Source organism: Paenibacillus sp. RC73, from assembly GCF_044908085.1.
In the GTDB taxonomy this organism is placed as follows: Bacteria; Bacillota; Bacilli; order Paenibacillales; family Paenibacillaceae; genus Paenibacillus; species Paenibacillus terrae_A.
In genome coordinates, this window is the sequence record NZ_JBIYCV010000012.1 from 57672 (window position 1) to 115342 (window position 57671).

Genomic DNA, 57671 nt, shown 5'->3' on the forward strand with positions numbered 1-57671 from the left:
CGCCTTTATCCAGCAGGAGTACACGGTTGGAGGCTTCCTTGGTAAACTTCATCGTTACTTTACTCAGATTTGGCGCACCTTGCCAGTAGCTGGCATTGGCATTAAAGACGGCTTCTGTCGCAGGGTCCCATTTTTCAAGCTTGAACGGACCGGAGCCTGCCGCATGTGTTTTCAAATACTCGCCATCGCCCTTCTCTTTGACAAGCACGTCATCCACGATAGAAAAGTTATACAAAGACAGAATTTGCAGGAACATATGATTAGGCTGGGACAATGTAATGACAACGGTGTGCTCATCCGGCGCTGTAGCGGTTTTGATAGAGCTCATACCATAAAGGAAGCTACCGGAATCGGAATTTTTAAGCCGCTCCAAGGAATACAGCACAGAATTGGCGGTCAGCGGGTTGCCGCTTTGGAATTTAACGTCTTTACGCAGATGCATTGTATAGGTCATGTTATCAGCGGAAACATCCCATTTCTCAGCCAGCATGGGCTTGATTGCTTCCGTGTCTGCGACTTCACCACTGTCCGTAGATTTTTTGCCGTAGGTCACAAGCTGATCATAGAGCGCAAGCACAAGGGTGTCCGATGTAAGATCACTTGCTTCAGCAGGGTCCATGGTCGACCCTCCCTCCGAGTAGGCAAGCGTAATCGCCTTTGGCGGGGCTGAAGCTTCTGCACCCTTCTCGCCGGATGAAGCGGACGGGCTGTTGGCATTGCTTGCGCAGCCTGCCGTCCAAAGCAACGTAGACAAGACGACAATTAGAGAAAGACCTTTTTTCAACATAGCTTACGTTCTCCCCTTTGGTGATCTATTTATTTTTATTTGCTAGAGCGCAGTCTGGGATCAAGCACATCCCGCAAACCGTCTCCAAGCAAATTGAAACCCAAAATAGCTGTCGCAATTCCAAGACCCGGGAAGGTCACAATCCACCACTCACCGGAAATGATATATGCCCGCCCTTCTGAAATCATCGCGCCCCACTCGGCAATCGGGGGTTTGACGCCAAGACCGAGGAAGCTGAGACTGGCAGAGGTCAGGATGGCAAAGCCCATCCCCAGCGTTGCATTCACAAGCAGTGGAGCAAGCGCATTGGGTAGAATGTGGCGAAACAGGATCGTTCCGTTCGTTACACCAATGGCCCGGCTGGCCTCAACAAACTCCTTTTCCCGCAGAGAAATGGTTTGTCCGTGAATCAGTCTGGCGAATTCGGGTATGCCTACAATCCCCACGGCGATAAGTGCGCTCATCAGTCCTGGTCCCATGGCCGCAGCGATCGCCATAGCCAGTACCAGCGATGGGAAAGCAAGCAGAATATCCATGCAGCGCATAATAATGCTGCCCATTCGACCGCCGTAGAAGCCAGCGATGGCTCCAAGCGGTACGCCGATGATAAATGAGATCGACACGGCGATCATCCCGGTCCATATGCTGATTCTCGCTCCATAAATAACACGGCTGAGAATGTCACGTCCGTAATTATCGGTCCCAAACCAGTGTTCTGCACTTGGCGGCAACAGCTTGTTAGCCGGGTCGGTTACGTAAGGATCATGTGGTACGATCCATGATGAGAGGATCGCGATCAGCGTCCATCCCACAATAAAGATGAATCCGATTAAAGCGAGCTTGTTGCTAAACAACAATCGCCAAAAGGTCTTTCTTTTCGGTATAGCGGCTGCATTGAGCTGAGGTACAGCCGCTTTTGCTACCAAATCACTTGCAGTGCTCATCCGAGTACCTCCCCTTACTTTTTTGCTTCGTGTCATTATTCGTACCGGATACGCGGATCAATTAATCCGTAAACCAGGTCGACTCCAAGGTTGATAAAGCTGTAAATCAACGCACTCACTAAGGTAAAAGCTTGAATGGGCGCGTAATCAGCGGCCAAAATGGAATCCGTCACATAACTGCCGACTCCCGGCCAGGTAAAAATGGTTTCCGTTATAACCGCCCCACCAATCAGATAGCCGACCTGCAAGCCAAGTACGGTAAGTGTCGGAATAAAAGCGTTAATCAGAGCGTGCTTGTAAATGACTACTCCCTCACGCAGACCTTTGGCTCTGGCCGTTCGGACAAAATCCTGCCCGATGACTTCCAACATGCTGGAACGCATCATCCGTGCCACAATCGCCATCGTACCTGTGCTGAGGCAGATTGCTGGCAGGACTAAATGGGATAAACTGCTTTTTAAAGCTACAAAATCACCAGTCATCAAACTATCGATTACATAAAGTCCCGTAATGTTTGTTGGTGGATTGATGTCACCGCTGATTCGGCCCATTGGCGCAGGAGCAATGCCCCATTTGGCATAAAAAATATAAATGAACAACAGTCCAATCCAGAAGATCGGCATACATGCACCGATCAAAGAAAACACACGTGAAATGTGGTCAACAATGGATTCTTTTCGGGTTGCGGCCAAAATCCCAATCGGGATTGCCACCAGGATCGCAATAACCAAGCTTGCCAGCGCCAGCTCGATGGTTGCCGGAAACCGGGTAGCAAAATCACTCGCCACTGATTGCCCGGTGTGATAAGCCTGACCCAGATCACCTTGAAACAATCCAACTACATAATGAAAAAATTGAATGTACTTCGGTTGATCCAGTCCCATGCTACTGCGAATATTTTCAATTGTCTCAGGTGTAGCCTGTTCCCCCGCAAGCATCACGGCAGGATCACCCGGAAGCACTCTCGAGATAATGAATGTAATGACGATAATACCAAGCAGTGCCGGAATCATCTGTATTAATCTGCGTAGTGTGTAAACGGCCACAGCCTGCCCCCCCTTGTTCTTATTCCCTTGTTTTCTTTTTTGTCATCTTTTTTATCATCACTTGTTATTTTGATTAATTGTACTAAGGAACAGGAGAAGGAACCACGTCCTGAATAACTAAAAATAATGACGAATTTTGTCGTTTAAGCACTAAAGTTACATCATATGTAACTTTAATATTTGAATTCAGCAAAAAAATAATGTCACATAACTGACGTCACCACAGTGTAGCGATACTGTGTTATCAGATTAATGTATGTATGATGCAAAAAGATCCTTTATCCAACAGGACAAAGGATCTTTTTGAAATATTCATTTATTTGGTTACGACTTGGTCGGGAGAATATTTTTGTCAAATTCAACTTCAAATAAATACTCATCTAGGTCCACTTTCATCGCTTCGTTAAAAATATTGGAAGCGATCATTTTGCACCCGACTGTTGTAATCAGCACAATTTCCTCATTGGAAAAATGACGCTTCAAATCTTCATAAATCCGGTCTTCGATATGGTTGGGATTATTAACCAAACCCCTGCCATAATCGATCAATATTTTTTCAATCTCTGTAAATTCAAATTGTTCAAAAGTAAGATTCAAATCTCTAAGCAGCTTGGCATGATAGGTGGAACAAACCAGGCAGTCATTTTCCGTGGAAATGGCATAGCAGTAAAAGTAAATGGCCCGGCTTCCGATAATTTTTTGCAATTCGTTTCGAACCGGGTAAAATTCCATCGCACGAAAGGACGGCATCGAATACAGTAAAGTCTTCACCATATTGGTGACTCTTCCGTTCTTGGTTCTTTCCTCATAAAAGTCTTTGGCTTCCGGGGACATATCCTCCACCTGCAGTAAAGGTACAATGCTCATAGGTAACTCCTCCTTCAAAATATTAATTAAAATACGGGATTTGTATTTGCGGAATAGCGTTGATCAAAGACTGAGTATAAGCATGCTCGGGACGGTTGAAAATCTCGTCTGTCGCCCCAAACTCCACGACCTCCCCCTGCTTCATCACCATGACCCGATTGGAAATGCTATAAACAACCTCCAGCCCGTGCGCGATGAACAGATAGGAAATGCCCCATTTCTGCTGCAAGTCTTTTAACAGCTCCAAAATTTGAGATTGAATTGTCATATCCAGGGCAGAGGTCGGCTCATCACAGACTATAATCGTTGGCTCAGCCGCCAGCGCACGGGCAATACCGACACGTTGGCACTGTCCCCCGGACAATTCCTTGGGATAACGCTCCCTGTACGCATTTGGCAATCCGACATCATTCAACAGACCATCAATGCGGGTGTTTATTTCCTGCTTCGTGAGACTAAAATATAATTTTAACGGCTCAGCCAAAATATCCTTAATTTGCAATCTCGGATTCAGGGAAGAAACTGGGTCCTGAAAAATATACTGAATATTCCGTTTCGTAGCCTTGGAACGGGTCCTCGTTCCGCTTAGACGCTCGCCATCCAGAGAGATATCGCCTGATGTCACAGGAATCATGCCTGCAATCATTTTGGCTACAGTCGTTTTCCCACTGCCCGACTCCCCAACAATGCCCAGTGTTTCCCCTTTCATCAAGGAAAATGAAACATCCTTTACCGCAGCAAAATCGGTATTGCTTTTCGTTCTGTAGCTTTTATTCAAATGCGCAACCTCTAAAATCGGCCGACTCATGACTCCACTTCCTTCTGTAACAGTCTTTACAACACGTCTTTAAAATAAATTCGCGGCATACTGTTCAACAGTTGTTTGGTATAGGGATGCTTGGGATCAGAGAAAATGTCTGTCTTGGTTCCTTCCTCCACCAATTCTCCCTGCTTCATTACGATGACCCTGTCCGCCATCTCATAGACAACGCCCAAATCATGCGTAATGAACAATATGGTCATGGCATACTGCTCCTTCAGCCTGCGGATCAGCTTCAAAATATGAGCCTGAACGGTCACGTCCAAAGCCGTTGTCGGCTCGTCCGCCAGCAATAACTGCGGCTTGGAGGACAGGGCCATCGCAATCATAACCCGCTGTCTCATCCCGCCGGACAGTTGAAACGGATACTGATTTACCACTTCATCCACGTTACGGATTTCCACCTGCCGCAGCAGCTCTTTGGCCTGCTCCAGCGCAGCTTTTTTGCCCATTTTAGTGGATGCGTGTAAACGGATGACATCAACTATCTGCGTTCCGATGGTATAAACAGGATTCAGTGCGCTCAGCGCGTCCTGAAACACCATCGCCATCTGCTTCCCGCGGATTTTAACCATTTCCTTCTCGCTCAGCTTCAACAAATCTTGTCCGTTAAACAGGATTTGACCGCCTGAATATGTCACGGTAGGAATCGGCAGCAACTGCATAATTGCTTTGGCCGTTACACTTTTACCGCTGCCGGACTCGCCTACCAGACAAACCATTTCTCCCTCATAGATGTCAAAGGACAAGCTGGAAAAAACGGAGGTCACTTGTTGATTTTTTTCAAAATCAATTTGTAAATGTTTTACTTCAACGATTTTATTTCCCGCCATGGTGTATCTCCTTGAACAAAGGGAATGTCGGCAAGGCAGAATGCTCCTGCGCTTGCAACTGCTTCAATGCGGCCTGAGCCAGAGCCAGATCGAATATGGACAAGCCAAATCCGTTGAACATTAGCTTTTGTCCGGCATTTTGCCTGAGCGCCGCCTTTTTCAACAAAATATCTTCCAGCAGCGTTACTTTACGCTCCAGCCCATCGTCCTCTCTGGCCAACCGGAAAAGCGACTGACTGCTCGTCATGACCCCTCCGCGAAAGTCATCACAGATAATTCCATCGAATTGTGCAACCGCCGGGGAATCAATATCCCGCATCCCAATGTGCAAATATAAATGTCCATTAACAAAATGGTGGGAATGCAAATAAGGGGTGGCCGCAGAAGTGGCGCCAATGATAATCTGGGCAAAATCCAAACAGCCGGGCAGTTCCTTATGCACACGGCCGATTATATTCAGGTCTTGGAGCAAATCCGCCACATCCCGGTTCATTTGATCCGCATGTGCAGCATTCCGGCTCCATATGTGTACTTCTTTCAAATGAGGCAAAAAGGGTAGTACACCCTTCAACTGATGCTTCGCCTGAAACCCCGAACCGCAGATAAGCAGAGACGTTGCCATGGGGTCGGCCAAGTATTTGATGGCTGTCGCCGACACCGCTGCCGTCCTTAATCCGCTGACCAGCTCGCCTTCCAGCAAAGCTTCAGGTACGCCTGTCTGCAAATCATTCAATATAATAAGCGGATGCGTGTAAGGCTGGTTGCCAGAAGCTTTAGGAACATGCGAGGTCCATTTGATGCCTGCCACACCTTCCTCTTTTAAATAAGCCGGCAAAGAATAAAAGGCTCCTGCTTCGAGACTGTCCGGAATCATGGCAATTTCCTGTGCACCCGCCGCATTGCCAGCAGCCTTTTGTATAAAGGTGCGCTCAATGATGTGCTGTGCCGCCCTTGCATCGGTAATACCGCTTTGTACAATCTGTTCGCGGGAAATGATAACCATATCCAATCCCTCCCTCCAGCTTTAAATTTCGGCCTTGTCTCTCAACCAGTCACTGAATAAATTGATAGTCAAGATTACAAAAGCAATGACGATACCCGGCAGTGTAGAAAGCCACCATGCGGAGCTGATATAATTTTTGCCATCATTAATCATGCCTCCCCATGTCGGGGTTGACACATCTACACCCAGGCCCAGAAAGCTGAGCGATGCCGCCAACAAGATCATATGGGACATCTGGAGCGCGGCCTGCGTAACAATTGTAAATAAGGTGTTGGGAAAAATATGTCTGCGCATCACCGTAAAGTCGGAGACTCCCATCGCCTTCGCCGCCTCGACATACTCCAGTTCCTTGAGCGACAGCACCTGACTTCGGACCACCCTCGCAAAAGTAACCCATCCCGTAATAGAAAGGACAATAACGATATTCGTCAAGCCTGACCCGAGAACCGCAACCATAACAATTGCCATTAGCATACTTGGAATGGACATTTGAATATCAGCAAGCCGCATCATGAGAGCATCCACTTTGCCGCCGTAATACCCTGAAATAATGCCAATGACACTGCCCAATATACCAGCGATAAAAACAGCAAGAAAACTCATCCATAAGGAGAGTCTTCCTCCATAAAAGAGACGACTGAGTACATCTCTGCCCAACTGGTCAGTCCCCAGCAGGCTGATCCCCGATTGCGAGCTAAAATGACTAAACGGCGGGATCAGGATGTCTTGCAATGACTGTTTATAGGGATCAAATGGGGCAAAAAAAGGAGCAAAGATCGATAATGCAAAAATAAAACAAAGTGACGTTATGCTGGCTACTCCCTTAACGTTCCCCCGAAGCAGAGATTTTCTCTTCATTGTGTTTCCTCTCTTCGTTATTGCACTTTAATTCTCGGATCAATCCAGAGATATATTAAATCGGTTATAAAATTGATCAGGATATAAATGATACTGACAACCAGGATACTGGCTTGCACCAGCGGAAAGTCCCGGTTGCTGACTCCCTGTATAATAAGCTGTCCCACACCCGGCCAGGAAAAGATCGTTTCGGTCACAACCGCTCCTGCGATCATCACACCGAACTCCAGGCTTATGACGGTTACAACCGGCAGGAAGGCATTTTTCAGCCCCCGCCGGAGTATCCGTTGCCGCTTGGAAAATCCCTGCGCCTGACTGGTGGTCATATAACTTTGATTCATAACCTCGATCAAAGAGGCTCGCATCGTCCGGGCAATCGGAGCAATGGGATAAGCCGCCAGCGTAACTGCTGGCAAAATTAGCGATGCCAGCCCCCGGTTGCCCGAGGTCGGCAGCAAATGCAGATTGACCGCAAAGATCATGATCAATACAATACCGATCCAGAATACGGGCAAGGACTGGGTGAGAAAAATCCATATGCTGATCACATAATCAATGAAGCTGTTCTTTTTGTAGGCAGATATGATTCCTGCTGCCAATCCGACAACGATCGCAATCACAATCGCCGAAACGGCCAGATCAACCGTCGCAGGCATTCGCTCCAGTACAAGCTTCAAGGCCGAATCCTTATAATATAAGGAGTTCCCCAAATCGCCGGTTACCAGATTTTTAATATAGTCCACATACTGCATCCATAACGGCTGATTGAATCCCAGGCTCTCCCGCAGCGCGGCTACCTGCTCCTCGCCGGCCTCCGGCGGCAGCATCAGACGAGCAGGATCACCAGATAGACGAATAATGAAAAATACGATGGTAGCCGCACCCAGCACAGCCAGCAGCGATTGTAAAAAGCGCCTAAACACATAACGTTTCAATCAAAACACACTCCTATTCAAGCTCCCATATGTTCTGACAAAACATATTTTACTTGTTGTTGGCCGTGATGGTCGATACCGGCATAGAGCCGTCCACACGTCCATTCCAGTTCAAACGGTCGGATACGCCATAATATTGGTTCTCCTGGTACAGGAAAATTCTCGGCGCATCTTCCAGTACTTCCTGTTCAATTTCCTTATACAGAGCCTTGCGGCGGTTTTCATCCGTTACCGATCTGGCTTCATCCAGCTTGGCATCCACACTCGGATTGGCATAGGTGGAGTAAGACTCCCCGGAACGCAGAATAGCATAGATCGCGGCATCGGCATCCAGCGTGTTCGTGCTGCTCCAGCCCAATACGTACATATCAGATTGCTTACCGGATGGAATCAGCGTGCGATAAACCGAGCTTTCCACGTTATTTACCTTGACATTCACACCAACAGCCTTCAATTGCTCGGCAATCACCTGGGCCACATCCGTATTTTTGATGTACCAGTTTACCGTATCCAGCGTTATAGAGAACCCTTTAGGATAGCCCGCCTCAGCCAACAGCTGTTTGGCCTTCTCCGGATTATATTCATAAGCATCAAACTCGCCGGCGTATCCGAAATCTTTTGGCCCAATCAGGCTGTTCGTTTCGACAGCCGCATCCTTCAATACATTTTTCACGATGGATTTTACATCAATAGCATAGTTCAGTGCCTGTCTGACCTTTTTATTGTTAAAAGGAGCCTTATCCGTTTTCAAGCCCACATACACGGTATTGCCTGCTCTTTCCACCGTGGACAGCTTGGCTGTGGAGGAAGAAGTCACCTTGTCCCGATCCTCAGGCGAAACTGCGGTAATAATGTCCACCTCGCCATTCAGCAGGGCGCTTACCCGTGTGGAAGCTTCCGGAATCGAACGGAACGTCACCTTTTTCACCGCAGGCTCGCCGCCCCAGTAATTTTTGTTGGCTTCCAGCTCGACGCTGCTGCCTTTATCCCATTTCACAAATTGGTAAGGCCCGGTGCCAACCGGTTTTTGAGCAAATTGCTCCTGTCCGGCTTCTTCTGCATACTTCGGAGGAACCATTTCAGTCGGATAGCGGTTAAAGCGGGTCGGAACTAACGGGTCCGCTTTTTTCGTAATGACATGAACAGTATATTCGTCCACCACTTTAACTTCTTTAATTGTCGAAATGTAACTTGCGGTCGGAGCGTTATTTTTGGGATTCAGCACCCGGTCGATCGTATATTTTACGACGTCCGCATTAAACGGCTCGCCATTGGTAAACGTAACGCCTTTGCGCAGCTTGAACTCCCAGGTCGTGTCGTTCACTTGACTCCAGCTTGTAGCCAGACCGGGAACCAATTGCTCCTTGTCATCCCGTTTTACCAAAGTGTCAAAAATATTATCTACAACTTGCGCATTTTCCGTCAGAAAGCCGGGATCAAGCCCGTTAATGTCAAACGCTCTCCCGATGGTAATTTCCAACTTCCCATCCTGTACAGGTTGTGTCGTACTGGTCGTAGAACAGCCTGCAACGATGATGGATAACAGGGTCAAAATAACTAGCAGCTTGGACTTTTTCATGATGTATAACCCCCAAAATAAATTTCTATTCAATAATCCCCAGCATGACGGCATAATCGTGTTGATGAACGACCGATGCCGTATGAATGGACAGGATAACAGCGTGATCTACGGGACAAATAATCCGGTGCGTTTCGTATTCAGGGAAAGAAAGGACTTCGATCAGCGGATCGCCAAGCTTGACCTCGTCACCTGCCGACGCCCTGAATCTCTGTAAACCGGAAGCTTCAAACCTTAATTCTTCAATTTTGGTAACACGGTGCGCGTCGCCCTTCCCCACAACCGAAGCGGGCGTACCCGCCAGTATGTGCAGTTCAGCGAGAATAGCATACAGAGACTGTTGGTGTGCGGCAACCCCTTCCTCTGTCCAATGCGAACCGCCTCCGCTTTCCAGCAGCACAGCAGGAATTCCATATTTACAAACCTCATTGATCAGCATCCCCTTGGCCCGGGATTCACACGTATAGATAGCCGTCAGATTCACAGCCTTTAACGCTGCCAAAGCGGCTTCATAGGCCAAAGTCTGATCGCTGGCCACCATAGCAAACGGGCATACGTCCAGATATTTGCCTCCCCCGTGCAGATCAATGAAGAAATGGGCCCAAGACGTGATCTTCTGAGCAAGCCATTCTCCGTAACGATAGGAATACGTGTCTGTCCGTTCCTGCTGAAACACCCGGTTCAAATTAACGCCGTCCAGCGGACTTTCATTGGTTCCGGCCTGAAAAGCGCTCGGGTTGGTAATCGGACAAACGATAATATTCCCCTTCAAACAGTTCACATCAAGATGCTCTATTAGATGAATGCAAGCTACGATTCCATCGTATTCATCTCCATGCAGAGCAGCCTGAATCCATACTGTTGGGCCTTCTTCATAACCTTTAATCAGAAAAAAAATGGCGGGAACATCCTGGTAGGTATCGTCAATTTTTGCAACTGATTTTCTGGGCTGACTGGAGAGGGCTTCCTCAATCGAGGCATATTTCAAAACATGTGCTGGCTGAAACATAAGCGACGACTCCTTGATTCTACCAAAAGGTGGATATTCACTCATATCATAGTATTCTGCTTTGTTTAATTGTTTTTACGATTCTAGCAGTCTTTTGTCGATTTTGTCAATGTAATAAACTTACTTTTTCACTGTAAATATACCTTCATGAATCTACCTGCAAAAAACGTAAGCCATATAAAAAGTAAGGTATGACACTAATACTATATCCAAGGGTAGAATATGAACCAAAAAGTGGACAAAAAAGAAATACTTGTTATCGTAATACATGACAAAAAGCCCGGAGCGGCAGCATACGTCTGAAGCGGTTTCTTTTAGGCTATATTTGCGATAATTATGCTACAATTTATTTCCTCCCTGAAGGATCTTACCAAGATGTACGAGTAAACATCAGACCTTTTGTTCCTGAAAATCTCCAGCCTTTCCCATCACTATCGTTGAAAAAATAATGACAAAGAGCCCGCGTGGATTATACAGTGATGAATAGGAACATTAAGACTTTTTAACTACAGAGCAAGCGAAATAGGCTTCCCGCTGTTTGCCTACGGGAAACCTATTTGCTGATCACATGATCTGATCACTTTTTCCTTTTCTTACCCCCAACAGAATGACGGCCATAACAGCTACCAGAACCGCTATAAACGCAAAGGGAATATATTTGTCCACCCGATACAGAGTCGTCGTCAAAATAGGAGCAATGATCGCAGAAATGCCCTGAACAGCAGCCACTAAACCAGCGGCTCCCCCTTGCTGTTCTTTACTGACAGACAGAGAAGCACCAGCCATAAAGCCGGGCATTAGCAAGCCCGTACCTATACCAAACATAAAGAACGCTGCATAGTAAACGATCAAGCTGGTTGACACCAGAAATAATCCCATTCCCGTAATCAGGAACAGAGAACCAAGCAAAATCATCGGCTTAGGCTGCCATTTAAGCCATTTCATCTGAACGATCTGTACAATCAACATGGCTGCCCCGGAAAACATGAGCCCAAAGGAAACGACTCTTGCTGTTTCTTCGGATGAAAGGCCTAATTGATCTTGCAAATAAAATCCGCCTATAACCTGGATGGTCACAATACTAATCATCGTAACCAAACCTGCAAACAAATACATCCGTAGACCAGACTGAAATGGGTTAATTCGAGCCGGCTTTTGCTGAATAACGGGTTTGGCAGCCGGAATCGCCAGCAGGGCCACTACAAATGCAACAGCGGCAATCACGATCCCAAAATATAAGGGCCACAGCAGCCCTATTAAAGTAAAGGCACCTGCAATAGCGGGCCCAAATACCAGTCCAAGCCCATTGGCTGCGCTAATGATAGCCATCCCAGTACCTCGATCTTCTCCCTCCGTCACATCTCCCATATAGGCTTGGGAAGATGACAATACCGCCGGGATAAACCCGCCTATCAAACCGCGTGTAATAATCAGCAGGACTAATAACAGCCACCCGCTAAGCCATCCATTTAACCCGCCAAAAAGAGTAAGCGTAAACAGCAAGCAACTTACACACATCCCTATGAACCCAATCAGGATTACAGGTTTGCGTCCTTTTGCATCACTCAGATTTCCCCATACTGGAGCCATTAAGGCCATGGTAATGGAACCCAGCGATATGATTAACCCGGAATGGCTTTCCCTTAATCCTAATTCACGAATAAGGGACGGCATAATTGGAGCAATAAGCATGAGCCCTAGCATAGCCACAAATACACTAAAAAAGATGCTCCCTTTTATTCTATTCATCCTCGTACACTCCTCTGTTATAGATTCTCTCTATGCAGAAGTATACGAGTGATAGCAAAACCCTGCTGCCTATATACGGATTATTCTACGGTTAAACGGATTTTAATTTGAAAATACTTTCTTTATGGATGATGGCTTCACTCCGTATTCGCGGAAAAATTGCTCTGAAAATGCACTCACATTACTGTATCCTACAGCCATCGCTGCTTCTGTCACATTGCTTTCTTGACTTCGTAGCAGCTTCATCGCATAGTCCAGACAAATGTGACGCAAATATTCAAATACAGTAGTTCCAAAACAAGCCTTGAACCCCTTTTTTAATTTAAAATCGTTTAGGCCAACTTTCTTGGATAATGTGATCAGTGAGGGAGGATCAATCATGCTGGATTCAAGGATTTGCCGGGCCATATGCAGCTCCCTTAAGAATTTGATTAAATTCAATGGCTACCTGCTGACGAGCTACCAACTGTGAGGTCGCATAGTTAAACAACGAAACAGGGATGCCGAGTGCAAATGATGTATATTGCTCATTAAATGGAGGATGAAACCAGGCTTTGAAATCCTGCAGAAAAATAAGTGCCCCTTGCCCCTTCGGGAGTGTATAATCCAGACCAGCCACATCCACATGACGTTGACCGGAAAGCGCAAACTGTAGTTCAATCATTTGTCCACTGGAAGAAAACTGGGTCGGATATGGCTCATAGTAATGAAGAAGAGTATTGTTTTCAAGACCTTCCTGTTGCATAACACTTGCGCATTAGGCCGTCCGAGCAATTCACTACGGTCATAAAGTAGCATATCCAAAAAAGTTTGATTCACCGATTAAATGAGGCCTGAGTCCGAGATCGAAAAATATCCACAGGGAGCTTTATCTAATTGAATATCCATTTCATGACTGCCTTTCTTTCTTCTTTTATCCTTTCTCTATACTAACTCACATCCAAGTAAAATGAAGACTGGAGAGTCAGATTTATAACTTTTAGTCAGGTTATCAATCTAGATGGAAATGTCTTTTTATCGGTAAGGGCATCGCTGAGAATATTAGTTCACCCAATTCTTCCGGAGATTCCTTCATGCCATTCTCAAGCCAGTCTTTCGTCACATTCACTCCCCCATATGCGTTGAATCTGATAGCGAAAAGGATGTCTGGAGGCAACGAAGTACTATTGGTTTTCTTAAGTATATATTTGGTGTGGCATTCAACAGTATAGTCAAAAATATTATTATAAAAAGACAAATGAGTATCATCGTCAAAAGCTTTTTTAAAATAGATATAATCCTCTTTAATAAACTCTACAATTCTCCCGGCAACACGTCCCCAAGACTCTTTCTCTATATATTGTTCAATAATTTTATCTGCCTTATCACTATAAATCCATGAAATTAAATCATATTTACTTGAAAAATGATAATAGAACATCTGCCTGCTGACCTGGCAATTATCAGTAATATCCGTTACGGTGATCGACTGGATCGGATGTTTTTTGGCTAAGTCTATCAAGGATTCAGCAAGAAGTTCCTTAGGAGTTGTTTTTCGAATCATGTTAGGCCCTCGCAAGATGTTTTATTTTATATTGTACACTATTGAGCATCTGTCTAAATTTTTAACACTCTCAAAAATCAGTCTATTATTATTTAATTACCTATATTTTATACTAATTATGTGAATATAATCACGAATAATTAAGGAGGCGTTCCGATGAGCAGTAACTTGACAGATTTGGGCTACAACGGAAAAGTAGTAGTCATTACAGGATGTGCAACTGGAATCGGTAAAGCAACGGCACAAAAATTAATTGGACTGGGCGCACAGGTTTACGCGCTGGATATCAAGGAACCTCAGTTTAAAGTAAAACAATACATCCCTATCGATATGGGAAGTAAAACATCAATTGAACAAGCAGTAGGCGCATTACCTGATACAGTCGATTTCGTTTTTAACTGTGCGGGCATTGCTGGAACCTCTTATGCTGGAAAAACATTTACCCCTAAACAAGTCATGAATATTAATTTTGTTGGAGTCAAGCATTTTGTTGAGCTAATTAAAGAAAAATTAAATCCACATTCCGCCATTGCTATTGTAGCTTCTGTAGCTGCTTTTGCTTGGGAAGCAAAAAAGGAAATTTTGCTGCCGCTTATTTCTTGTAAGACCTATGAAGAAGCACAAAACTGGCTGGATAGCCATTTGTCTGATGAAAAGGTAATGGCACAGAAACCGGAAGAAAACGGAGTTTACTTTTTATCAAAAGAGGCACTCGTGGCCTGGGTGAAATATGTGGCAATGGCTTATTCAGAGCAGCATATTAGAATAAATACAATATCTCCAGGTGCAACAAACACAGCCATGACTGAAGATTTTAATATCATATTTAAAAAAGTGATATCTGAAGATTTTACCTCCGTCGCAGGAATTGCTACTCCCGAGGATCAAGCAAATGCGTTATTATTAATAAATAGTAGCTTATCCAGCTATATTAGCGGGCAAGATATACAAGTAGATTTTGCTGGAGCCACTCAATATCTTTTTCATAAAGGAGAATGACAAAATGAATCCAAAAAAAATTAAAAATGTAACTATTAATGCTTCATTCAGCAGCGAAAATGAAGTTGCTAAAAAGAATATGGATGTCATTATCGACTTTTTTTCTTTATACCTAGGGGACACGGACAAATTTTATTCTCTGTGGGTTGAAGATAATCCGGTTGTCATTACCCCATTTACGACTGATGATGTGGCTGTTTTGCACGATTCTGTTCAAGAAGGCTGGGATGCCGTAAAAGGTTTCTTTAATCCCATTTTTAATGATATGAAAGGGACATTCGAATGGACCATTGATGAGTTTATGGTCGGAGAAAATCCTAACACGATTGTGACAAAAACACGCAGCCACATTGATATCACAGCGAATGGAGCATGGGGAGAAGACAAAAAAATAAAATACAACGGAATCTATGTACAGATCTTTAAATTTGAAAACAATAAAATTAAATCTTTCGAAGAGTATTATGATACTGCACTGTTAAACAAACATTACTCATAATGACTGACTATTAGAAAAAAGTCTCGGCCTGTGATCTACACTTCCATTACGGAATGCACATTTCACAGACCGAGACTTTTTTCATGCTTTATTCTGCGTCAACATCATCCGTTATTTTTTCTACTAACCCTCTCAAGCCGTGGTTGGTTACATTTAATTGATCAATAACATTCATAAATTCCGTTACAAGCTTGGCTTGCTCTTGGGAGGAAACTGCAATCTGCGTGATCTCTTGTTCCATGTTATAAACCGATTGTCTGACAGCTTGCAAGGACTGTTCAATTCGTCCAGTTGCTTCCTTTGTGCCCGTAGACATTTTGCGGATTTCTGTAGCGACAACGCCAAAACCCGCTCCTGCCTCACCCACCCGGGCTGCTTCAATTGCTGCATTTAATCCAAGCAAGTTTGTCTGCTCTGAAATTTCCTTAATGTAGCCGGCCACTTCAGTCACGTTACCGGAATCTTCAACCGCCTGTTTCGTATTGCTCAAGATTTCTTCGGCTGTCGCACTAAGCTCCTCCGAATGGGCCGCCACATGCTGAATCCCTTCAACTAGCTTGCTGGTAACCTCCTCAGCTTGAGTCATCAACTTCTTCAATTGATCTTGATTATCCATACTATAGGTAATACACATTACAGCCGCAATTTCATTCTGTTCATTCTTAATCGGATGAAAATATGAATCAGCAGCGATTCCAAAAACTTCAGCAGCATAACGCTCTCTGGTCTTTTCACCACCCACTAACATTTTGAAGTTTCTGTGGACGTCAGGAAGAGGGTCGCCTGCTTTGAAGTCATACACTAAACTTTTACCTGATTGAAAGAACAGAAACTTTTCTCCATCCATTACAGAAATTGAAACATCTTGTCGTGCAGCTTCTTTGATAAACGGCATAGCGGCCAAAACAGCTTCTACTTGATTCATAATATGTATCCACTTCCTTTTATTTTGATATATGCCCTATCTTATATTTCGACATTTTCATCCAATGTGTTTAGTCAATTTAAAAATACAATTCATTTTCTTCATACGTATACCATGTTCATTTTCTTTTAGGTAGTTTCATGTAAGTTATCACTGCCGAGAATTTTCGCATGTTTTCTGTTACTACTGGAAAAAGATTGTTTTCGTTTCATAATAAATTCAAACAGCGCGTACCGATTGAACATTGGCACGCGCTGGCTGTATATATTTTTTAAGACCCGTTTTTGGGTTCTCTCCACTCGCAAATCAGGCATTAGGATTTAAGATTTAATCCAACTGCTCTCCATTCGTTTCTATCACGTTCTTGTACCAATAGAAACTCTTCTTTCTGGATCTGGCAAGTGTACCGTTGCCTTCATTATCCTTATCAACGTAAATGAAGCCATAACGCTTTTTCATTTCACCGGTTCCTGCACTTACCAGATCAATACATCCCCACGGAGTATAGCCTATCAAGTCTACCCCATCAGCAATCGCTTCTTTCATTTGCTCAATGTGTTGTTTCAGATAGTCAATTCGATAATCATCGCTAATTGAACCGTCTTCTTCCACTGTATCTACGGCACCGAGACCATTTTCAACAACCATTAATGGGATTTCATATCGGTTATAAATGTTATTGAGGGACCATCTTAATCCCTGTGGATCGATCTGCCAGTCCCAAGCACTTGCTTTCAAATGAGGATTCTTTAATCCCATGGATAAATTCCCTCCCACCTTCTCCTGGTTGGGATCGGCACTGACACAAGTAGATGAATAATAACTGAAGGTATAGAAATCCACACAGCCTTCTTTAAGGATATTCTCATCATTTTCTTGCATGGCGATATCAATATTATTTTCTTTAAAATATCGCTTGGCAAATCCGGGATAGGCTCCTCTTACTTGAACATCTGAACACAGGAAGTTGCTCAAGTTATCCTTTTGTTGGGCCAGCAGTAAATCATCAGGATGACATGTAAGTGGATACGAACACATATAAGCAATCATACAGCCGATTTTAAAGTCCTTGTTGATTGCATGACCCAGCTTTACTGCCTTTGCGCTGGCAATAAATTGATGGTGCAAAGCTTGATACAGAACCTGCTCATCCTTCACTGTAGCATGGGCAAGCTCTCCATTCCCCTCCGGCATCATAGCTCCAGCCATGAACGCGCCAAAAGACAAGGTTAAGATATTGATTTCATTAAAGGTTAACCAGTATTTCACGACATCTTTGTATCTGTTAAAAAGCACTTCACAATATCTCACATAAAAATCGACGACTCTGCGATCTGACCAGCCATTATATTTTTGAGTTAGATTAAACGGCGCTTCGTAATGTGAGATCGTAACCAAAGGCTCGATATTATACTTTTTCAATTCTGCAAATACACGATCATAGAACTGTAAGCCTTGCTCATTCGGCTCTGTATCATCTCCGTTAGGAAATATTCTTGACCAGGCAATGGACATTCTAAAGACCTTGAAACCCATTTCTGCAAATAATCGGATATCCTCTTTATAGTGATGGAAGAAATCAATAGCCTCGTGACTTGGATAGTTCATTCCTTCTTCCAATACAGGTGTAATTCTTCGGGAAGTCGTATGTGTCCCAGCTGTAATTACATCGGCGGTGCTCAATCCCTTACCGTCTTCGTTATATCCACCTTCAAATTGGTTAGCAGCCGTAGCCCCTCCCCATAAAAATCCTTGCGGAAATTCCAATTTAGATGCATTTTTCATTGTTAATACCTTCCTCCATATTAAATTAGGATTACACCACGACGGTCAACAGGTCCTCTTGATACTCAATCGACTTCTTCTCTGTTTCAATTACATCCAGGTAATTCGCAGTATTGGCAACGATTACAGGTGTGGTCAGAACATAGCCAGCCTCTTTGATCGCTTCCATATCAAACTCCATGAGCAGCTGACCTTTTTTAACAGCATCCCCCTGTTTTACTTTAGGATAAAAGTGTTTGCCTTTTAATTTGACCGTATCCTTGCCTACATGGATAAGGACTTCAACACCGTGATCACTGGTAATTCCGATCGCATGCCCTGACGAAAATAATGATGTTAATACGCCATCTACAGGTGAAACGACCTTACCTTCCGAAGGTTCAATGGCAATCCCTTTTCCCAGTGCACCTGTCGAAAAGGCTTCGTCCGTGACTTCAGATAAAGGTTTCACTTCACCTTTTAACGGACTCATCACAGTCTCTTGTTTGACTAAAATTTCTCCTTTAGCTGCTCCTGTTGTGCTGTCTTCCTTGTTCGCTTCTTTCACTTCATCATCTTTAAATCCGCTAAAGAACATAAGCAGGAAGCCTAATACAAAGCTTACCAGGATACCAATAACAGCTCCATAAAATCCGCTGTCTATTCCTGCCGGACTGATATAGCTCGGAATGGCGAAAATACCCAATCCGCCAATGATGTACCCTTTAGTTCCCATCATTCCTATAATACCGCCACCTACTGCAGCCGCTATACAACTTAAAATAAATGGCTTCTTACGTGGTAATGTAATCCCGTAAATAGCTGGTTCTGTAACACCAAAAATCCCCGAGATGACAGCTGGAATGGAAAGTGATCTTAGCTTTACATTTTTTGTTTTAAGCAGAATCGCCAGCACAACACCCGTCTGAGCAAAGGAAGCTCCAAGCGTCGCAGCAAGGATCGGATCGAATTTAAGCACTGCTAAGTTGTTCATAGCGATAGGAACAAGTCCCCAGTGTAATCCAAAAATAACAAATACTTGCCAGAAAGCGCCCATGATTATACCTTCAATAATCGGACTTAAGTTATACACAAAGAGGGTTCCTGCTCCCAGCAGCTGACCAGCCCAAGTTGAGAGAGGTCCAATTGCGATCAGTGCTAATGGAACAATAACTAACAAGGTGAAAAACGGAACCAAAAATGTTCTCACTACGCTAGGGATAACCTTTTTAAAGAAGTTTTCTATTTTTGAGCCTACATAGGTGGATATGATAATCGGAAGAACGGTTGACGCATAGCTCATCAGAATGACCGGAATGCCCAGAAATGTTAAATATACCGGAGATTCAAATATGGTTCCGCCAAATAAAGTGTATAGCGGTTTGCCCGAGGCTGTTATCGTGCTAAATGTCGGATAAACAAGAGATGCCCCTATGGCCATACCTATAAAAATGTTGGCATTGAACTTTTTGGCCGACGTATACCCCAGGAAAATAGGAAAGAAGTAGAACAAACAATCACCTAAAGCATTGAGAATTTGATAGGTACCTGATGTTGTGGTAAGCAAGCCCAAAGCTACAAATAAGGCAGTGAAGCCCTTAATCATACCCGTGGCACTCAGGACACCAAGCGTTGGTGTAAATACACCTGAAATCGTATCAATAAATCTATTGAACAAACTCACTTTTTCGTCTGATACCTCTTCTGAAGACGCTTCCGAGAAACCGCCTAAAGCAATAACGTCAGCGTAAACCTCCGGTACATGGTTACCTATAACAACCTGGTATTGTCCGCCACTTTTTACTACTGTAACAACACCATCCATATTTTTCAAAACCTCTGTATTAGCCTTGCTTTCATCTTTTAGTTTGAAACGCAAACGTGTAACACAATGAGTTAGACTATTCACATTTCCCTTGCCGCCGACATTTTTGATAATGTCTTTTGCTAATGTCTCATACTTCATCGTAACTTCCCCTTTATTTGTATTTGGCATTTTGCATCCATCTCGAGAGCGTTTCAGCAATGGTATAGACTGCCTATATATTGTGTCTTCGAGGGAATTGAACTATTCAAAATAATGGTATTTATAAAAAAAGGCGAAACCAAATAGATCAAATTCGATCTAGGTTGGTTTCGCCTGCTTTACCAGTAACAATCCAAGAGTTATTCAATTTTGTCTTTGGGTCAAACGCTGAATATGAATCGTTATATACAGCTTTTCCTCATCTGACATTACCGTGTTCAAGTATTTTTCGATCTTCAGCATACAGCCGTAAGCCTTTTTATACTTGGCTTTCACTTGCCTCCACAAAAAATCGTCTTCCAGTTCTGTTTTTTCCTTTTTATTTAATCGCTGAAAGAAGAATCTTAAATGTGTAATAAAACGTTCATAACTGATTGAGTGTTCATCTATGGTGTTGTTATAAGAGTATTTAATAATATTTAAGATATCCTGTATTTTTTGAGTTTGCTGAGCAACATCCGCTACCTTATTGTAGGAGCTGTTTACTTGAGCATTTATTAAATGAAGGGCTATATTGCCTGCTTCATCTTCTGACAAGCATTTGCCTGTTTCGTCTTCAATGAACTCCAGTGCTTTTAATCCAACCCCAAATTCTTTGGGATAAAATTTTTTAATTTCCCAGATTAACGGATTTGCATTTTTAAGCCCTACATCAAACATTTTAAGTGCATTGTTCATGTGGTCTGTAAGCGAAACATATATATAATCGCTCAATTGTGCCTCTAATATGCTTTTTCCATATTCAATGATGTCATAGCATAACGAAACATATTCTGAAGGAACATCCTCTAGCAATAATTTAAATTTCTCTGAGGCATCCTTCTGTTTAAGCACAAAGACCTTTTCAATTAAATGCTCTTCTACTTGTTCTCCCGCACTCTTTTTGAACGCAATACCTCGACCCATAACAACAAATTCATCCCTTTTTGAATCTTTGGCTATTATGGCGTTATTATTAAATATTTTCGCTATGATCATCTAACTGCCCCCTTATCCCACAAAAATTTAAAAAAGGATTTAGTTGCTGGGCGAAATTTCAGATAGGTCACAAGACGGTAATAGCCGATCAAACCTTCGTCATAAATCAAATTAAAATGTATTTGATTTACAACTTCGTGTTATGAAAACGCATTCATATCAAGAGACAAAAGCCTTACGTTTTCCCTGAATGATCTTGAGTGCTCTCAAACCGATCTGATATTCCGTTTTGCAAATGGATATAGTCGGTTAACCACGTCCTATGACATCATTTTTCGGATGTCGATTCGTTGGTTGACGTCATCATCTTTGTTGTTCAGCACTTGTAAGGCTTTATATCACTCACCTTTCTGCGTTATGGCTGGGCCAGATATTCATATCGTGCAGGATATCACAAATCTTGTATTTCTAAAAGAAAAGGCAAAACCCAACACATGGAAATATTAATTCCATGCCTCGGGTTTTGCCTTTTCAGTAACAATCCCAACATCATAATAACACTTAATTTAAGCTTTGCCAACAAAAATGTTTGCGCTTTCTTTTTTGGGGCAGTCACGACAAATACAGCACTTTTTTCTGGTATAAAATGTTAACCGCCAATGTAGGACATGCTAATCTTTTTTCTGTTTTTTGCTGTCTGTTCAGTACGTTCATCGGAATACCGATCTGTGCGTTGTTCCCATACTGAAGTAATCACAGCAAGCAGCTCTTCGTCATTTGTCCCGTTACGAAGCATCTGACGTAGATCCAATCCGCCTGAAGCAAACAAGCACGTATAAAACTTGCCATCAGACGATAAGCGGGCACGTGTGCAGGACGAGCAAAATGATTCAGAAACCGAAGTAATAAAGCCAACCTGCGCGTCGCTGTCTCTATAACGATAACGCTTTGCCACTTCTCCAAAGTAATCCCGATCCATCGGCTCCAGCTCGTACACATTCTTAAGTCGTTCAACGATTTCTTTTTTGGTTAGTACCTTTTTGAAGCTCCACCCGTTGTCATTACCTACATCCATAAACTCGATAAAGCGAAGGGTTATTCCCTGCTCCTTAAAATAAGCGGTCATCGGCAAAATTTCGGAATCATTTAGATCTTTTTGTACCACCATATTGACCTTGATCTCAAAGCCGATTTCTCTTGCATATTCGATCTGCTTCAAAATAAAATCGGGCTTAATGCCCCGTCCATTCATCCGCCCAAATAGCTCGGGGTTCAGAGCGTCTACGCTGACATTAAGCCGTCGTAGCCCCGCTTCATAGAGACGCTTAGCCTGTTGCCCTAGCAGCAAACCGTTGGTGGTCAAGCCGACATCCTCCACTCCGTCAATGGACAGGATTTGGGAGACCAGGTCAGGTAGATTCCTGCGCATTAATGGTTCGCCGCCTGTGAGTCGGATTTTTTTTACTCCTAGGCACACAAAGAGCTTCGCCAGTCGGTGAATCTCTTCAAACGACAGACATTCACTTTTGGGAAGAAAGGCAAAATCGTCGCCGAAGATTTCTTTGGGCATACAGTAGGAACAGCGGAAATTGCAGCGGTCCGTAACAGATATACGTAAATCACGAATTGGCCGCCGCAATGGGTCCTTCAGCGGATACGAATTCATACGTTCCCTCCTTTTCTAGTGTTTTGGGGCGTTATCATCAGCCGCCGCTGACTGGGGGAATGAAGGCTGCAACGTCTCCATCCTGTAATACATCCGTAGACAACGCATACTCCTCGTTTATCGCAATTCGTACAGACTTGATCGGCATATCTGGATATTGATCTGTTATCCAATTGGATAAATCACCCACAGTTTGGCCCGCCAAATCTGCCAATTCCTCTGTTTTCCCCGTCACCTCACGGAGTCCCGCAAAATAGTACAGCTTAATCATGACTGATCTTCCCCGGCTTTTTCTTTTGATATCCGACCCACTGCATTCCATCTTCCCAAATCTCTCGTTTCCAAATTGGAACTATTTCTTTGATTCGTTCGATCGCGTATTCATTCGCCTCATAAGCATCTGAGCGGTGTGGTGAAGAAACGGCGATGACAACGGCGATATCACCGATTTGAAGCTCGCCAATCCGGTGCGCAATTGCCACTCTTGTCCCTTCCCATTTCTGTTCGATTTCGTGGCCAATCTCCGCGAGTTTTTTTTGGGCCATGGGTACATAGGCCTCATAAGCAAGGTATAAGGTCCGTACGCCTTGAGTCCATTCTCGGACGTGCCCTGTAAACACAGTCACCGCTCCCGCTTCCGGCCTTAGGACATAATCCGCATAAGCCTGCGGGAGAATGGGCTCCGTTACGATTTCAAATACACTCATCTTTTCCACCTTCCAGCCACCGGACAAGCCATTCTCCGATGATAAACTCTATTAAAAATTTCTGCCTCTTATACCTGCACCTCTCGTTTAACCGAACAGCTGATGATATAGTTTTTGACCGTTGGCAACACTTCGTACACCGTGTATGAGAAGCCTTCCGTTTTTGAATAAAATCATTCGATGCTTAAAAGCATAAAATTCAACGAAATAAGGAGTTCTTTTTACGCTATCTGCTATAAGCCTGCCCATTTTCTCTGCATCATCGAGCGTGATCGGACGATGGGGGTCTGGAAGAACCTGTACCACATCCCGTCCGCACAGCGCAGCATACGCCGAGCGACATGATGCCGTCAGTGCAGGAAACGTAGGATATTCTCCACAGGTTGGACAATCTTGGTTACGGATGCGGGAAATCCCTATGTCCATCTGCGTGTTCTCCCATAGATCAAATAGATGAACCTTGCGGCGCATCTTATCATGTCTGCCGCTCAGCCACTTCATGGCTTCTGCACATTGGAGGGCGGCTGTCACCTGGACTGCAGGCGAGATGATTCCAGCCGTATCGCAGGTCTGATTGATCGCAGGCAGCGATGGCAGAAGGCAGCGAAAACAGGCTGACTTGCCCGGCACGAAAGGAAAAACGACGCCTGTGCTTCCAACACAGGCTCCGTAAATCCATGGAATTCCAGCCTTCAATGCGGCATCGTTGATAAGTAGACGAGTTTCGAAATTGTCCGTAGCATCCATCAGCAATATACTTTTGCTGGCAAGTTCTTGAACAAGCTCGGCATCCAAATTATCGAGATATGTGTGCAACCGTACGTCTTCTCGTATGGCTTTCAGCCTTTTTTCGGCTGCCATAACCTTGGGCTGCATTTCCGCGGCGTCCTGCTCCGTGAACAGTTGCTGGCGTTGCAGATTCGACATCTCTACATAATCCCTGTCAACAAGATGAAGCTCCCCAACGCCCGCTCTTACCAGTGTTTCGGCAATGGCGGAACCCAGTGCCCCGCAACCGATAATGGTGACGACAGCAACGGATAGATTACGCTGCCCTTCGCCACCAATGGGTCTAAATAAGATTTGTCTGGAATAACGCTCATTCATTAGATTGTGTCCCTTGATAATACAGCCATATGACGAGGATCAGGCTAGCCAGCGCCACTTGGGAAAGTAGCATGAATCCAATGGAATAATGGCCAGTAACGGCATGAATCGTCGACAACAAGATCGGAGGGAAAAAGCCACCGAGACCGCCCATCATGGATACAATTCCGTTAACTATACCTGCTTGTTTATTAAAATAAAATGGAACTAGCTTGAAAATGACGCCGTTCCCCACTCCAGCACATACAGCGATCGCCAAGCAGCCTACTGTATAAAGGGTGATCCCTGGTGAAAAAGCCAAAAGAATCGCAGCGACCGTATAAACAGAGAACGTACCTACCAGCAGGAACAGGGGCTGAAGCCGATCCGCCAGCCAGCCACCGATGGGGCGGAAGAAAGTGGCAATCGCAATGAAGCCTGCTGTACGCATCCCTGCATCCACTTTAGTCAGCTCAAAATTCGATACCAGGAAATTCGGCAAGTACACCGTGAACGCTACAAATGAGCCAAATGTAATAAAATAAAAGAGCGAGAAAAACCAAAGCTTCTCATTTTTGTAAACGCCTTTAATCTGCTCCATAATTGGCGTCTTTACTTTAGCTTCATGACGATCCCCTAAGAAGAAATTCAAAACGATAAAAACAAGCAGCACAATGAGATATAGCTTCACTGTAGGGGCCCAGCCAATTTGGGTAGCCACAATAGGGGCCGAGAAGGTAGTGATGGCTGTTCCCAAATTTCCTATACCATACATCCCATTTACAAACCCATGCTTTTCCTTTGGGTAATACTTCGGCAGCGAAGTCACCCCAACCGAGAACACAGCTCCTCCAATCCCAAGGAACAAGCCACCGATAATTAAATCCATCATCGTAGAAGCTTCACTGATATAGTAGACGGGAAACAAAAGCAAAATAAAGCTAACGAGAAAAACGATTCTTGCTCCGAAGATGTTGGCATAATAACCAAGCGGAATGCGCAGAATCGAACCAAGTACGACCGGAATCGCCGTGACCATAGCCAATTTTCCGGGTGGAATCACAATATCCTCCGTAATGAACGGCATAAGAGAAGAAATGATAACCCATACCATGAATCCAAGAATCAAGTTCAATGTTTGCAACGGCAACTGCATTTTTCTAATCATTTAACTCACCTTTTCAACGTTTTTTCTGTCGAATTATTGATTTGAATTTTCTGTCCCCATTGTAGCCGCTAGCCGATCTTATCGAATATAGGGGACTCCCCTTTCCCTAACGGGGGAGTCCCTGAAAATAAAAAAAGACGCCTCTATTAAGAAGCGACTTGGTTTGTTCAAGAGATTTTTTCTTTAAAATGTTCTTCTTCATCACCTAAAAATCCAGCATTTTTTTCTTTAATGCATATTGGACCAGTTCAGGCCGGCTTCTTAAATTCAATTTCTCCATGATTTTCGCTTTGTTCGCTTCCACCGTCTTGACAGAGATGAACAGCTTTTCTGCAACTTCCTTGTTACCGTAACCCTTTGCGACCAGAGGCAGAATCTCCAGTTCCCGCTTGGACAGGATCTCATACGGATCTTCTGATTGTGACGTCGTATCTTTTTTGATGAACTCACGAACGAGAGAAGTAGCCATTTTAGGATGGATATAGGTCCCGCCCCCATGAATGGTTCGTATAGCAAGCAATAGCTCCTCATCTGGAGCATTTTTCAAAACATAGCCTGAAGCACCATTCTTCAAAATATGAAATAGATATTCTTCATCGTCATGCATGGTCAGAATCAGAATTTTAGTATCAGGGTGGTCCTCTTTAATCTTGCCTGTGGCGATCAATCCACTTTCGCCTGGGGGCATGCTGAGGTCCATGATTAGAATATCCGGACGATATTTAGCTACCATCGTATACGCTTCAATGCCATCTGCAGCCGTTCCGACAACCTCCATATCCGATTGGAAGTTCAAAATCATGGAAAATCCGCTTCGTACAATAGCATGGTCATCCGCTAACACAATTTTGATCAAGTCTCTATTCCTCCTCTTGGCCAATCGGAATTTGTAAAAAGACTTTGGTTCCCTGACCAACATTTGAAAGGACGCCAAAACTTCCGCCTACCAGCTCTGCTCGCTCCTGCATACCATATAAACCTAATCCCGTTCCAATAGGATTGCTCCCCTTTTCAAAGCCAATTCCATCGTCCTCTACAGTCAAACGAAGCATATGATCGTGCTCAGTCAAAGAAACTTTAACCATGTCTACTTGGGCATACTTCAAGGCATTGAGAACAGCCTCTTGGCAGACACGGTAAATGACCGTTTCCTTTTCACTTCCATATCGCTTTTGGGGAAGATCCGACACAAATTCAACTACCAGACCAAAGCTTTGTTCAACCCTCTTAAAGTGAGAACGAAATGCCGCTTCAAGTCCAAAATCATCAAGTGTGGCGGGGCGTAGTTCCACAGACAGGTTGCGGATATCATCCAGCAACCGCGTCATGGATGCTTCGGTCTGCTTCATATTTTTTAGGAGCTGTTCATCATTCGTCATGTATTTTAACACCCGTAGTTCAACAACCGCGCTCATCAATTCCTGGGCGACGCTGTCGTGCAGTTCCCTGGAAAGCCGTTTACGCTCATTTTCCTGCGCTTCAATGACATGCTTCATCATTTTGTTTTCATACAATTTTTCCTGCGTCTGAAATTGCGGGGTCAAATCTCTCAACATCAACACCCGTGTTCCATGTTCAGAATCAATCGTGTGAAAAGAAGCTGCATAGGGAACCATTCCGTTGCTCTTTGTTTCCAGATACACCTGAAAAGAAGCGAAATCCTTGGATTCTGGCATATTGAAATAACAGTTAAGGCAGGTACGGGGCTCCGTTTCGCTTGTATAGCCCCTGCATGTTCCACATAAAGCTCTGTTCTTCCCTTCATAGAGTTGAATGAGGACGTCATCGCCCACAATCTCTTCAGCTGCCGGGTTCATGGCTAGGGTATTCCCTTGCCTATCAAAAAAGAAAATGGCTTCCGTACTGTTCTCAAACAACTTCACCATTAGCGCACTCAAAGAGCCAGTCCCTACAGACAATGTCAATTCACATCACTTCCTTCCCGTTCAACTCTCCAATTCCCCTATGCGCCAAGGCTTCCAAATCACGCATCATGGCTTCGGTCATCAGCTGTTCTTCCCGAAATCCACCAAGCAGTACGCCCGCGACGCGAGCATCATTCCATAGGGGAACAGCCCCGAGACTCTTGAGTTTCTCGGATTGAACGATCGGATAGTTAAACAGGTTGTCTGCCCCCACATATTGATAAACAGATGGAATGAAAACGGATTTCCCGGTTTTAAACACGATTCCTGCTATGCCCTTACCGGATTGCAGCACAATCCGCTTAAAGCGATCATTTAAATTACCGGCTGCATTTTTCCATTTAATTACGTATTGATATTCGGCCGGTTCAACCAGAGCAAGCGCCATGAAATCATAACCGAAATGTTCGCGTATTCGCTCAAGCTCCCTTTGATAATCCATCCTATTATTCATCACTCTCTCCTAATAAAATTAGGAAAGAAGGCAGAGCCCGCTTTCCTAATTCGATTTATGTCTTCTGTAAAGGATATAACTTCTGCGCACATAATTCAACGGAACACTCCACACATGCACAAGCCGGGTAAAGGGCCAAAATGCAAAAATGGCAAAGCCCATAAGTACATGAAGCTTGAAAGATATCGGTACGTCTCTCATGAGTGTTGGGTCGACACGGAATATGAACAAACCGCGGAACCAGATCGAGATGGTCTCCCGATAATCGAATTCCGGCTGTACCGCATTCGTTACAAGAGTCGCAAACAGCCCCATGCATACAATGGCCAAAAGCAATACGTTTACAATCAAATCAGACGCTGTACTTAAACGGCGCACATTGCGTATTGTAAAACGGCGAGATGTGAGGATCAACATACCGAGAAACGTTATGGCTCCAAATATTCCACCAATATAAACTGCTCCAATGTGATACAGATGATCGTTTACACCCAGTGCATGCATCCAGGTTTTTGGAATACCCAAACCGGACACGTGACCGAAAATAACCGGGATAATTCCCAGGTGGAATAAAAGGCTTCCGATCATCAATTGTTTCTTTTCAATAAATTCGCTCGATTTCGCTGTCCAATTGAACTGGTCAGTTCTGTAGCGGAAAATATGGCCTACAATAAAGATGACCACACACATATACGGGAAAATGACCCATAAAAACTGCTCTAGCATCATCATTGCGCGGCTGCCTCCTGTTCTACGCAAGCTTTAAGCGTTTCGCGCAGTCCCTTGACCAGATGAAAATACGGGCTTTTCATTTTTTCCAGCGCTATAAGCAAATGATAGGTGCCGTCTTCCAAAATCGCAACGGGCATGCGGAGGTTTTCTGTCGTCTTCGGATCTTGCACCCATTCGGCGGCATACAGAAATTCACACATGAGCGGTAAGTAATCCGGAAGCTCCCCATCCGACATTTCAAGGCCGTACATCTCATACAGAACCTTTAACTTGACTAGCATTTGTCCTCTTTCTTTTGCATCTTCAAACTTGAAGTAAGTCATATATAATGCGCAATTTTTTTGAAAATCGAAGGTTTCCGTATACATCTCCTGAATCTCTTCGATGCTGAACTCTTGCATAAGAGACCAATACATATTAGCGTGCGTATACGCAGGATGGTCCGGATCAAATGATGCTTCCAGAAAAGCCGGATGAAAATCCAGCTTTTCCGGGTACATGAGTTGTTGGGCGAAAAACCCGAATGAAGGCTTGCATTCATACAGCTTCGCTACATTAATCACGCCAAATACCCCCGTAGAAGTTTTCTTCAACCATTTCCTTGCCTGTTTTTGAAGGCTCTTCCATCCCCATTGAGCTTGCCAGGCTACAACCGCTACAGCCAGAGCCAGAGCCCATATTTCCCAGAGTGTCGCCATAACCGGCAGATCCTTGAGCCCGGTATGGATTGGCATACCCCTCTTTATGCGACGTCGGAATGACGAAACGGTCCTCATATTTGGCAATTGCCAGCAGTCGATACATCTGCTCGGCCTGCAGTGGTGTCATGCCGGTACGTTCAAGACGGCTTTCATCAAAAGATTGTCCTGTGGACTGGGCACGCATATAGGAGCGCATCATAGCCATCCGCTGCAAGGATTCCTTCACCGTCTGCGTATCACCCGCCGTCAGCATATTGGCAAGGTACTGAATGGGGGTACGCATTTCTTCGATAGCTGGAAAGACCATATCCGGATTCTCGATCGAGTCTTTCCCTTCAAAGTAATTCATGATTGGGCTAAGTGGCGGTACATACCAGACCATAGGCAGCGTGCGATATTCCGGATGAAGCGGGAATGCCAGCTTGTACTCAATGGCAAGCTTGTAGACCGGCGAGTTCTGCGCTGCCTCAATCCAGTCTTCCGAGATGCCGTCTTTTCTCGCCTGAGCAATCACCGCCGGATCACTTGGGTCCAGGAACAGGTCGCACTGTGCTTTATACAGTTCTTTCTCATCCTGCGTAGAAGCAGCCTCGTGAACTCGATCCGCGTCATACAGCAGAACGCCGAGGTAACGAATTCGTCCTGTACATGTCTCGGAACAGACTGTTGGCAACCCGGCTTCCACACGCGGGAAACAGAAGGTACATTTCTCCGCTTTGTTCGTCTGCCAGTTGAAGTACACTTTTTTGTATGGACAGCCTGTCATGCAATACCGCCAGCCGCGGCATGCTTCCTGATCCACAAGCACGATTCCATCCTCATCCCGTTTGTACATGGCGCCTGAAGGACAGGATGCGACACAACTCGGATTCAGACAGTGTTCGCAGAGCCGAGGGAGATACAGCATGAATGACTTCTCGAAATTGAATTTGATCTCTTCTTCAATTTTCTGAATATTCGGATCAAGTGGACCCGTCACATGGGTACCCGCCAAATCGTCCTCCCAGTTTGGGCCCCAATCCAGATTCATTTTTTTCCCCGTTACCGCAGAATGCGCGCGTGCTACCGGAGAATGCTTCTGCTCTTTGGCATTGGTCAAATGCTCATAATTGTAGGTCCAGGGCTCATAATAATCTTTCATTTCCGGCATGTCGGGATTGTAAAAAATTTTGCCAAGCGCTATCTTGGATAGCTTGCTCCCTGACTTCAGTTCGAGCTTCCCTTTGCGAAGCTGCCAGCCGCCCTTATATTGCTCCTGGTCTTCCCAACGCTTCGGATAACCGATGCCGGGTTTGGTTTCCACGTTGTTGAACCACATATATTCCGCGCCTTTGCGGTTTGTCCAAGTTGTTTTACATGTCACGCTGCACGTATGACAGCCAATACATTTATCCAGGTTCATGACCATGGCAATTTGAGCTTTAATTTTCAAGCCAGTTTACCTCCTTCATTTTACGTACCGCTACGTACACATCACGCTGGTTGCCGATCGGACCGTAATAGTTGAACCCGTAGCTAAGCTGAGCGTATCCGCCAACCATCTGGGTTGGTTTGAGATGAATTCTTGTTGGCGCATTATGGCTGCCCCCGCGCGTATCCGTGATTTCGGAGCCCGGCACTTGAATGTGTTTATCCTGAGCATGGTACATAAACATCGTTCCTCTTGGCATCCGGTGGCTGACAACGGCCCGGGCGGTTACAACACCGTTACGGTTGTACACCTCTACCCAGTCATTGTCGGCAAGATCGTGGGCCGCTGCGTCTTCGTTATTGATCCATACCGTAGGACCTCCGCGGAACAGCGTAAGCATATGCTGGTTATCCTGGTAGGTGGAGTGAATATTCCATTTACCGTGCGGAGTCAGATAACGTAGGACAAGTGAATCTTGTCCGCCTTTTATTTCCCGATCACGCGTGCCGAACACCATCGGCGGCAGAGTAGGTTTATAGATTGGCAATGACTCCCCAAACTGCTGGAAAATTTCATGATCTATATAGAAGTGCTGTCTTCCTGTCAAAGTACGGAACGGAACGAGACGTTCAATATTCGTTGTAAATGGTGAATAGCGACGTCCTTTCTTGTTCGATCCAGTAAATACCGGTGTCGGTATAACCTCACGCGGCTGTACCGTGATACTTTGGAAAGTGATCTTTTCCGCTGCCCGGTCGGCCGAGATGTCTTTGAGTTCAACACCGTGAAGCTTTTCTGCCTGCTCATAAGCCTTTTGTGAGACCTGTCCATTGGTCGCGGATGAAAGGTGAAGAATAGTATTGGCCACTTGACGAGCTGTCTGTATTTTAGGCAAACCATCTTTAATGGAATCATCGTAATAAACTCCGTTCAGCCTTTTCAATTCCTCATATTCATCCGCTACGGAGAAGCTGACGCCATGCGCACCTGTTTTCCCAGTAGCCAAATTCGGACCGAGTGAGATAAATTTATCGTGAATCTTAGTATAATCGCGTTCGATGATGCTGAAATTCGGCATGGTTTTACCCGGAGTCGCTTCAATCTCGCCCTTCGTCCAATCCTTTACAAGACCCATCGGCTGTGAAATTTCGCCTATACTATCGTGTGAGAGCGGCGCGGTCACAAGGTCTTTATATATTCCTGGTAGGTACTCTTTTGCCATATCCGAAAAGACTTCGGAAAGCTGGCGGTAAATATCCCAGTCCGCGCGAGATTCCCACAGTGGATTAACAGCCGGATTAAACGGGTGCACGAAAGGATGCATGTCTGTTGACGACAAGTCTGTTTTTTCGTACCAGGTTGCCGCCGGAAGCACGATGTCCGCGTACAATGGAGTTGTTGTCATCCGAAAATCAAGTGCAACCATCAGATCAAGCTTTCCTTCTACATCTTCTCTCCAGACGATTTCCTCAGGTTTCTGTTCTTCGTTCGGCCGGGCAAGCAGGGCATCAGATGCTCCGAGTAAATGTTTCATGAAATACTCTTGTCCCTTCGCCGAACTTGAAATCAGATTTGACCGCCAAACAAAGAGTGAACGCGGGAAGTTCTCGGCTGCCCCAGGATCTTCTACAGCGAAGCGTGTCTTACGTGATTTAATCTCTTCCACAGAATGATTAATGATGTCCTCGTTGGACTTCTTGCCTAATTGCGCAGCCTCTTCGGCGAATAGCAGACTGTTTTTATTAAACTGTGGATAAGAAGGCAGCCAACCCAGACGCGCTGCGAGCACGTTGTAGTCTGCTGGATGTCTGTAACTGACATCCCCGCCAATCGGTGACTTCAAGGTGTCTGTTCCACTTTCTTCGTAACGCCACTGCTCTGTTGCAAAGTAGAAAAACGATGTAGCATTTTGCTGTCGAGCCGCCCCTTGCCAGTCTTTTGCAAAGGCAATCGATGACCAGCCTTCGATGGGACGGAGCTTTTCTTGACCAACATAATGCGCCCAGCCTCCACCGTTTACGCCTTGGGAAGCTGTCAACATGACCAGGTTCAAGATGGACCGATAGATCGTGTCACTATTGAACCAATGATTGATCCCCGCACCCATAATAATCATGGAGCGCCCTTTGGTATCGATAGCATTTTGAGCAAATTCCCGAGCAATCTGCACCACAACAGATGCCTTCACTCCTGTGATCTTCTCCTGCCAGGCAGGGGTATAATGCGAAGCTGCATCGTAATAATCTTTGGCGTTATGAGGGCTGTCACTGCGCGCGACACCGTACTGGCTCATCATCAGATCGTACACGGTTGCAACGTAACGCTCCGAACCATCTGCCAGGCGCACTTTTTTGGTCGGAATTACACGTTTGAACGTTCCATTACCGGCGTTATCAAAGTAAGGGAATACGACTTCTTCCCATTGCTCGCCACGACCTTCCACAGTAAGGGCAGGCTCAACCTTCGTTCCGTCTTCTCGCTCCAGGATCAGGTTCCATTTCTTATCCTGTTCCCAGCGCTGTCCCATCGTACCGTTCGGGACCAGCATCTCCCCTGCCACTTCGTCATATATGACCGGTTTCCAGTCCGCATGCTGAGAAACATCCCCAAGGTCACTCGCCCGTAGAAAACGCCCACCTTTCCAGACTCCTTCGTGTGGATCAAGCAGAATCATGAACGGCATATCTGTATATTGTTTGGCATAGTTAATGAACATGGGTTCTTGGCGTTCTTTGTAGAACTCATCCAGAATGACATGCGTCATAGCCTGGGCCACGGCAGCATCTGTACCCGGATTCGGTGCGAGCCAATTGTCAGCGAACTTCACATTCTCCGCCAAATCGGGAGCCACCGATACGACCTTTGTCCCCTTATAACGTACTTCCGTCATAAAATGCGCGTCCGGCGTCCGGGTAAGCGGTACGTTCGATCCCCACATGATCAGGTAACCCGCATTGTACCAGTCAGAAGATTCCGGCACGTCCGTCTGCTCACCCCAAATTTGAGGAGATGCAGGCGGAAGGTCTGCATACCAGTCGTAAAAACTCAACATCTGCCCACCGAGTAGCGAAATGAACCGGGCTCCCGAAGCGTAGCTTATCATTGACATCGCCGGGATTGGCGTAAAGCCCGCGATCCGGTCGGGACCGTACTTGCGGATGGTATAGATGAGCTGCGCCGAGATCAGACGCAGGACATCGTCCCAGCCGACACGGACATGCCCGCCTTTTCCGCGAGCCGATTTGTAGAGCTTGGCTTTCTCAGGGTCTTCTACGATGCTTGCCCATGCGTCTACTGGATTCGTATGCTCCTTAATGGCGGCTAACCAAAGCCGCAATAACTTACCGCGCATATAGGGGTATTTCACGCGTAATGGACTGTATTCATACCAGGAAAATGTAGCGCCACGCGGGCATCCACGCGGCTCAAATTCCGGCATGTCAACGCCGCAGGAAGGATAATCGATCTGCTGATTTTCCCAGGTAATGATGCCGTTTTTCACAAAAACCTTCCAACTACAGGAGCCGGTGCAGTTAACACCGTGCGTCGTCCGAACCACTTTGTCGTGAGACCAACGCTGACGGTACACGTTTTCCCATTCTCTATTTTTTTCCTCAAGGATTGACCAATTTCCGGAATAACTCTCGATCGGTTTAAAAAAGTTGAGGCTGTATTTTTTCTTCATTGATGATCAACGCTCCTTTTCAGAATGAAAAATCCCAACGCAGTTGCTAGGGCAAGATTCATTCGCTTATTCTCATTATGTAATTCATTGATTCCTGTTCCCATTAGGGAATGTCCTATAGCGCTACAGGAAATCCCTCGTTCTATGGAAAGATACAAAAAAGCTTCCCTCTGCCAAAGGGAAGCTTATATGAAGTGATTAATTGTTCTTTTGGCCCGTTAACAGGAGCATGATAAAAGAAATGAGTATGATGGAGCATGTCCAGGCCCAGGCCATAGGAAGATGACCAGAATCCACCGCAACATAAATGGCCGTCGGAATGGTCTGGGTTTTGCCCGGAATATTTCCGGCAATCATCAGCGTAGCACCAAATTCGCCCAGACCGCGGGCAAAACCGAGTATAAAGGCCGCTTTAAAAGAAGGGAAAATTAAAGGGAAGGTGATATATCGGAAAACCTGCCATTCACTTGCACCCATCGAACGTCCCGCGTTTTCCAAGTCCCGGTCAACAGAAGACAATCCCATTCTCAGCGTCCGATAGACAAGAGGAAAAGCCACTACCACCGCTGCCACAACCCCAGCCCACCACGAGAATACAATTGGTTCGCCAAACCATTGTTCTACAATACGTCCCAATCCACTTTTTCGTCCAAGCAATATGAGCAGTAAAAAGCCAACAACGGTCGGTGGGAGTACCAAAGGCAGCATAAGCAAGGTTTCAACGGCCGTTTTCCCTCTAAATAGCCCCAAACGAGACATTGACCATGCCGCAAACAGGCCTATTATGATTACCAGAATGCTGGATAACAGTGCCACCTGCAACGATAACAGGATAGGAGGCCAATATTCATTCCAATCTATAGCTTGCATGCTCACTTCGGTATGGTAAATCCATACTTAGCCATAATATTCAGAGATTCTTGTGATTGAAGGTATGCATAGAAATCCTCGGCCTCTTGAGTGTGCTTTGAAGCTTTGACAATTCCGATGGGGTACTCAACAGATGAATAGGTTTTAGGGTCCATCTCAAAGGCGATTTTCGCCTTTTGCGAAGTCAATGCATCTGTTTTATATACAAATCCGACATCAGCGTTTCCAGTCTCCACATATTGCAGCACTTGTCTAACATCTTTTGCCTGAACCAGCCTGCTCTGCAATACGTCCCATAGCTTCGTGTTCGTCAGCGCTTCCTGTGCGTATTTGCCTGCAGGGACACTTTCAGGAATGCCAATCGCCACTTTTTTTACCCCTTCCTTGGTTAAATCCGTTACACTCGCAATGTTCATCGTCCCGTCTGCAGGAATAACCGTTACCAATTCGTTCGTCAGCCATGTTTTTTGTTTATCGCTCTCTATTAGCTGCTGATCTACGAGAGACTTCATGTTTTTCTTCGAAGCGGACAAAAACAGGTCTGATGGTGCTCCTTGCTCAATCTGCTTTTCCAGCGCACCAGAGCCACCAAAGTTGAAATTCAATTTGACATCTTTATGAGTTGGCTCGTACAAATTCTGGATTTCTTTGAGCGCATCTGTTAAGCTCGCAGCTGCGGAAATGGTCAGTTCAACAGTTTCAGCCTTTTTCGAAGAATCCTGGCTGGAAGACTCGTTCTGGACCGTGCTGCTAACATTTGAAGCTGATTGTTGCTCCGCACCGCACCCTGAAAGTAATAACACAATGGAAAAAACAAAAAAGAGCGTCTGGCTATGTTTAATAATTTTTTTCATTTTGTTTGACTCCTTAAGTTTAGTCTTTCTTCATATGATGGATTATATTTTGAGCTGCGCCTGTCTCGTACGTTCGATTAATGTGCAATTCTCAAGAAGAATATGATTAAAAATATCTGCTGTACCGGCTCAAAGCCGTTTGTGATCAAGCGTAATTCCTTTAGTATCTCTATCACAGCCTGATGCTCGTCTTGCAGCTTGGATACATACGGATTCAGCGTTAACTGGATCATGTTCTACTTCCCCTTACAACTTGAATTCATCCTGGAGCTCTCTCTTCTAAAGCAGGAAATGCCTTGTCATTAAAAAGCTGAAATCAGCTGTTCAGCCGCTTCTTTCCCTTGAGCGATACAATCTGGAATTCCAACGCCTCCATAACCAGCACCACATAAAAATACATTTGGAGAATACTGAGATAAATCATATCTAACCTTTGCCAGATACTCCTTGTGTCCAATCGGATATTGCGGCATCGATTGATTACACCGACTAACTTCGGCGAATTCCGGTTCCGCTTCCAAGCCCATTAAATCCTTCAAGTCTTTGCGCGCGGCATCCACAAGCTCAGCATCCGTCATCTGTATCCATTCCTGTGCGCCTGCATGTCCGATATATGCTCGTAACAGCGTATATCCTTCTGGAGCAGTATGGCTCCACTTTGTCGAGGACCACGTACATGCTGTGATCTTTTTACCTTCCTTGCGCGGCACCAAAAATCCGGTTCCCTCAAAGGCAAGATGAAGCTCTGTATTTTTATAAGCAAGGGCAATATTGGCTACCGAAACGTAACTGATCTTATTGAGCAAGCTGACACTTGCAACACCGGAAAATAATTTAGCCGCCACAAAGGCTGGAACAGCGCAGATCACTGCATCTGCATCTATGACTTGTCCATGATCCAGGATTACCTGATAACCGTCCTCTTTTCTTACTTCAGCCACACCCTGTCCCATCACAAAATGTACGGTATGCAGCCTCTCCTTTAGCCGCTCCACGATTGTAGATAAGCCTTGTCGATAGGAAAGAAACATGCTTTTCTTGGCGATATCCGGCAGTTTTTCTTGTACAGCCGACTTTCTCCCCGCTCCTTTAGTCATACCTTTAATCAGACTCCCATGCTTCTGCTCCATCTGCTTAAATTGAGGGAAGGTTGACATCAGGCTAAGAGAATGTGTATCGCCAGCGTAAATTCCAGACAGCAGAGGTTCTGTAATCTGATCCAGAACTTCTTTGCCAAGGCGCCGCTTGATAAAATTTCCCAGAGACTCGTCCATATCGCCTTTCTTCGCCGGGATGATTAAATCCAGGGCTGCCCGTGCTTTTCCCAGCGGAGAGATAAGTCCCGTCCGAATGAAAGGGGTAAGCTTCGTTGGAATGCCCAGAATGAAGCCCATCGGCATCGTGTGAAGCTTGCCCTTATGCAAAATGCAGGCAGATTTGGCCTTCGGGTTTGTGGATACCAGCTCTGCTTCCAGTCCCAATTCCATGGTCAGCTCCAACATGGCCGTTTTTCTGGCCAGAAAAGCATCCGGTCCTTTTTCGATCATAAAATCGTTTTGGCGAACGGTTTGCAGCTTTCCTCCCAGCCGGTCGCTTTTCTCAACCAGTGTAATCTCTACCTCCACTTGCTTCTCCTCAGCCAGCTTTTTCACGTAAAAGGCAGCACTTAAACCACTTATTCCTCCACCGAGAACAACGACTTTTTTAGGACTTTTTTTCATAAAAGCTCTTTTCCTTCCTTAGCCCCAGGCATATAGGCACAATAAGGGTCACTCTCCAAATAATCTCCTGTTATTGCAAAAGCCCTTGCTCTGGAGCCTCCACAGACGGTATTAAATTCGCAGATTCCACATTTTCCTTTAAGCAGAGACTTATCTCTAAGCCTGTTCATGATCGGAGAGTGCCGATAAATACGTGCCAGACTATCCATTCGTACATTTCCACATGCAAGGGGCAGGAAACCGCTCGGGTACACCTCGCCGATATGACTGATAAAAACAAATCCATCTCCATCATTTACGCCTTTAGGGGCACGTCCCAAAACATCTGCCCTTTTTTGCTCGAACGTTGCACTGTTCTTACCTGCTCTGTTCTTTTCCTGCAGTACAACCCTTCGATAGTGAGGTGCTTCTGTAGCCTTTACACCGTAAGGCATCTGTTGTTGTATTTGATACAACCACTTCATTACAGCTTCATGCTCATCAGGAGTAATCATATCTTTCTCCATACCACGTCCGGTTGGAACAAGGAAAAACAAGCTCCATAACACCGCCTGCATTTCCTTTACCTTTTCTGCAATTTGCTCCAGATCGTGAAGGTTGTACCGGGACACCGTCGTATTCACTTGAATAGGAATGTTCATTTCCTTCAAATAACCAATTCCCCGCATGGTTGTATCGTAAGAACCCACAGTCCCCCGAAAATGATCGTGAATATCTGCACATGAACCGTCCAGGCTAAAAGCCCACCGTGATAAGCCAACTTGCTTTGCTTTTTCGACCGCTGCTCGTGTCACTTTAGGGGTGGCACTGGGAGTTATGGAAACCGACAGCTTTTTCTCTTCAATTGCATATTGAGCCAACTCAAATAAATCAGGACGCGATAACGGATCTCCACCTGTGAAAACCACCAGCGGATGATTCATTTCAGCGATTTGATCCATCAGTTGCTTGCCCTCCTCTAATGTCAGTTGACGAGGATCAGGCTTATACTGGGCTTCCGCTCTACAGTGAAGGCATTTTAAAGCACAAGCTCGCGTTACCTCCCAAATGACGATAAACGGGTTCTCGCGATAATCTCGTGGTGTTTCCAAAGATATCATTGATGTCTCTCCTTTTTAGAAATATAAAAACAACACAGATACATAGAGCATCAATGAAAATCCAATTTCAGCCATGCCAACTTGTTTTGCCTTTAATTCGAATTTAGGAAGCCATATAGCTCGTAATAATAAAATTAAAAAAGGAGCGACCAAAAATACCTTTATCCAGGCAGCAAACAGCATAATGATCAGATGATAGATGACAGAAGCATAATAGTAGCGTGTATTTTTTCTTTCACGGATGATCGTTTTAACATAAAGAGCAGTTCCCGTAAAGTAAGACACCAAAAGCAAAAATAGCTCCGTGGATATTCCCCAATCCCCTGCTTCTCCAATATGAACAACAGGGTAAATAAAAGAACAAAAAAGTATAATTGCGGCAATGTCATTGAGCAAGGCACGTTCATTTTTCATTTTTGCATAGTACATATTAGCCATAAAAAAGAACAGCAGCAGAACTCCATACCAGATCAACGCAGGCTTAACCCATATCAGTGAAGCTAAAAAGGGAAGGAGTATCGCTCCGTATACAACAACTGGTTTTCGGTATCTTTCACGGTTACCTGTTTTGATCCATTGGAGGACAGGAAAACTGAATAAATAGATAAAAAACCAGCACATGAATAGAGGTATATGAATGAATTCCCCTTGAGAAGCCGCTAAACCGAATAAAAATGGAAGAATGAGCATGGCCCATGCTCCATGCTGATTAGGTATGTATCTACTGATCCCCTTCAAACCCTTGATCCTTTTTTCACAATATTTATCATCCTTATTGCTTCGGTTAATCGATGCATCATCCATTCCCCCAAGATTCAATTTTTCACCCTCTCTAATTCTAAGTATTCTATTCAATTGAACCAATCAGGGAGTTCCCTTTTTCATATGTGGGAATAGCCTAGCCGGAGAAACAACGCTGTTGGCTCATCATGCCATTCATTAAGGGGGCTATCCGGCACCCTCGACAAGACGGCGGAAGTGGAGGAATTACTCAGAATAAAAAAATTAAAAGTGGCACGCCAGGCGGCACACCACTTGATCAAAATTGTTCACTACCGCCAAGGTCACACCTCAGTTGCAGCAGTTTGAAAAGTTGTCCAAGCAGGTTCCTCTAAAATAATACTAAAGCTACATGTACTATACATGGCTTTTAATCAAGAGAGCCACTCTTTCAGATGGAAAAATCCATTTTCGAAGGAGTGGCTTTTTTTGCTAACGTCCGCTAGATTCACTAAAATTATCGTATGCAGCTACAAGAGCTACAACCACGGCTGCCGAGTTGGTCGCAGCCAAGTCAAGATTGGAGTCAAAAGTACCTGCTGCTTCTGCGCCGGCAAGATCAGACAGAGAACGAACAGCCAAAAATGGGACACCAAACTGATACGCTGTCTGGACGACCGCGGTCCCTTCCATATCCGTCACCTTGGCTTCCGGAAACTGGCTGCGAATAAAATGGACCCGCTCCGCTTGATAGATAAAGGAGTCTGCTGTCGTAATCAACCCGGTAACGATCTGCCCCTCAATCTTGGTTTCTGCCAGAGTTTCTGTCGCAAAATCAAGCAGCGCTTGCTCCACCGGATAACTTGCCGGCATCTGTGGCACCTGCCCGTAGGTATAGCCGAACGCCGTTCCATCCACATCGCTGTAAGTCAGCTCGGTCGCCACTACGACATCCCCAACACGAAGCGCTGGATCAAGCCCGCCAGCAGACCCGGTATTAATGACAAGCTCCGGGTTAAAGCGCTCAATCAGCAGCGCCGTAGTCAAGGCTGCGTTCGCTTTACCAATTCCCGATTGCAGCAGAACAACTTCCTTGCCCTGAAGACGACCTGTATAAAAAATTCCATTCGCGATCCGGGTCATGCTTATCCCTTCGATCTGCGCTTTCAAACCTGCTATTTCTTCTTCCATGGCTCCGATAATGGCTATACTCACAGTTCGTTTCTCGCTCCCTCCATGAATTCCCTGCATTTTAGTTTATTTTTTAAAAATGCCCGTTGCGGCTATTCTCTGCACCGCCTCCAGTAGCCGTTCTTCACTGTTCACCAGACTCACCCGCACATAGGATGCTCCGGCAAGACCAAAGCCTTCGCCGGGAGCCACTGCAACATGGGCCTCGTCTAATAAAAAGTCCGCAAAAGAAGCGGAGGTATAGCCCTCAGACACCTTGAACCAGGCGAAAAAAGTTCCTTTGGGTGCGGCTACATCCCAGCCAATACCACGCAACGCCGCAATGAGAACATCACGTCGCCGTTCATATAATGCAGCCAGCTCCCGCACCGGCTCCTGCGAGCCCAGCAATGCCGACGCTCCCGCATCCTGTACCGCTCCAAAAACAGTGCTGTAGGCATGCGTATGATAATGCTTGAGCGCACCGATGACAGATGCGTTTCCAACAGCAAAGCCGAAACGCCAGCCCGCCATGTTGTACGTTTTGGAAGCCGTATACGTCTCGACACCATATTCCTTGCCGCCGGGGATTTGCAATAGACTGAGCGGCTTATGCCCCTCAAACCCAAGGGCACCGTAAGCAAAATCGTTCATAACCGGAAAACAGTACTCAGCGGCATAGTCCAACGTCTTCGTCAGAAAATCCGTAGTAGCCACGGCGCCAGTCGGATTGTTCGGATAATTAATCATGAGCAATTTGACCTGTTGGGCGATTTCTTCCGGCACCGTGGTATAATCAGGCAAAAATCCATCCTTCTCATGGAGCGGAATCGTATGGATACGGGCTCTTGCCAGCGCAGCAGCGGAAACATATTGCGGGTATGCCGGGTCGGTGGTCAGCAACCAGTCACCGGGATTTAGCAATGCCTGCGGAATCCCCATTACGCCTATGGCGGAGCCGTTGAATACGGCAACCTCCCGATCGGGATCAAGCTCCACCTGATACTCCCGTTTATAGAACGCGGCGACTGCTTCCAGTGTGCTTTTTTTTCCGTGAAAAGGCGGGTAGCCCTGATTGATCGGCTGATCAACTGCTTCCTTCAAAGCGCTGATGATATGCGCCGGTGTCTGCTGATCCGGGTTGCCGGCTGCCAAATTGATTACATCTATTCCTCTGCTTTTATACAGATTCACTTTGTCGTCAATTGCGCTAAAATAGTTGTCAGGCAGTGCCTTGACGAGATCAGAGGATGAAAAAATCACGTTCATCTCCACCTTTTATCCATAAGATACAGGCTGACAGTGCCAGCTCGCAGAAGACAATAAACTCATATTATTTGAAATAGCTTGGCAGCTTATAGCCTTCATAAACCGGATTCGATTTGATGTACTTTTGGAATTCATCCGAATGATACCCCTCAATGATGTCTTTGACGAATGGCTTGTCCTTGTTCTTGCTATCCACAGCGACCACGTTCGTGAACGGGTCTGTCATTTTTTCAAGCTGCAATGCCGAGGTCAGCTTCATTCCATTCGAAACGGCAAAGTTCCCCTGAATAGCGGCAAAATCAACATCCTCCAGTGCGCGCGGTCCCTGTGCAGGGTCGGTCGCCACAAATTGCAAATGATGCGGATTAGAGATAATGTCGTTCACCGAGGTTTGCAGTGGATCAATATTATCCTTTAACGTAATCCAGCCCACTTCCTTTAAAATATTCAGCGCACGCAACATATTGACTGGCTCGTTCGGCAGGTTGATTTGAGCACCGTTGCTGACTTCGTCAAGGCTGGTATGCTTGCTGGAGTACAATCCCATTGGCGGAGTCGGAACCTGCACAGCTCCAATCAGATCAATATTCTCCCGCTTATTCATAGAATCCAGATAGAGCGAATGTTGGAACACATTAGCATCAATATCTCCATTAGCCACAGCTACATTGGGCTGAACGCCGTCTGTAAATTCTTTATATGTAATCTTGTAGCCCTTCTTCTCCAAATACGGAGCCACTCCATTCTTGAACTGATCACTATAAGGACCTGGATTAAAACTGATATGCAGTGTCTTCTTTTCTTCACTCGCAGCATTTCCCGTCGTATTCTTACTGCCACAGCCAGAGATAAAAAGTGCGACTGCTCCCACCAGCAGTATAAATGGAACCCATTTTTTCTTCATTTCGATTTCTCCCCCCTGATATCATCTGTTTTTTGTTGAGCTAGAATGTTGCAGCCCAATCAAATTCCGAGTAATCTTATGTGTTTATAAATACTACAATGATATTTTGATAACTGTCAACAATATTTGATAACACATCTTCTGCATAATAAAAAAAGGACCGCTTTTCGCAGCATGGAAAAAGACGCTCCCATTTCGGAAGCGCCTTTCAACTGTACTATTTACTTCGCCAGATTTAGCTTGGCATCCTTAATATCATACAAGGCTCCTTGATTGCTATCTACGAGCTTTTTCATTTGTTTATTGGCCAGTCCGCTTGCAGGAACTATCGCATTAAAAGTAACGCCATTTTTCTGTAATTGCTCGTTTATTTCGTCCACTGAAAAACGGGCTTTACCCAGCGCTGTATTTTTATCATGTACGGGTGCATCTGTAATGAATATGATGGTTTTGGAATTAGAGCTTTTGGAAAATTTACTTACAGCCAGCTGGATGGCCTCCAGCCCGGATTCTTTCAGATCCCCGCCAGCAGAAGGACGTAACGTATTCAAATTCCCTTTTAGCTTGCTCTTATCCGCTGTAAAATCAAAATACTCCAAATCTTTATCTGCTGTTAAATTAATGTCCCGAAACGCAACGACGGCAAATTGGGAGCCTGATGGAACCGAATCAACAAAGCCCTTAACCTTCTGTCTTACATAATCCAGCGTTCCTGTCATACTACTCGTAACATCAATAACGAAAACGATATTAGAAGATTTGGTGATGGTACTGGATATATTGTTCAGTATGGTAGGCTTCGATTGTGGCTCAGTGTTGCCCTCGTCTTCATCCATTAATTGTTCACTTTCATTTGTTGTTAAAATCTGTTGCGGGGCAAGAAAGATCACAACACTCTGAGCGGCAATATTCCATTTCACCTTGGCTCCCAGAGCCTCACTTACAAATCGAATAGGAACCATCACTTTGCCGTTAATTAATCTCGGCGCCGCATTGAGACGCACTAACTTACCATTGATATAGGCATCTCTGGAGCCTACGGTTAACTTAATCGTTGTATTCCCTTTGGTCGCGGTAACGGTCTTCGTAGCACCATCCCATTTCACCTTCGCTCCAAGCGCCTCAAAAACAGCACGAAACGGCACCAGCATGCTTCCGCTAATCGAAGTCGCAGGCTGCTCATATTGTTGCAGCTTCCCATCAATAAACACCAAAACCTGAGCTTTATTATTATTTACGGGAATAAACTGGGGCACAGACGCTGCCGAATTGCCCGACTGATCCATCATTTTAATATAAAAGTAGTACCCGCCCGTAGACAAGTTCAGGTTACTCAAAGGGTAGCTAAACGTTGTTGCCGGATCGAACTGGATGCGTTTAACCAATTGTTCTTCCGAATTTTTCACCATAACGTAGGAAGTGTACGTGGGCTGAATATTTTTCATCTTCAAACGAATCGTAAACGAAGTACCCGAAGAATTGATCGTAAACGTACCCGGAAAGTGTTCTCCAGACGGTATAGACAAAGGAATCTCGGGCGATTCATCTACAGCTTGATCCTCTTTAGACTCGATAACGGGCTGCGTTACTTTCGTCTCATCAACAGATGGAGCAGCCACTGGTTCACTGACCGTTGGAGCCATTTTGGATTCCGCTTCAAGCTGAATGATTCTTGGATCACGGAAAAATGATATTATTGAGAATTTATCGGATGGCTCTGTGTCGATGGTTTCCAATTTATTGTAGTAAAATTCAATTTTCGCCCCAAAAGGAGGTGCTGGTGCTTTATTTTCAATCGTTAGTGTTTTGTTCACGTAATCAACTGTGAAATTAGAGGGAGAAATGTGCGTATTGTCAATAATTAAATGGGTCTTGGTGCCCTCTTTAATCACGTTGAGGGTCTTTATTTTAAAAGTACGACTCAGACCATCTCCATTAGGAAGAGCTACACCCCACATTTTTCCAGCAGACCATTCCATGTCTGGTTCAATCGGAAACTCAATATAATTCTTTGATCCTGGATAAGGTGCTGCGTGAGTATCCGAAATTGTTATCGTAGAATTAGCATAATCAACCGAAAAATCTCCGGGGAAAATTTCAGTAAGATTGCTGTACAAACGAATTGGAGTACCTTGCTTAATACTATAGTCCATATTAAATTTAAACTCTTTGTTGATCCCGTTACCATCATCAAGAATAAGTATAAGCTTGTTTCCATCTCTTAGTACCATAGAATTGTCTGCATGTGCTCTTTCTGTTCCTACAGCAAACAAACCCATGAGCATCGTTGAAAACATAAATAAAAATATAGTCCTTCTGAACTTCATCCTTATTTCCCCTTTTTGAATCTTTCTTTTTGGTAAATCATAGCATAGGGTTAGATGAAGTTCATTCCATCTGATGACAATTATGGATATGGAACCTTACTTTTTTCACTGTTGTTCCATATTCATATTTAGCTCCTTGAATTGATTCTCATGCCTGAGTAGCCATTCCTTTCTCCATAAGCCCCCCGCATAACCCGTTAATTTCTGGTTGGAACCAATAATTCGGTGGCATGGAATCACGATACTCAGCTTGTTTTTCCCATTGGCGCTGCCTACAGCTCTAATGGCTTTTTCATTTCCAATCGAAAAGGCAATGTCTTTATAGGCCGCTGTTTCACCGTAGCCTACTTTCACCAAAGCATCCCATACATTTTTCTGAAAATCTGTGCCCTCAAAAGCATAAGGAAACGTAAACTCATAGCGCGTACCTTTAAAATACTCGTCAAGCTGACTAGCGCACGCCTCTAAAACGGGGTGTGAAGTCTCGTCCAGCATCGTGGTAGTTGATGTATCCCGATCAGAGAACATGATAGAATGGACGGCCTCATCTGTGCCCCATATTTCTATCTCTCCAATCGGGGATGCATAATTCAATAAATATAGCCTGCTCATAAAAGGATAACAACCTCCTGTGTGTATAGATCTACAGCATCTATTCACCTGTTCAGCTTCCTGTATTCACTAGGGGAACACTGCTTCAAACAGCGAAATGCCTTATAAAAATTCGAAGGACTTTGAAAGCCCGTCTCATAGCAAATCTCAAGATTGGTACAATCCGTGCTTTTAAGCAGATATGCTGCTTTATCCACTCTTATTTTTTCCAGATAGGTACGCGGGGTTTCTGAGGTTTCCTGTTTAAAGATTCGATCCAGATAAAAGGGACTTGCTCCAGCATAATCCGCAATATTCTGCAATACCAATCTTTCCTTATAGTGATTGACCAGAAAGGTAACCACAGTCTGGACAAGCCTGATATACGGTGAATGATCAATATGAGGCTGACATCTTTTACAGGCACGAAACCCCGCCTTTTCCACAGTGTCGATGTCATCATAAAACTCAACATTTACTTTTTTCGGCTTTTTGGATCGACAGGAAGGTCGGCAGTATATTCGGGTTGTTTTCACCGCGGTAAAAAACAACCCGTCATATTTACGATCACACGCCATAATTTTCTCCCACATTTCTTCAAAAGAAAGATTGATTTCAGCCATGAGCGAATATCCTGTCCTTTCCTTTCTAAAGTTCATCATCCCCCATATAAATGCGAAGTATCTTGTAGCTCTATTAACTGCTCGGCGTTCTTTTGCAAAGCAACCATGATATGATCCGAAAAGGCATTGCCAAAGCTAAACCGTTTCACTCCCAATTGCTGAAGCTTACTGACATTCGTCAGACCCGGCAAGGATAAAATATTAAGCGGAGCACGTACCTGATATACCACTTCCCTGATCTCATCGTCAACCTTCAAACCCGGAACAAAAATTCCGCTGACTCCACTCTCCACATACGCATTTGCTCGTTCGATCGTTTCCAAAAGCGGGGTATCCTTTTGCAAATATGTATCCGTTCTTGCATTTATAAAAAAATCGTTAAATCCATGAGCATCCAGTGCTGCTCTAATCTTGGACAGAAGGTTACTATGCAGAACCACTTCTCGAAGTCCCTTTTGCTGTTTTAATGAATCTTCAATATTAATCCCTGCGACTCCCACATCTGCTGTCCTTAAAACATGCTCGACAATCGTTGCTGTGTCCTCCCCATACCCTGCCTCAATATCTGCCGACACCGGAATCTGGACATGATCTGCAATCGTCTGAATAATCCTTATATGCTGGTCAAAATCAATAAGCTCACCGTCGGACAATCCAAGCGTATTTGCAATCCCCCAGCTCGTCGTGCCAATCGCCTGAAAGCCTGCCTTCTCCAAAGCCACGGCAGATAACAAGTCCCACGCATTCCCCAAAAACAAAAGTTCCTCTGATGTATGAAGTGCTTTAAATTGCTGTATTTTATTCATAAATATAGCCTCCTGATATGTGATGTAACTCATTTTATCAAGAGGCTGTATTTGTTTCGTCCTCATTCTTGCGCTTATGGTCTGTGGGAATCTTATTTGCTCCGAATCCATTAAGCAAATTGAAAATATTTTCGGCATTCTGTCTTCGGAGGTTGCGAAGCATCTTATGCTAATTGCTCAAAGGATGCTGGCTCAGAGCGGAAAAGACTGCCCTGGAAGCCCGAAACTTGCAAGCTCCTGAAACAGTCTTGTAAAATGTTCCTTAAGTCGAAAGGGAGGTCGTTAGATCAAACGATAGCCGGATGGAAGTTTCCCGGTACTGCGGATATTACGGATTTGCTGCAACGTCAAACGTTGATTGGTAGAGATAAGAGATTCTACATCATTTCCACGAATCAGATCATCCAGGTCGGCGAAGCGGCGATTGCCTCTAAAGACTTGAAAATTACCTTTAAAGCGCGTGCGGGTAAAGAGTACCAGTGTAGCATCGCTACTTGTAGAAAAGAAACGCAGGCTCTCTATGCCATCGAGAACGGTTTCCGTATCACGAATACCTGAATTTCCCGTATATACTCTGCTGGCCCCCCGAAAATTTTCTTCACCAAAGACAGTAAGACGCGGATACGTTTGAGATACAAATGCTTTGCAGATCATGTTGTAATCCCTCCTTTTCAATTCTAGCTTATGTCCACTGGAAGAATTGGTTTGGGCCTGGGATTACCATTTCACAAAATCATTCTATGATTTCATAAACACGTGACAGACTTGAAAAAGGAACATACGTTCTGTATAATCTAGCTTAGCACATTGTATAATCCTGAACTAACGGAGATGCGGACATGGACACTAGATTTATTGAGGAACTGCGTGAAATTAGCAGAAATGACAAGCGGAGATCCGAATTTCTCATCAAGGGAATGAAGGAAACACTTCAGGAAAGAAAAGAAAAAAACTTTATCGAAAGATGGATTTGGCGTCAAAAGAATAAGAAGCGTATAGCGCAGAAGTTCAAATCCTGATAGATTCAACAAGCTTTCTCACTAACTGTTTGCAGCCTTCATCCAATCAAGTTTATAAGGATTTATCGAGGGTGGTAAAATTACCAACATTCAATTTGAGTAATAGTCCGACTATATAAGCCTAACTTGAAAAATTCACATCAAAACGAAGTAGGCGGAATGGTGCTGTACAAGCGAAGCGGTTGCGATGGGAAGCACCATCCGACTGCGCAGTGGCACCATAGTAACTTTCCAGTTCGGCTTATATAGAGGAGATATTGCTGCTAAGTTTAAGATCGCCTCCAAACCACCTCCATGGCCGGGTCCCCTCTTTTCTACTTACCAATAAACCTTATTCCGTAACACTCACTTGCGTTTGAACTGAGGATCTCCGTGAGAGCAAATACGTAGCCACAATGGCGATAGCGACCCCTGCTGCTCCAAACCAGGTGATAGAAGCCAGCGAAACCTGACCTACAACCACGCCACCAATTCCGGCTCCAGCTGCCATTGCAAGCTGCATCGTAGACTGATTAAGACTCAGCATCACGCCAGAAGACTCTGGTACAAGAGTGACCAGATTATATTGTTGAGTCGGCCCCGATGTCCAGGCTGCGAACGACCATAGGATCAGTAAAGCGAATACTGCGATCAGGGAGTGAGCTGCAAAAGGAAGTAAGAGTAACGAAATCATATGCAGCACCATGCCTCCGAATAACGTAAAGGGAATGCCCTTTTTATCTGCAGTGTATCCACCGATTTTCGACCCGATCAGACTGGCAATCCCGAAGGCGAGTAATACGATGCTCAGCATATCCTCTCCTACACCTGATACATCCAGCAAGTATGGTGAGATATAGGTATACGCGAGGGAATAACCCCCAAGCCAAAAGAAGGTAATGCCTAATCCCAAAGCGACTTCGGGCTTTTTTAGAAGAGAAAACTGTTGCAGTAAGGGAACGGGTTTATCACCTTTTATACGGGGAATCGTCATAGCGATAACAATCAGGGCGATAATCCCTGCCAAAGCGATGCCGACAAATACGGTTTTCCATCCATATGCCGAAGATATCATTCTGCCAAGCGGAATACCGATAATTAGCGAGGCTGTAAAACCCATGGTGACCGTAGCAATGGAGCTGGCCTGCTTCCCGGCTGGAGCAATTTTCGCTGCAATACTCAGTGCTGTAACCACGACCATCCCCGCCCCGAGTGCCATGAGAATACGTGCGGCAATAAACATGCCAAAACCCGGCAAAACAAAGGAGAGCAGATTGGCAACTACGAACAATCCGAGGGAATACAGGAGCAGTTTACGTCTGTCCATTTTAGCAGTGACTGCCATCAGAATCGGCGTGCCAATCGCGTAGGCAAGGGAGAACACTGTAATTAACTGACCTGCGGCAGCCACCGTAATTCCCATTGTAGTTGCAATTTGATCCAGAATTCCTGAGATAATATATTCAGACGTGCCTACCAAAAAACTGATTATTGCCAAAATGTATACTTTCCACGTGCTCTGCATTTTATATAACGCCTCTTTCCTATTATATTTTTATATTTTTATATTTTTACAAATATCGAAATTAAGACTAAAAAAATTATGTCATCAGGTATGGGGCATATTTCTTCGCTACTTCAACATCCAGGCTGTAGTAAATAAAGGTTCCCTCTTTACGGAACGTCAGCAGTCCGGTTTCTGCCATTTGCTTCAGGTGATGCGATAACGTTGAAATTGCAACACTGTTCAGCTTCTCACCCAGAACAGAGCAGCACTGGTCATTTTCCTCTTTCAGCAAAAATGCTATTTTGAGACGAGTCGGTTCTCCAAGCGCTTTATATATTTTTACAGCTTGCTGCATATCTGTAGCATCTTTCACCCTGTTCAGCCCCCTTCTGCTTCCAGTCTTAATTTCGATGTTTGTCGAAATAAAAATATCATAAACGTTTATGAAAGTAAACCACTTATTTTTTTAATCCTACTTTTTTCACACTCCGCTGCCGTAAATACGATCTTTCTGATTACACCATAAAATAATCCCCCATTCACAAGGGATGGAGGATAAGTCACATGGAAGGCCCATGCTAGCACAATTGCGTTGCGGCCAGCAGCAGTGCAGTACAAGCTACAGAAACGGACATGATACTTTGTGACATGACCTAACATTCCTTTTACAGAAAAAAAATAAAAATCTCTCTGCTCAATCACGTCCAACCATAGGCTTGCGGATCACGGACACGCTCGATTCCCTGACGATCAGACGAGGCTCGAATTGCACACGCTCGTAATCGCCCGGTGTCTGCTCCTGAATCCGCTTGAGCAGCAGCTCCGCAGCCAATCGTGCCACCTCTTCTCCCATAATGGAAACAGAGCTGATCTGCGGCGTCGTTACCGTAGCCCATAAATTGTTATCAATGCCGACCACAGCAACTTCTTCCGGCACCTTTACACCCAAAGCCTTAAATCGGTTGACGATTCCTATCGCTACCATATCGTTAACTGCATAAATGGCATCCGGCATGTGCTTCAAGCTATAAAAATAATCGGCTGCACGCAGCCCTGTCTCAAAAGAGAAATCATCGCCAAAATAAACAAGGGAAGGGTCCACATGCTGGAGAGACTGCTCATAAGCGAAGTATCTATCCTCGATTTTATCCTTCGCAGCGCCTGCGTAGGCAATTCTCGTTCTCCCGATTTTAAGCAAATGCTCCATCACAAGCCGCCCCTCTTGTCGGGCCAAGCTGACGATATCGGCTTTGACGTCTTCGCCCAGCTTTTTACCATAGTTAATAATGGACACCGGAACGCTGGCTTTGTTGATCAGATCGACCAGCATTTTGGGATACGCCAGCGGCATAATAATTAGCCCGTCCACATGCAGCTTCTTGACCTCACGTACCGTTTCAAGCTCCATTCTCGCGTTCCCGGCGGTATTAATTTGCACGACACGGTAACCATGCTGCTTCGCGGCCTGCTCCACAGACCAAGCGATCTCGGGAATAATCGCATTACGAATATCCGGCACAGCCAGCGCAATTTGGAATGTCTGACGCACCTTCAGGCTCTGAGCCGAGGTGTTGGGCGTAAAGCCCATTTCTTCAATCACTTGCAAAATCAATGCTTTCGTTCTCGGGCTGATGCCCTCACTATCGTTAATAGCCCTGGAGACAGTCGCAATACCGACCCCTGCTCGCTTGGCTACATCCTCTATGGTTACTTTTTTTTGATCTGGCACACCCAAAATCCTTTCACGGTCGGAATCGTTTTCTGACTTTCAAAAATAAAGTCTCTATATTGATATTATACCATAGAATGAGTATCTAAAAATTGAAGTAGTTTTCTCCTCATCGCCGCTTCACTAAAAAAAAATATAAAATCTCTTTATTCAAAGCGATAAGCCAAATATAGCACTGTAGTAACAAGTGATTATATTCACACAAAAATCAAGTGCTTTTTGTATGAATTTGGTTTGACAATGTGTAAAAATTGTGACATATTATTTTTCGGAAACGTTTCCTAATTCATTCGCTTTTATAGCAATTAAGGATCATATATTCGTCAAGGAGATGACAGACATGCAAGCATTGAGATGGCATGGAGTAAAAGATTTACGTTTGGAAAACATTGAGCAGCCCGCTGCTCTGGCAGGAAAAGTAAAAATCAAAGTAGAATGGTGCGGCATTTGCGGAAGTGATCTTCATGAATATGTAGCAGGACCTATTTTCATTCCCCAAGATGCTACTCATCCTTTGACTGGAGAAAAAGCGCCTATCGTAATGGGACATGAATTCTCTGGACAAGTAGTCGAAATCGGTGAAGGTGTAACCAAGATTCAGGTTGGCGACCGTGTTGTCGTAGAACCGATTTTTGCGTGTGGAGAATGTGCTGCATGTAAACAAGGCAGCTATAACCTTTGCGATCAATTGGGCTTCCTCGGTCTGGCAGGCGGCGGCGGTGGATTTTCTGAATATGTCGCAGCTGATGAGCATATGGTACACAAAATTCCGGAAAGTGTGTCTTTCGAGCAAGGCGCTTTGGTAGAGCCTTCGGCCGTTGCTTTGTACGCTGTTCGTCAAAGCCAGCTGAAAGTCGGCGACAAAGCCGTAGTATTTGGCGCTGGTCCTATCGGATTGCTGGTTATTGAAGCTTTGAAAGCTTCCGGAGCATCTGAGATTTATGCAGTAGAGCTTTCCGAGGAACGTAAAGCTAAAGCTGAAGAGCTGGGTGCTATCGTGATTGATCCTAAAACATATGATGTTGTGCAAGAGCTGCACAAACGGACTAACGGCGGCGTAGATGTAGCCTATGAAGTCACTGGAGTACCTCCTGTGCTGGCTCAAGCTATTGAATCCACTAAAATCAGCGGACAAATCATGATCGTCAGCATTTTTGAAAAAGAAGCTCCGATCAAACCGAACAATATTGTCATGAAGGAACGCAATCTGACCGGCATTATCGGCTACCGAGATGTATTCCCGGCTGTAATCAGCTTGATGGAAAAAGGATATTTCCCTGCTGACAAGCTCGTTACCAAACGTATTAAGCTCGAAGAAGTGATTGAGCAAGGTTTTGAAGGTCTGCTGAAAGAAAAAAATCAGGTTAAAATCCTGGTATCTCCAAAAGCCTAATTTAGAATGAAAAATCAGATGTCTGCCATATGCAGGCATCTTTTATTATAAAACCGGGCAGCAAGGCAAGAATACATGCGAAGTTAAAAAGACAAAACAAACAGCGCTCCCCTTCTGCGGCATCTGCCGTTAAGTGGAGTAGCGCTGTTTGTTTGCAATCCATATTATTGAGTTACACTTTTCAGGACATCATCAATCATTTGTCCATTTGCGATGGTCCCCGTATACAACCAGCTGGAATCTTTCCCAAAATCGTATACATGTCCTGCTTTTACGGCCGAAATCCCTTCCCAGACCGGATCTTTAATGATTTCGTCCTTGCTTACACCTTTGCTGTTCACGATAAAAATATAATCCGCATCCAGCTTCGCCAGTTTCTCCAGGGATAAGTTGCTCCAATTCGCCTTGGCTGTTTTGGAAATCTCCTGTACGACTTGCGGAATCTTGAATCCCAAATCTTTATATAATACATCACCGCTGGATAAATGCTGGTTCACGACATACACGTTTTTATCCGTTACCCACAAGGCTGCTGCGGTTTTTTGTCCAACAGTCTGGATCAGCTTGGCTTTAGCTTCTGCTGCTTTTTTGTCATAAGTGCTCAATGCCTGCTTCGCTTCACTGCTCTTGTTCAGCACCTCACCCACGGTCAGCAACTCTTGCCGCCAATCGTTGTTCAGATTACTGCCTACGACATAGGTTGGAGCGATTTTAGAGTATTGATTATATTTGTCACCCTCCACCATACTCGCACTGTCCATAATGATTAAATCCGGCTTAAAGTTCAGGACCGCTTCAAATGGAAGGTCAGAGGCGATGGTAGGAACGTCCTTCAGCTCTTTTTGCAGGTAACCTTGAACCGAATTTTTACCTACCGACCATTGAGCTACAGGCTTAACACCCAGTGCAACCAAATGATCCTCCAGATAAGAAGCAATCACACGCTGAGGCTGAGCCGGAACCTTCACCTCATGCCCAAGTACATCCTTCAGCACCCGCTCCTGTGATGCCTGTTCCGCCGATGTATTGTTGCTCCCTTGTGCAGTGCTGTCCGTCGCTGCAGGATTGGATGTGCCCGAGCACGCACTGACCAGCAGGGTAAAACTAAGCAATAAAATAAATGCCATGGAATGCCTTGCGTTTCTATTCATTCGTAAAATCCCTTCATCGTAATTTTGATAATGATTATTATCCTCAATACCAGTATGCAGGGCGCCACTTATCGAATCAATGGAACATTCGGACAGGCTTAATGGATTATCCAGACCTATATCTCTCACAAAAGCAGATGAATATAAGCTGTCCCGGTAATGAACCGGGGATACGCCAGTATATTTTTTGAATGCCCGGCTAAAGAAATAGACATCCGGGTACCCCACACTGGCAGCGATATCCTGTAAAGTGCCATCTGTCTTCCGCAGTAGCTCCTTCGCCTTGTCCATTCGCAGCCGGATCAGAAACATAATCGGACTGCAATCTGTTTGTTTTTTAAATAACCGGGTCAAGTGCCTTGGACTGCATTCCAACAATCTAGCCAATCGTTCCAGCGTTATGGACTCCGCATAATGTACCTGCATAAATCGAATCGCCTGTGTCACCATATCCCGTGAAGGCATTCGAGTCTTCTGCTCCTGCCATTGCCGCATATATTCATATGCAAAATCATAGAACCTGCCCTGAGCCTGCAACCTGGACATCGTATCCTTATCATACCATGCCTGCTCCAGCAGTTGCAGCTTTTGATACAACATAACCGGATACGGCGGCACAAAGCCATGAGCTACAGGGGCAAGGTTATACACCGTATGTCCGGATAGAGAAGCCACTTTATATAGTACAAGAATATATTCGATCCCTCGTTCCGAGGCTGTCATATTCAGTTCCAGGCCTTTGCTGCCATGCAGCACGTACCATGAATGTCTTATATCATCCTGATCCTTAGTAGGCAAGCGTACACTTCCCTGTAACACAAATACGAAAGCCTGCGCCGGAAGACGATACGGTTGAAGCCGCTCTTCCCGCTCCAGCCGAATATGTCGGACATCCATAACACGGATCGACGAATGGAGCCATGCGGAAAGCAGCTTGTTCAGCTCATCAGCCTCATGCTTCTTGCCCGTCCCGGTTTGGGAACCTGTCCGCTTTTTCCGTTCCTGCTTCACTTGTCAAAGCCTCCGCTTCATAAATACCATCCTATTTTTCAAAACCAACCTCATTATATATCATCTTCTACTATGTCTACCATGAGACAAAAATTCCTGCTCGAAATAAGGCGAATAAACGATTTCCATGGTACAATTTGTATAAATATAACGATTTTGAAATACATAGGAGGTAGACAGCATGAATGGTTCAAAAATGGTATTAAGTACAGGAGCTAATGCACCTTTAGGTACGGAGGATACAGTACGGATCACAATTACATGGGAGCATGCGCCAGCCGAGCTGGATGTTAGCTGTTTTATGGTAGGCCAAGATGGTAAAGTCGCTTCGGATGACTATTTCATTTTTTACAATCAACCAGCTGATCCGCATGACCATGTACGGTTACAGCGTCCGAATGACAAAACTGCTGAATTCACTGTAGCCTTAAGGGCTTTGCAAGGAACTGGAGTTGATAAATGTGTATTTGCCGCCACTCTGGATGGTCCAGGTACTTTTGCCGATATGATTGGCTGCACATTGACCGTTCAGGGCAGGCAGGTACATATCGCCTATAGCATTACCGAGGCCACCAAAGAAACGTCCCTCGTATTCGCTGAAATATACCGCCATACGTCAGGCTTCAAACTTCGCGCAGTTGGACGTGGCTTCAACGGGGGCCTGAAACCGCTTGCCGAGGCTCATGGCGTCACCGTGGAAGAAGAGGAGCCGTCAGCAGCGCCGACGAATACTGTGAATGCCAAAGCGGAGGCGAATGCTTCCTTTCCCGGTAGCGGAAAAATTAATTTACTTAAGCAGAGTGTGCAAATTTCACTGAAAAAGAAACAGATAGACCGTGAAAAGGCACGAGTAGCGGTTGTATTAGACGCTTCTGGTTCCATGGGGAAGCTGTACTCACTGGGAACCGTGCAAAAAGCCTTCGAACGTGTGTTGGCTGTAGCCGCCTGCATGGATGATGACGGTGAAATGGACGTATGGTTTTTTGCAGACAAAGCCCAACGCGCTCCAAGCGTCACGGAACGGAATTACGAGAATTACGTAAAACGAACTTTCCCAGAACCTGGATATGGGAAAATAGGAATAGGTAACAATGAGCCTGAAGTGATGACGGATATCATTTTAAAATATACAAAAGAAGTACCTAATGAAACAATCCCAACCTACATTATCTTTTTCAGTGATGGCGGCGTGTATGAAACGAAAAAAATATCAAAGTTGCTGATCAAGTACTCGAAAGTTCCGATTTTCTGGCAATTCGTCGGACTCGGTAATGCCGATTATGGAGTCCTTCAAAAGTTGGATGATCTGCGCGGTCGCGTAGTGGATAATGCAGATTTTTTTGCCTTGGATGACATCGACTCCGTGACAGACGCAGAATTGTACGACCGTCTGCTAAACGAATTTCCTGGTTGGCTTAAGCAAGTGCGGGCCAAAGGAATATTGCGCAGCTAATCCTTCACCACAATGCGATACCCCTGCATGATCACTTAAATATCCGCTGAGAGTAGTAATAAAAGGCAGAATGACCGCAGACAAATCAATCGTCAGCACCATCATTCTGCCTCTAAACTGCTCTTCTACACATTTCTCATCAGTATCCCTCCCATTTTAGTCATCGTAGAATAATATATGGTTAATTCCTTGCCAAATCCTATTTCTTTCATTTCCTAATTGGATATTTTCATGTAGTATAAATCTAATTGAAGCAACCCTGTTTGGGCTTGCTGAAGATCGACTTGATGAAGGAGGATTTCGGATTGAAATCAAATGAAGCAACTTTGCACAAAAAGCTGCTCCCTAGGCATATTACCTTTATGGCTATGGGTGGAGTTATCGGTACCGGCATTTTTAAAGGAAGTACCGAAACGATCAGCTTGGCGGGGCCTGGAGTTATTTTATCCTATGTCTTCGCGGGACTTCTACTCCTGGTCGTCATGGGCGCGATTGCCGAGATGGCTACCGTCTATCCCAACATGAATATGAAGGATTTTATTCGCAAAGCTTTTGGAGAACGGCTTTCCTTTATCATCGGCTGGTTGTATTGCTTCATGTGGCTGGCCGTCTGTATCATTGAGGTTATCGCAGCGGGAAGCTTCCTGCAATACTGGTTACCGGACGTTCCCCTATGGGTACTCAGTTTAGCGAGTGCAGCCTTCATTATTGTGGTCAACATGCTGAGTGTCGGCGGTTTCGGGGAACTGGAATTTTGGCTTGCGGGTATTAAAATTGCCATGATTATCATCTTTATTGCATTGGGTGGCTGTATCCTGTTCGGCATTATCCCAAC

54 protein-coding genes and 1 pseudogene (2 of these 55 cut by a window edge) are annotated in these 57671 nt (G+C 44.9%); 6 read left to right on the forward strand and 49 right to left on the reverse strand.

Features of this window, described 5'->3' with window-relative positions; translation table 11 throughout:
- From ABH897_RS23115 to ABH897_RS23185, 15 genes are all read right to left on the reverse strand, one after another.
- A protein-coding gene (locus ABH897_RS23115; protein ID WP_404592778.1) for an ABC transporter substrate-binding protein crosses the window boundary here: on the reverse strand, positions 1 to 787 show its start. The gene continues 806 nt to the left of window position 1, outside the view; 787 of the gene's 1593 nt are visible here — the first part of the coding sequence; its start codon is at positions 785 to 787; its stop codon lies beyond the left edge, outside the window.
- Positions 788 to 822: 35 nt separating this feature from the next.
- Entirely contained in the window at positions 823 to 1731 is a 909-nt protein-coding gene (locus ABH897_RS23120) for an ABC transporter permease (RefSeq protein WP_404592779.1), read from the reverse strand.
- Between the two features lie 35 nt (positions 1732 to 1766).
- A complete protein-coding gene (locus tag ABH897_RS23125; RefSeq protein ID WP_283652707.1) occupies positions 1767 to 2777 on the reverse strand; it encodes an ABC transporter permease in 1011 nt (336 codons plus the stop codon).
- Positions 2778 to 3101: 324 nt separating this feature from the next.
- Positions 3102 to 3644: a carboxymuconolactone decarboxylase family protein gene (locus tag ABH897_RS23130; protein ID WP_404592780.1), complete on the reverse strand. Its 543-nt coding sequence runs from the start codon at positions 3642 to 3644 to the stop codon at positions 3102 to 3104.
- Positions 3645 to 3666: 22 nt separating this feature from the next.
- Positions 3667 to 4452, reverse strand: coding sequence for an ABC transporter ATP-binding protein (locus ABH897_RS23135; protein WP_404592781.1), 786 nt, complete (start codon positions 4450 to 4452; stop codon positions 3667 to 3669).
- A gap of 26 nt (positions 4453 to 4478) precedes the next feature.
- Positions 4479 to 5297, reverse strand: a complete 819-nt coding sequence (locus ABH897_RS23140; protein ID WP_404592782.1) for an ABC transporter ATP-binding protein — start codon at positions 5295 to 5297, stop codon at positions 4479 to 4481.
- Positions 5284 to 6300 (reverse strand): hypothetical protein, encoded by a 1017-nt coding sequence (locus tag ABH897_RS23145; protein ID WP_404592783.1) that lies wholly within the window; start codon positions 6298 to 6300, stop codon positions 5284 to 5286. Before ABH897_RS23145 ends, ABH897_RS23140 begins: the two co-directional genes overlap by 14 nt.
- 21 nt (positions 6301 to 6321) lie before the next feature.
- The gene (locus ABH897_RS23150) at positions 6322 to 7158 is read right to left on the reverse strand and encodes an ABC transporter permease (protein WP_283652712.1); all 837 of its coding nucleotides are present in this window, start codon (positions 7156 to 7158) and stop codon (positions 6322 to 6324) included.
- A 17-nt stretch (positions 7159 to 7175) separates the two neighbouring features.
- Positions 7176 to 8093: an ABC transporter permease gene (locus tag ABH897_RS23155; RefSeq protein WP_283652713.1), complete on the reverse strand. Its 918-nt coding sequence runs from the start codon at positions 8091 to 8093 to the stop codon at positions 7176 to 7178.
- A gap of 49 nt (positions 8094 to 8142) precedes the next feature.
- A complete protein-coding gene (locus ABH897_RS23160) occupies positions 8143 to 9672 on the reverse strand; it encodes an ABC transporter substrate-binding protein (protein ID WP_404592784.1) in 1530 nt (509 codons plus the stop codon).
- A gap of 25 nt (positions 9673 to 9697) precedes the next feature.
- The gene (locus tag ABH897_RS23165) at positions 9698 to 10681 is read right to left on the reverse strand and encodes a M14 family metallopeptidase (RefSeq protein ID WP_404592785.1); all 984 of its coding nucleotides are present in this window, start codon (positions 10679 to 10681) and stop codon (positions 9698 to 9700) included.
- A 564-nt stretch (positions 10682 to 11245) separates the two neighbouring features.
- Complete coding sequence (locus ABH897_RS23170; protein ID WP_404592786.1) at positions 11246 to 12430, reverse strand: MFS transporter; 1185 nt, start codon at positions 12428 to 12430, stop codon at positions 11246 to 11248.
- A gap of 102 nt (positions 12431 to 12532) precedes the next feature.
- Positions 12533 to 12838: a helix-turn-helix domain-containing protein gene (locus ABH897_RS23175; RefSeq protein ID WP_404592787.1), complete on the reverse strand. Its 306-nt coding sequence runs from the start codon at positions 12836 to 12838 to the stop codon at positions 12533 to 12535.
- A complete protein-coding gene (locus tag ABH897_RS23180) occupies positions 12819 to 13175 on the reverse strand; it encodes a hypothetical protein (RefSeq protein ID WP_283652718.1) in 357 nt (118 codons plus the stop codon). The genes ABH897_RS23175 and ABH897_RS23180 overlap by 20 nt, the downstream gene beginning before the upstream one ends.
- A gap of 246 nt (positions 13176 to 13421) precedes the next feature.
- Entirely contained in the window at positions 13422 to 13973 is a 552-nt protein-coding gene (locus tag ABH897_RS23185; protein WP_283652719.1) for a TetR/AcrR family transcriptional regulator C-terminal domain-containing protein, read from the reverse strand.
- A 156-nt stretch (positions 13974 to 14129) separates the two neighbouring features.
- Here ABH897_RS23185 and ABH897_RS23190 point away from each other — a divergent pair, with 156 nt between their 5' ends.
- Both ABH897_RS23190 and ABH897_RS23195 read left to right on the forward strand, forming a co-directional pair.
- On the forward strand, positions 14130 to 14972 hold the full coding sequence (locus ABH897_RS23190) for an SDR family oxidoreductase (protein WP_283652720.1): 843 nt from the start codon (positions 14130 to 14132) through the stop codon (positions 14970 to 14972).
- 4 nt (positions 14973 to 14976) lie between these two features.
- Positions 14977 to 15471 carry a nuclear transport factor 2 family protein gene (locus tag ABH897_RS23195; protein WP_283652721.1) on the forward strand — a complete coding sequence of 165 codons (495 nt, stop codon included), beginning with the start codon at positions 14977 to 14979 and terminating at the stop codon, positions 15469 to 15471.
- Between the two features lie 88 nt (positions 15472 to 15559).
- On the opposite strand, the gene ABH897_RS23200 is transcribed toward ABH897_RS23195, so the two are convergent.
- From ABH897_RS23200 to ABH897_RS23345, 30 genes and pseudogenes are all read right to left on the reverse strand, one after another.
- A complete protein-coding gene (locus ABH897_RS23200) occupies positions 15560 to 16396 on the reverse strand; it encodes a methyl-accepting chemotaxis protein (protein WP_283652722.1) in 837 nt (278 codons plus the stop codon).
- Between the two features lie 327 nt (positions 16397 to 16723).
- A complete protein-coding gene (locus ABH897_RS23205) occupies positions 16724 to 18181 on the reverse strand; it encodes a glycoside hydrolase family 1 protein (protein WP_404592788.1) in 1458 nt (485 codons plus the stop codon).
- A 31-nt stretch (positions 18182 to 18212) separates the two neighbouring features.
- On the reverse strand, positions 18213 to 20126 hold the full coding sequence (locus tag ABH897_RS23210) for a beta-glucoside-specific PTS transporter subunit IIABC (RefSeq protein ID WP_404521173.1): 1914 nt from the start codon (positions 20124 to 20126) through the stop codon (positions 18213 to 18215).
- Between the two features lie 204 nt (positions 20127 to 20330).
- Complete coding sequence (licT, locus tag ABH897_RS23215; protein ID WP_404521171.1) at positions 20331 to 21164, reverse strand: BglG family transcription antiterminator LicT; 834 nt, start codon at positions 21162 to 21164, stop codon at positions 20331 to 20333.
- 589 nt (positions 21165 to 21753) lie between these two features.
- On the reverse strand, positions 21754 to 22770 hold the full coding sequence (moaA, locus tag ABH897_RS23220; protein ID WP_404592789.1) for a GTP 3',8-cyclase MoaA: 1017 nt from the start codon (positions 22768 to 22770) through the stop codon (positions 21754 to 21756).
- Between the two features lie 37 nt (positions 22771 to 22807).
- Positions 22808 to 23041 (reverse strand): MoaD/ThiS family protein, encoded by a 234-nt coding sequence (locus tag ABH897_RS23225; protein ID WP_404521168.1) that lies wholly within the window; start codon positions 23039 to 23041, stop codon positions 22808 to 22810.
- The gene (locus ABH897_RS23230; protein WP_404592790.1) at positions 23034 to 23477 is read right to left on the reverse strand and encodes a molybdenum cofactor biosynthesis protein MoaE; all 444 of its coding nucleotides are present in this window, start codon (positions 23475 to 23477) and stop codon (positions 23034 to 23036) included. Before ABH897_RS23230 ends, ABH897_RS23225 begins: the two co-directional genes overlap by 8 nt.
- An 87-nt stretch (positions 23478 to 23564) precedes the next feature.
- On the reverse strand, positions 23565 to 24584 hold the full coding sequence (locus ABH897_RS23235) for a ThiF family adenylyltransferase (protein ID WP_404592791.1): 1020 nt from the start codon (positions 24582 to 24584) through the stop codon (positions 23565 to 23567).
- Entirely contained in the window at positions 24577 to 25731 is a 1155-nt protein-coding gene (locus ABH897_RS23240; protein WP_283652729.1) for a nitrate/nitrite transporter, read from the reverse strand. The genes ABH897_RS23235 and ABH897_RS23240 overlap by 8 nt, the downstream gene beginning before the upstream one ends.
- Before the next feature lie 205 nt (positions 25732 to 25936).
- The gene (locus ABH897_RS23245) at positions 25937 to 26584 is read right to left on the reverse strand and encodes a response regulator transcription factor (RefSeq protein ID WP_023989699.1); all 648 of its coding nucleotides are present in this window, start codon (positions 26582 to 26584) and stop codon (positions 25937 to 25939) included.
- Positions 26585 to 26591: 7 nt separating this feature from the next.
- Positions 26592 to 27656: an ATP-binding protein gene (locus ABH897_RS23250; protein ID WP_404580630.1), complete on the reverse strand. Its 1065-nt coding sequence runs from the start codon at positions 27654 to 27656 to the stop codon at positions 26592 to 26594.
- A gap of 1 nt (position 27657) precedes the next feature.
- Complete coding sequence (locus ABH897_RS23255) at positions 27658 to 28110, reverse strand: GAF domain-containing protein (RefSeq protein WP_044647999.1); 453 nt, start codon at positions 28108 to 28110, stop codon at positions 27658 to 27660.
- Between the two features lie 45 nt (positions 28111 to 28155).
- Positions 28156 to 28839, reverse strand: coding sequence for a respiratory nitrate reductase subunit gamma (gene narI, locus ABH897_RS23260; RefSeq protein ID WP_404580653.1), 684 nt, complete (start codon positions 28837 to 28839; stop codon positions 28156 to 28158).
- The gene (gene narJ / locus ABH897_RS23265) at positions 28839 to 29405 is read right to left on the reverse strand and encodes a nitrate reductase molybdenum cofactor assembly chaperone (RefSeq protein WP_404521157.1); all 567 of its coding nucleotides are present in this window, start codon (positions 29403 to 29405) and stop codon (positions 28839 to 28841) included. The genes narI and narJ overlap by 1 nt, the downstream gene beginning before the upstream one ends.
- Positions 29398 to 30975, reverse strand: a complete 1578-nt coding sequence (gene narH, locus ABH897_RS23270) for a nitrate reductase subunit beta (RefSeq protein ID WP_283657205.1) — start codon at positions 30973 to 30975, stop codon at positions 29398 to 29400. Before narH ends, narJ begins: the two co-directional genes overlap by 8 nt.
- Positions 30965 to 34639 carry a nitrate reductase subunit alpha gene (locus tag ABH897_RS23275; RefSeq protein ID WP_404521153.1) on the reverse strand — a complete coding sequence of 1225 codons (3675 nt, stop codon included), beginning with the start codon at positions 34637 to 34639 and terminating at the stop codon, positions 30965 to 30967. Before ABH897_RS23275 ends, narH begins: the two co-directional genes overlap by 11 nt.
- Positions 34640 to 34837: 198 nt before the next feature.
- Entirely contained in the window at positions 34838 to 35509 is a 672-nt protein-coding gene (gene modB / locus ABH897_RS23280) for a molybdate ABC transporter permease subunit (protein ID WP_404529706.1), read from the reverse strand.
- A 2-nt stretch (positions 35510 to 35511) separates the two neighbouring features.
- Positions 35512 to 36363 (reverse strand): molybdate ABC transporter substrate-binding protein, encoded by an 852-nt coding sequence (gene modA / locus ABH897_RS23285; RefSeq protein ID WP_283652733.1) that lies wholly within the window; start codon positions 36361 to 36363, stop codon positions 35512 to 35514.
- Positions 36364 to 36405: 42 nt separating this feature from the next.
- Positions 36406 to 36581, reverse strand: a pseudogene (locus tag ABH897_RS23290) (iron-sulfur cluster repair di-iron protein ScdA); the annotation flags it as partial.
- Positions 36582 to 36665: 84 nt separating this feature from the next.
- The gene (gene hemY / locus ABH897_RS23295; protein ID WP_283652735.1) at positions 36666 to 38084 is read right to left on the reverse strand and encodes a protoporphyrinogen oxidase; all 1419 of its coding nucleotides are present in this window, start codon (positions 38082 to 38084) and stop codon (positions 36666 to 36668) included.
- On the reverse strand, positions 38081 to 39184 hold the full coding sequence (locus ABH897_RS23300) for a TIGR04053 family radical SAM/SPASM domain-containing protein (protein WP_283652736.1): 1104 nt from the start codon (positions 39182 to 39184) through the stop codon (positions 38081 to 38083). The genes hemY and ABH897_RS23300 overlap by 4 nt, the downstream gene beginning before the upstream one ends.
- 15 nt (positions 39185 to 39199) lie before the next feature.
- Positions 39200 to 39988: a YwiC-like family protein gene (locus ABH897_RS23305; RefSeq protein WP_404521243.1), complete on the reverse strand. Its 789-nt coding sequence runs from the start codon at positions 39986 to 39988 to the stop codon at positions 39200 to 39202.
- Between the two features lie 408 nt (positions 39989 to 40396).
- Positions 40397 to 41119 (reverse strand): 5'-methylthioadenosine/adenosylhomocysteine nucleosidase, encoded by a 723-nt coding sequence (locus tag ABH897_RS23310; protein WP_283652737.1) that lies wholly within the window; start codon positions 41117 to 41119, stop codon positions 40397 to 40399.
- Positions 41120 to 41161: 42 nt separating this feature from the next.
- Positions 41162 to 42337 carry an aminotransferase class I/II-fold pyridoxal phosphate-dependent enzyme gene (locus ABH897_RS23315; RefSeq protein WP_404592792.1) on the reverse strand — a complete coding sequence of 392 codons (1176 nt, stop codon included), beginning with the start codon at positions 42335 to 42337 and terminating at the stop codon, positions 41162 to 41164.
- A 70-nt stretch (positions 42338 to 42407) separates the two neighbouring features.
- Positions 42408 to 43247, reverse strand: a complete 840-nt coding sequence (locus tag ABH897_RS23320; protein WP_283652739.1) for a MetQ/NlpA family ABC transporter substrate-binding protein — start codon at positions 43245 to 43247, stop codon at positions 42408 to 42410.
- A 221-nt stretch (positions 43248 to 43468) separates the two neighbouring features.
- Positions 43469 to 45544 (reverse strand): stalk domain-containing protein, encoded by a 2076-nt coding sequence (locus ABH897_RS23325; protein ID WP_404529707.1) that lies wholly within the window; start codon positions 45542 to 45544, stop codon positions 43469 to 43471.
- Between the two features lie 135 nt (positions 45545 to 45679).
- Complete coding sequence (locus tag ABH897_RS23330; protein ID WP_283652741.1) at positions 45680 to 46186, reverse strand: methylated-DNA--[protein]-cysteine S-methyltransferase; 507 nt, start codon at positions 46184 to 46186, stop codon at positions 45680 to 45682.
- A gap of 44 nt (positions 46187 to 46230) precedes the next feature.
- The gene (locus ABH897_RS23335; RefSeq protein WP_283652742.1) at positions 46231 to 46788 is read right to left on the reverse strand and encodes a bifunctional transcriptional activator/DNA repair enzyme AdaA; all 558 of its coding nucleotides are present in this window, start codon (positions 46786 to 46788) and stop codon (positions 46231 to 46233) included.
- A 35-nt stretch (positions 46789 to 46823) separates the two neighbouring features.
- On the reverse strand, positions 46824 to 47594 hold the full coding sequence (locus ABH897_RS23340; protein ID WP_404592793.1) for an isocitrate lyase/PEP mutase family protein: 771 nt from the start codon (positions 47592 to 47594) through the stop codon (positions 46824 to 46826).
- A 282-nt stretch (positions 47595 to 47876) separates the two neighbouring features.
- Positions 47877 to 48248 (reverse strand): hypothetical protein, encoded by a 372-nt coding sequence (locus ABH897_RS23345; protein ID WP_283652744.1) that lies wholly within the window; start codon positions 48246 to 48248, stop codon positions 47877 to 47879.
- Positions 48249 to 48433: 185 nt separating this feature from the next.
- Between ABH897_RS23345 and ABH897_RS23350 the strand changes: the two genes are divergently transcribed.
- Complete coding sequence (locus ABH897_RS23350) at positions 48434 to 48613, forward strand: hypothetical protein (protein ID WP_283652745.1); 180 nt, start codon at positions 48434 to 48436, stop codon at positions 48611 to 48613.
- Between the two features lie 331 nt (positions 48614 to 48944).
- Here the strand turns inward: ABH897_RS23350 and ABH897_RS23355 are convergent, their stop codons facing one another.
- The 3 genes from ABH897_RS23355 to ABH897_RS23365 all read right to left on the reverse strand — a co-directional run bounded on the left by ABH897_RS23355 (position 48945) and on the right by ABH897_RS23365 (position 51828).
- Complete coding sequence (locus ABH897_RS23355; protein WP_404592794.1) at positions 48945 to 50117, reverse strand: MFS transporter; 1173 nt, start codon at positions 50115 to 50117, stop codon at positions 48945 to 48947.
- 76 nt (positions 50118 to 50193) lie between these two features.
- A complete protein-coding gene (locus ABH897_RS23360; RefSeq protein WP_404592795.1) occupies positions 50194 to 50472 on the reverse strand; it encodes an ArsR/SmtB family transcription factor in 279 nt (92 codons plus the stop codon).
- 321 nt (positions 50473 to 50793) lie between these two features.
- Entirely contained in the window at positions 50794 to 51828 is a 1035-nt protein-coding gene (locus ABH897_RS23365) for a LacI family DNA-binding transcriptional regulator (RefSeq protein WP_283652748.1), read from the reverse strand.
- 340 nt (positions 51829 to 52168) lie between these two features.
- Between ABH897_RS23365 and ABH897_RS23370 the strand changes: the two genes are divergently transcribed.
- Positions 52169 to 53221, forward strand: a complete 1053-nt coding sequence (locus tag ABH897_RS23370) for a 2,3-butanediol dehydrogenase (RefSeq protein WP_283652749.1) — start codon at positions 52169 to 52171, stop codon at positions 53219 to 53221.
- A 164-nt stretch (positions 53222 to 53385) separates the two neighbouring features.
- On the opposite strand, the gene ABH897_RS23375 is transcribed toward ABH897_RS23370, so the two are convergent.
- Complete coding sequence (locus ABH897_RS23375) at positions 53386 to 55383, reverse strand: ABC transporter substrate-binding protein (protein ID WP_404592796.1); 1998 nt, start codon at positions 55381 to 55383, stop codon at positions 53386 to 53388.
- A 181-nt stretch (positions 55384 to 55564) separates the two neighbouring features.
- On the opposite strand from ABH897_RS23375, the gene ABH897_RS23380 reads away from it, so the two are divergent.
- Positions 55565 to 56836, forward strand: coding sequence for a VWA domain-containing protein (locus tag ABH897_RS23380; protein ID WP_404592797.1), 1272 nt, complete (start codon positions 55565 to 55567; stop codon positions 56834 to 56836).
- Positions 56837 to 57141: 305 nt separating this feature from the next.
- A protein-coding gene (locus ABH897_RS23385) for an amino acid permease (RefSeq protein WP_283652752.1) crosses the window boundary here: on the forward strand, positions 57142 to 57671 show its beginning. 814 nt of this gene lie beyond the right edge of the window; 530 of the gene's 1344 nt are visible here — the first part of the coding sequence; it begins with the start codon at positions 57142 to 57144; its stop codon lies off the right edge, out of view.

Bases quoted from the DNA above. Each gene is read 5' to 3' on its own strand.
- ABH897_RS23120 (WP_404592779.1), bottom strand. From the start codon at position 1,731: ATGAGCACTGCAAGTGATTTGGTAGCAAAAGCGGCTGTACCTCAGCTC.
- ABH897_RS23130 (WP_404592780.1), bottom strand. From the start codon at position 3,644: ATGAGCATTGTACCTTTACTGCAGGTGGAGGATATGTCCCCGGAAGCC.
- ABH897_RS23135 (WP_404592781.1), bottom strand. From the start codon at position 4,452: ATGAGTCGGCCGATTTTAGAGGTTGCGCATTTGAATAAAAGCTACAGA.
- ABH897_RS23140 (WP_404592782.1), bottom strand. From the start codon at position 5,297: ATGGCGGGAAATAAAATCGTTGAAGTAAAACATTTACAAATTGATTTT.
- ABH897_RS23145 (WP_404592783.1), bottom strand. From the start codon at position 6,300: ATGGTTATCATTTCCCGCGAACAGATTGTACAAAGCGGTATTACCGAT.
- ABH897_RS23150 (WP_283652712.1), bottom strand. From the start codon at position 7,158: ATGAAGAGAAAATCTCTGCTTCGGGGGAACGTTAAGGGAGTAGCCAGC.
- ABH897_RS23160 (WP_404592784.1), bottom strand. From the start codon at position 9,672: ATGAAAAAGTCCAAGCTGCTAGTTATTTTGACCCTGTTATCCATCATC.
- ABH897_RS23165 (WP_404592785.1), bottom strand. From the start codon at position 10,681: ATGTTTCAGCCAGCACATGTTTTGAAATATGCCTCGATTGAGGAAGCC.
- ABH897_RS23170 (WP_404592786.1), bottom strand. From the start codon at position 12,430: ATGAATAGAATAAAAGGGAGCATCTTTTTTAGTGTATTTGTGGCTATG.
- ABH897_RS23175 (WP_404592787.1), bottom strand. From the start codon at position 12,838: ATGGCCCGGCAAATCCTTGAATCCAGCATGATTGATCCTCCCTCACTG.
- ABH897_RS23180 (WP_283652718.1), bottom strand. From the start codon at position 13,175: ATGCAACAGGAAGGTCTTGAAAACAATACTCTTCTTCATTACTATGAG.
- ABH897_RS23185 (WP_283652719.1), bottom strand. From the start codon at position 13,973: ATGATTCGAAAAACAACTCCTAAGGAACTTCTTGCTGAATCCTTGATA.
- ABH897_RS23190 (WP_283652720.1), top strand. From the start codon at position 14,130: ATGAGCAGTAACTTGACAGATTTGGGCTACAACGGAAAAGTAGTAGTC.
- ABH897_RS23195 (WP_283652721.1), top strand. From the start codon at position 14,977: ATGAATCCAAAAAAAATTAAAAATGTAACTATTAATGCTTCATTCAGC.
- ABH897_RS23200 (WP_283652722.1), bottom strand. From the start codon at position 16,396: ATGAATCAAGTAGAAGCTGTTTTGGCCGCTATGCCGTTTATCAAAGAA.
- ABH897_RS23205 (WP_404592788.1), bottom strand. From the start codon at position 18,181: ATGAAAAATGCATCTAAATTGGAATTTCCGCAAGGATTTTTATGGGGA.
- ABH897_RS23210 (WP_404521173.1), bottom strand. From the start codon at position 20,126: ATGAAGTATGAGACATTAGCAAAAGACATTATCAAAAATGTCGGCGGC.
- licT (WP_404521171.1), bottom strand. From the start codon at position 21,164: ATGATCATAGCGAAAATATTTAATAATAACGCCATAATAGCCAAAGAT.
- moaA (WP_404592789.1), bottom strand. From the start codon at position 22,770: ATGAATTCGTATCCGCTGAAGGACCCATTGCGGCGGCCAATTCGTGAT.
- ABH897_RS23225 (WP_404521168.1), bottom strand. From the start codon at position 23,041: ATGATTAAGCTGTACTATTTTGCGGGACTCCGTGAGGTGACGGGGAAA.
- ABH897_RS23230 (WP_404592790.1), bottom strand. From the start codon at position 23,477: ATGAGTGTATTTGAAATCGTAACGGAGCCCATTCTCCCGCAGGCTTAT.
- ABH897_RS23235 (WP_404592791.1), bottom strand. From the start codon at position 24,584: ATGAATGAGCGTTATTCCAGACAAATCTTATTTAGACCCATTGGTGGC.
- ABH897_RS23240 (WP_283652729.1), bottom strand. From the start codon at position 25,731: ATGATTAGAAAAATGCAGTTGCCGTTGCAAACATTGAACTTGATTCTT.
- ABH897_RS23255 (WP_044647999.1), bottom strand. From the start codon at position 28,110: ATGAATAATAGGATGGATTATCAAAGGGAGCTTGAGCGAATACGCGAA.
- narI (WP_404580653.1), bottom strand. From the start codon at position 28,839: ATGATGCTAGAGCAGTTTTTATGGGTCATTTTCCCGTATATGTGTGTG.
- ABH897_RS23275 (WP_404521153.1), bottom strand. From the start codon at position 34,639: ATGAAGAAAAAATACAGCCTCAACTTTTTTAAACCGATCGAGAGTTAT.
- modB (WP_404529706.1), bottom strand. From the start codon at position 35,509: ATGCAAGCTATAGATTGGAATGAATATTGGCCTCCTATCCTGTTATCG.
- modA (WP_283652733.1), bottom strand. From the start codon at position 36,363: ATGAAAAAAATTATTAAACATAGCCAGACGCTCTTTTTTGTTTTTTCC.
- hemY (WP_283652735.1), bottom strand. From the start codon at position 38,084: ATGAAAAAAAGTCCTAAAAAAGTCGTTGTTCTCGGTGGAGGAATAAGT.
- ABH897_RS23300 (WP_283652736.1), bottom strand. From the start codon at position 39,184: ATGATATCTTTGGAAACACCACGAGATTATCGCGAGAACCCGTTTATC.
- ABH897_RS23305 (WP_404521243.1), bottom strand. From the start codon at position 39,988: ATGGATGATGCATCGATTAACCGAAGCAATAAGGATGATAAATATTGT.
- ABH897_RS23320 (WP_283652739.1), bottom strand. From the start codon at position 43,247: ATGAAGAAAAAATGGGTTCCATTTATACTGCTGGTGGGAGCAGTCGCA.
- ABH897_RS23325 (WP_404529707.1), bottom strand. From the start codon at position 45,544: ATGTTTTCAACGATGCTCATGGGTTTGTTTGCTGTAGGAACAGAAAGA.
- ABH897_RS23330 (WP_283652741.1), bottom strand. From the start codon at position 46,186: ATGAGCAGGCTATATTTATTGAATTATGCATCCCCGATTGGAGAGATA.
- ABH897_RS23335 (WP_283652742.1), bottom strand. From the start codon at position 46,788: ATGGCTGAAATCAATCTTTCTTTTGAAGAAATGTGGGAGAAAATTATG.
- ABH897_RS23340 (WP_404592793.1), bottom strand. From the start codon at position 47,594: ATGAATAAAATACAGCAATTTAAAGCACTTCATACATCAGAGGAACTT.
- ABH897_RS23345 (WP_283652744.1), bottom strand. From the start codon at position 48,248: ATGATCTGCAAAGCATTTGTATCTCAAACGTATCCGCGTCTTACTGTC.
- ABH897_RS23350 (WP_283652745.1), top strand. From the start codon at position 48,434: ATGGACACTAGATTTATTGAGGAACTGCGTGAAATTAGCAGAAATGAC.
- ABH897_RS23355 (WP_404592794.1), bottom strand. From the start codon at position 50,117: ATGCAGAGCACGTGGAAAGTATACATTTTGGCAATAATCAGTTTTTTG.
- ABH897_RS23370 (WP_283652749.1), top strand. From the start codon at position 52,169: ATGCAAGCATTGAGATGGCATGGAGTAAAAGATTTACGTTTGGAAAAC.
- ABH897_RS23380 (WP_404592797.1), top strand. From the start codon at position 55,565: ATGAATGGTTCAAAAATGGTATTAAGTACAGGAGCTAATGCACCTTTA.